Source organism: Achromobacter sp. UMC71 (genome assembly GCF_014170305.1).
GTDB lineage: Bacteria > Pseudomonadota > Gammaproteobacteria > Burkholderiales > Burkholderiaceae_B > Achromobacter.
The window spans coordinates 112331-169195 of the sequence record NZ_LZZT01000006.1 but is presented as its reverse complement, the minus strand read 5'-3'; the positions used below and the strand labels follow the sequence as shown (position 1 = coordinate 169195).

The 56865-nt window shown below is 65.5% G+C and carries 53 protein-coding genes (1 of these 53 running past the window's edge); 19 read left to right on the top strand and 34 right to left on the bottom strand.

From position 1 onward, the window contains the following. The 6 genes in view from A9974_RS02450 to A9974_RS02425 are tightly spaced (at most 37 nt apart) and all read right to left on the bottom strand, a layout consistent with a single transcriptional unit that may run on beyond the window. Positions 1–876: the 5' portion of an FAD-binding oxidoreductase gene (locus A9974_RS02450; protein WP_183002559.1), read on the bottom strand. Its footprint begins 297 nt before the window's first position; the window shows 876 of its 1173 coding nt (coding positions 1–876); its start codon is at positions 874–876; the stop codon falls past the left edge of the window. Further along, a complete protein-coding gene (locus A9974_RS02445) occupies positions 873–2258 on the bottom strand; it encodes an NAD(P)/FAD-dependent oxidoreductase (protein ID WP_183002558.1) in 1386 nt (461 codons plus the stop codon). The genes A9974_RS02450 and A9974_RS02445 overlap by 4 nt, the downstream gene beginning before the upstream one ends. Further along, positions 2255–2593: a (2Fe-2S)-binding protein gene (locus A9974_RS02440; RefSeq protein ID WP_183002557.1), complete on the bottom strand. Its 339-nt coding sequence runs from the start codon at positions 2591–2593 to the stop codon at positions 2255–2257. Before A9974_RS02440 ends, A9974_RS02445 begins: the two co-directional genes overlap by 4 nt. A gap of 37 nt (positions 2594–2630) precedes the next feature. After that, entirely contained in the window at positions 2631–3425 is a 795-nt protein-coding gene (locus A9974_RS02435; protein ID WP_183002556.1) for an ABC transporter permease, read from the bottom strand. A 12-nt stretch (positions 3426–3437) separates the two neighbouring features. Continuing rightward, the gene (locus A9974_RS02430; protein ID WP_183002555.1) at positions 3438–4325 is read right to left on the bottom strand and encodes an ABC transporter permease; all 888 of its coding nucleotides are present in this window, start codon (positions 4323–4325) and stop codon (positions 3438–3440) included. Position 4326: 1 nt separating this feature from the next. Beyond that, positions 4327–5397 carry an ABC transporter ATP-binding protein gene (locus A9974_RS02425; protein WP_183002554.1) on the bottom strand — a complete coding sequence of 357 codons (1071 nt, stop codon included), beginning with the start codon at positions 5395–5397 and terminating at the stop codon, positions 4327–4329. Positions 5398–5608: 211 nt separating this feature from the next. Between A9974_RS02425 and A9974_RS02420 the strand changes: the two genes are divergently transcribed. Next, positions 5609–6454, top strand: coding sequence for an IclR family transcriptional regulator (locus A9974_RS02420; RefSeq protein WP_183002571.1), 846 nt, complete (start codon positions 5609–5611; stop codon positions 6452–6454). A 171-nt stretch (positions 6455–6625) separates the two neighbouring features. Here the strand turns inward: A9974_RS02420 and A9974_RS02415 are convergent, their stop codons facing one another. Next, positions 6626–7789, bottom strand: a complete 1164-nt coding sequence (locus A9974_RS02415) for an alpha-hydroxy acid oxidase (RefSeq protein WP_183002553.1) — start codon at positions 7787–7789, stop codon at positions 6626–6628. Between the two features lie 211 nt (positions 7790–8000). Beyond that, positions 8001–8897, bottom strand: coding sequence for a phytanoyl-CoA dioxygenase family protein (locus A9974_RS02410; protein WP_183002552.1), 897 nt, complete (start codon positions 8895–8897; stop codon positions 8001–8003). A 187-nt stretch (positions 8898–9084) separates the two neighbouring features. On the opposite strand from A9974_RS02410, the gene A9974_RS02405 reads away from it, so the two are divergent. Then, on the top strand, positions 9085–9381 hold the full coding sequence (locus A9974_RS02405; RefSeq protein ID WP_183002551.1) for an acylphosphatase: 297 nt from the start codon (positions 9085–9087) through the stop codon (positions 9379–9381). A gap of 197 nt (positions 9382–9578) precedes the next feature. Here A9974_RS02405 and A9974_RS02400 read toward each other — a convergent pair whose 3' ends face one another. The 6 genes from A9974_RS02400 to A9974_RS02375 form a co-directional block, all read right to left on the bottom strand. After that, a complete protein-coding gene (locus A9974_RS02400) occupies positions 9579–10484 on the bottom strand; it encodes an EamA family transporter (RefSeq protein WP_183002550.1) in 906 nt (301 codons plus the stop codon). A gap of 40 nt (positions 10485–10524) precedes the next feature. Continuing rightward, positions 10525–11583: a low specificity L-threonine aldolase gene (locus A9974_RS02395; protein ID WP_183002549.1), complete on the bottom strand. Its 1059-nt coding sequence runs from the start codon at positions 11581–11583 to the stop codon at positions 10525–10527. Positions 11584–11588: 5 nt separating this feature from the next. Then, the gene (locus A9974_RS02390) at positions 11589–12323 is read right to left on the bottom strand and encodes an amino acid ABC transporter ATP-binding protein (protein WP_183002570.1); all 735 of its coding nucleotides are present in this window, start codon (positions 12321–12323) and stop codon (positions 11589–11591) included. A 52-nt stretch (positions 12324–12375) separates the two neighbouring features. Further along, on the bottom strand, positions 12376–13065 hold the full coding sequence (locus A9974_RS02385) for an amino acid ABC transporter permease (RefSeq protein WP_183002548.1): 690 nt from the start codon (positions 13063–13065) through the stop codon (positions 12376–12378). 8 nt (positions 13066–13073) lie between these two features. Then, a complete protein-coding gene (locus A9974_RS02380; protein ID WP_183002547.1) occupies positions 13074–13826 on the bottom strand; it encodes an amino acid ABC transporter permease in 753 nt (250 codons plus the stop codon). Positions 13827–13925: 99 nt separating this feature from the next. Beyond that, complete coding sequence (locus tag A9974_RS02375) at positions 13926–14834, bottom strand: amino acid ABC transporter substrate-binding protein (RefSeq protein WP_183002546.1); 909 nt, start codon at positions 14832–14834, stop codon at positions 13926–13928. 171 nt (positions 14835–15005) lie between these two features. On the opposite strand from A9974_RS02375, the gene A9974_RS02370 reads away from it, so the two are divergent. Next, complete coding sequence (locus A9974_RS02370; RefSeq protein WP_183002545.1) at positions 15006–15938, top strand: LysR substrate-binding domain-containing protein; 933 nt, start codon at positions 15006–15008, stop codon at positions 15936–15938. Between the two features lie 98 nt (positions 15939–16036). Here A9974_RS02370 and A9974_RS02365 read toward each other — a convergent pair whose 3' ends face one another. The 6 genes from A9974_RS02365 to A9974_RS02340 all read right to left on the bottom strand — a co-directional run bounded on the left by A9974_RS02365 (position 16037) and on the right by A9974_RS02340 (position 21882). Beyond that, positions 16037–16516, bottom strand: a complete 480-nt coding sequence (locus A9974_RS02365; RefSeq protein ID WP_183002544.1) for a DoxX family protein — start codon at positions 16514–16516, stop codon at positions 16037–16039. 11 nt (positions 16517–16527) lie between these two features. Continuing rightward, on the bottom strand, positions 16528–18423 hold the full coding sequence (locus tag A9974_RS02360; protein WP_220805813.1) for an amidohydrolase: 1896 nt from the start codon (positions 18421–18423) through the stop codon (positions 16528–16530). Between the two features lie 126 nt (positions 18424–18549). Next, on the bottom strand, positions 18550–18822 hold the full coding sequence (locus tag A9974_RS02355; RefSeq protein WP_183002542.1) for a XapX domain-containing protein: 273 nt from the start codon (positions 18820–18822) through the stop codon (positions 18550–18552). A gap of 25 nt (positions 18823–18847) precedes the next feature. Continuing rightward, a complete protein-coding gene (locus A9974_RS02350) occupies positions 18848–19552 on the bottom strand; it encodes a pirin family protein (RefSeq protein WP_183002541.1) in 705 nt (234 codons plus the stop codon). An 18-nt stretch (positions 19553–19570) separates the two neighbouring features. Beyond that, positions 19571–21163, bottom strand: coding sequence for an MFS transporter (locus A9974_RS02345; protein ID WP_183002540.1), 1593 nt, complete (start codon positions 21161–21163; stop codon positions 19571–19573). Between the two features lie 32 nt (positions 21164–21195). Next, positions 21196–21882, bottom strand: a complete 687-nt coding sequence (locus A9974_RS02340; RefSeq protein ID WP_175192292.1) for a hydrolase — start codon at positions 21880–21882, stop codon at positions 21196–21198. Between the two features lie 313 nt (positions 21883–22195). Between A9974_RS02340 and A9974_RS02335 the strand changes: the two genes are divergently transcribed. Then, positions 22196–23119 carry a LysR family transcriptional regulator gene (locus A9974_RS02335; RefSeq protein ID WP_183002569.1) on the top strand — a complete coding sequence of 308 codons (924 nt, stop codon included), beginning with the start codon at positions 22196–22198 and terminating at the stop codon, positions 23117–23119. A 106-nt stretch (positions 23120–23225) separates the two neighbouring features. Here the strand turns inward: A9974_RS02335 and gyrB are convergent, their stop codons facing one another. From gyrB to dnaA, 3 genes are all read right to left on the bottom strand, one after another. Beyond that, positions 23226–25673 (bottom strand): DNA topoisomerase (ATP-hydrolyzing) subunit B, encoded by a 2448-nt coding sequence (gene gyrB, locus A9974_RS02330; protein ID WP_183002539.1) that lies wholly within the window; start codon positions 25671–25673, stop codon positions 23226–23228. Between the two features lie 94 nt (positions 25674–25767). Then, on the bottom strand, positions 25768–26877 hold the full coding sequence (gene dnaN, locus A9974_RS02325) for a DNA polymerase III subunit beta (RefSeq protein WP_183002538.1): 1110 nt from the start codon (positions 26875–26877) through the stop codon (positions 25768–25770). Positions 26878–26879: 2 nt separating this feature from the next. Further along, positions 26880–28334, bottom strand: a complete 1455-nt coding sequence (gene dnaA, locus A9974_RS02320) for a chromosomal replication initiator protein DnaA (RefSeq protein WP_183002537.1) — start codon at positions 28332–28334, stop codon at positions 26880–26882. 407 nt (positions 28335–28741) lie between these two features. On the opposite strand from dnaA, the gene rpmH reads away from it, so the two are divergent. The 5 genes from rpmH (at position 28742) to A9974_RS02295 (ending at position 33140) form a co-directional block, all read left to right on the top strand. Continuing rightward, the gene (rpmH, locus tag A9974_RS02315; protein WP_006228069.1) at positions 28742–28876 is read left to right on the top strand and encodes a 50S ribosomal protein L34; all 135 of its coding nucleotides are present in this window, start codon (positions 28742–28744) and stop codon (positions 28874–28876) included. Between the two features lie 116 nt (positions 28877–28992). Continuing rightward, complete coding sequence (locus A9974_RS02310; RefSeq protein WP_183002536.1) at positions 28993–29364, top strand: ribonuclease P protein component; 372 nt, start codon at positions 28993–28995, stop codon at positions 29362–29364. Next, positions 29361–29684, top strand: a complete 324-nt coding sequence (gene yidD / locus A9974_RS02305) for a membrane protein insertion efficiency factor YidD (RefSeq protein ID WP_183002535.1) — start codon at positions 29361–29363, stop codon at positions 29682–29684. Before A9974_RS02310 ends, yidD begins: the two co-directional genes overlap by 4 nt. 48 nt (positions 29685–29732) lie before the next feature. Then, complete coding sequence (yidC, locus tag A9974_RS02300) at positions 29733–31421, top strand: membrane protein insertase YidC (protein WP_183002534.1); 1689 nt, start codon at positions 29733–29735, stop codon at positions 31419–31421. A 273-nt stretch (positions 31422–31694) separates the two neighbouring features. After that, positions 31695–33140 (top strand): catalase, encoded by a 1446-nt coding sequence (locus tag A9974_RS02295; protein ID WP_183002533.1) that lies wholly within the window; start codon positions 31695–31697, stop codon positions 33138–33140. A 254-nt stretch (positions 33141–33394) separates the two neighbouring features. Here the strand turns inward: A9974_RS02295 and A9974_RS02290 are convergent, their stop codons facing one another. The 9 genes from A9974_RS02290 to A9974_RS02250 form a co-directional block, all read right to left on the bottom strand. Continuing rightward, positions 33395–34321 (bottom strand): PLP-dependent cysteine synthase family protein, encoded by a 927-nt coding sequence (locus A9974_RS02290; protein ID WP_183002532.1) that lies wholly within the window; start codon positions 34319–34321, stop codon positions 33395–33397. A gap of 171 nt (positions 34322–34492) precedes the next feature. Then, complete coding sequence (locus tag A9974_RS02285) at positions 34493–34654, bottom strand: hypothetical protein (RefSeq protein WP_183002531.1); 162 nt, start codon at positions 34652–34654, stop codon at positions 34493–34495. A gap of 39 nt (positions 34655–34693) precedes the next feature. Further along, positions 34694–35602 carry a TauD/TfdA family dioxygenase gene (locus A9974_RS02280; protein ID WP_183002530.1) on the bottom strand — a complete coding sequence of 303 codons (909 nt, stop codon included), beginning with the start codon at positions 35600–35602 and terminating at the stop codon, positions 34694–34696. Between the two features lie 240 nt (positions 35603–35842). Next, the gene (locus A9974_RS02275; RefSeq protein WP_183002529.1) at positions 35843–37045 is read right to left on the bottom strand and encodes a M20 aminoacylase family protein; all 1203 of its coding nucleotides are present in this window, start codon (positions 37043–37045) and stop codon (positions 35843–35845) included. 120 nt (positions 37046–37165) lie between these two features. Beyond that, positions 37166–38188, bottom strand: coding sequence for an ABC transporter ATP-binding protein (locus tag A9974_RS02270; RefSeq protein WP_183002528.1), 1023 nt, complete (start codon positions 38186–38188; stop codon positions 37166–37168). Then, positions 38185–39195, bottom strand: coding sequence for an ABC transporter ATP-binding protein (locus tag A9974_RS02265; RefSeq protein WP_183002527.1), 1011 nt, complete (start codon positions 39193–39195; stop codon positions 38185–38187). The genes A9974_RS02270 and A9974_RS02265 overlap by 4 nt, the downstream gene beginning before the upstream one ends. Positions 39196–39206: 11 nt before the next feature. Continuing rightward, on the bottom strand, positions 39207–40127 hold the full coding sequence (locus tag A9974_RS02260; RefSeq protein WP_183002526.1) for an ABC transporter permease: 921 nt from the start codon (positions 40125–40127) through the stop codon (positions 39207–39209). Continuing rightward, positions 40124–41098 carry an ABC transporter permease gene (locus A9974_RS02255; RefSeq protein ID WP_183002525.1) on the bottom strand — a complete coding sequence of 325 codons (975 nt, stop codon included), beginning with the start codon at positions 41096–41098 and terminating at the stop codon, positions 40124–40126. Before A9974_RS02255 ends, A9974_RS02260 begins: the two co-directional genes overlap by 4 nt. Before the next feature lie 22 nt (positions 41099–41120). Beyond that, on the bottom strand, positions 41121–42707 hold the full coding sequence (locus tag A9974_RS02250; RefSeq protein WP_183002524.1) for an ABC transporter substrate-binding protein: 1587 nt from the start codon (positions 42705–42707) through the stop codon (positions 41121–41123). Between the two features lie 115 nt (positions 42708–42822). Here A9974_RS02250 and mnmE point away from each other — a divergent pair, with 115 nt between their 5' ends. Beyond that, positions 42823–44175, top strand: coding sequence for a tRNA uridine-5-carboxymethylaminomethyl(34) synthesis GTPase MnmE (gene mnmE / locus A9974_RS02245; RefSeq protein WP_183002523.1), 1353 nt, complete (start codon positions 42823–42825; stop codon positions 44173–44175). An 18-nt stretch (positions 44176–44193) separates the two neighbouring features. On the opposite strand, the gene A9974_RS02240 is transcribed toward mnmE, so the two are convergent. After that, on the bottom strand, positions 44194–45108 hold the full coding sequence (locus tag A9974_RS02240) for a LysR family transcriptional regulator (RefSeq protein WP_183002522.1): 915 nt from the start codon (positions 45106–45108) through the stop codon (positions 44194–44196). Between the two features lie 125 nt (positions 45109–45233). On the opposite strand from A9974_RS02240, the gene mdlC reads away from it, so the two are divergent. From mdlC to pcaG, 9 genes are all read left to right on the top strand, one after another. Next, a complete protein-coding gene (gene mdlC, locus A9974_RS02235; protein ID WP_183002521.1) occupies positions 45234–46859 on the top strand; it encodes a benzoylformate decarboxylase in 1626 nt (541 codons plus the stop codon). Between the two features lie 65 nt (positions 46860–46924). Beyond that, a complete protein-coding gene (locus A9974_RS02230) occupies positions 46925–48373 on the top strand; it encodes an aldehyde dehydrogenase (RefSeq protein WP_183002520.1) in 1449 nt (482 codons plus the stop codon). A 22-nt stretch (positions 48374–48395) separates the two neighbouring features. Beyond that, positions 48396–49586 (top strand): 4-hydroxybenzoate 3-monooxygenase, encoded by a 1191-nt coding sequence (locus A9974_RS02225; RefSeq protein ID WP_183002519.1) that lies wholly within the window; start codon positions 48396–48398, stop codon positions 49584–49586. Positions 49587–49699: 113 nt separating this feature from the next. Further along, positions 49700–51091, top strand: a complete 1392-nt coding sequence (locus A9974_RS02220) for an aromatic acid/H+ symport family MFS transporter (RefSeq protein WP_183002518.1) — start codon at positions 49700–49702, stop codon at positions 51089–51091. After that, positions 51088–52017 carry a ketopantoate reductase family protein gene (locus tag A9974_RS02215; RefSeq protein WP_183002517.1) on the top strand — a complete coding sequence of 310 codons (930 nt, stop codon included), beginning with the start codon at positions 51088–51090 and terminating at the stop codon, positions 52015–52017. The genes A9974_RS02220 and A9974_RS02215 overlap by 4 nt, the downstream gene beginning before the upstream one ends. Next, positions 52014–53222 (top strand): lyase family protein, encoded by a 1209-nt coding sequence (locus tag A9974_RS02210; protein ID WP_183002516.1) that lies wholly within the window; start codon positions 52014–52016, stop codon positions 53220–53222. Before A9974_RS02215 ends, A9974_RS02210 begins: the two co-directional genes overlap by 4 nt. 34 nt (positions 53223–53256) lie before the next feature. Further along, entirely contained in the window at positions 53257–53727 is a 471-nt protein-coding gene (locus A9974_RS02205; RefSeq protein ID WP_183002515.1) for a carboxymuconolactone decarboxylase family protein, read from the top strand. Positions 53728–53756: 29 nt separating this feature from the next. Next, positions 53757–54497 (top strand): protocatechuate 3,4-dioxygenase subunit beta, encoded by a 741-nt coding sequence (gene pcaH, locus A9974_RS02200; protein WP_220805812.1) that lies wholly within the window; start codon positions 53757–53759, stop codon positions 54495–54497. Positions 54498–54500: 3 nt separating this feature from the next. Next, entirely contained in the window at positions 54501–55112 is a 612-nt protein-coding gene (gene pcaG / locus A9974_RS02195) for a protocatechuate 3,4-dioxygenase subunit alpha (RefSeq protein ID WP_183002514.1), read from the top strand. Between the two features lie 77 nt (positions 55113–55189). Here pcaG and A9974_RS02190 read toward each other — a convergent pair whose 3' ends face one another. Next, a complete protein-coding gene (locus A9974_RS02190) occupies positions 55190–56578 on the bottom strand; it encodes a ClcB-like voltage-gated chloride channel protein (RefSeq protein ID WP_183002513.1) in 1389 nt (462 codons plus the stop codon). Positions 56579–56865: the final 287 nt, after the last annotated feature.

The window sequence follows — 56865 nt, the reverse complement described above, 5'->3', positions numbered from 1 at the left end:
CGGCAACAGGCGCTGCGCGTTGGCCAGGAGCGGACCGGTGGCATCGCGGCCCGGACGGGCGTAGTCGGGCCCGGAAGACACCGCGCGGCCGCCGCCGATGACGCAATTGCCGCGCGCCACCTGGCGGGCATAGATGCCGCCGCCCTGCATGCCCAGGCTGACATCCATGAACAGCGGCAGGGGTTCGGTCACCATCATCAGCGGGTGGATCGAGGTTTCCGGCACGGTTTCGCCGAAGCCCTGGGCGAAGCGGCCGGCCCAGGCGCCCGCGCAGTTCAAAAGAAAGCGCGCGCGCACCTCCAGCGTCTCGCTGGCGCGCAGCACGAAACGACCGCCGTCATGGATGGCCTCGGTGACGGCGACACCTTCGCGCACGTCCGCCCCCAGCGCGCGCGCCGCGCGGCCGAACGCGGGCGACACCAACCGCGGATTGGCGTGGCCGTCCTCGGGGCAGAGCGAACCGCCGACGACCTGCTCGCCCAGCCAGCCGAAGCGGCGCGCCAGCGCGCGCCGGTCCATCATCTGCAGGCGCATGCCAAAGCCGCGGGTCTGTTCACGATAGGCGTGCAGGGCTTGCAGGTCGGCCTCGGAGCAGGCCAGTTTCAAATGGCCCGAGCGCACGTATTCGCCGTCGATGCCGATCAGTTGCGGCAGCTGGCCCCACAGTTCATGCGCGCGGCGGGCCAGCGGCATCTGCTCCAGCCCGCGGCCCTGGCGCCGCACGCCGCCGTAATTCACCCCACTGGCGCGGGCACCGCACAGCGCAGCTTCCAGCAGCACCACCGGCACGCCCAGGCGGCGCAGGAACAGCGCGGCGCTGCCGCCGACGATACCGCCGCCGATGATGGCCACTTCCGTATCGATGCGTTCTATCATGGCGCGGCCTTGCCGGAGCGGTCCAGGCAGACAATGTCCACCGGTATCGGTTTGACGGGCGGCTGATTGCGCAGGCGGCCGACAGCCTCGGGGCCCGCGCCGCAGGCATGCGCCAGCACCTCGGCCGCCCCGGCGCCGCACATACGGCCCTGGCAGCGGCCCATGCCCACCCGCGTCAACGCCTTGAGCCGGTTCAGTTCACGCGCACCCGTGGCCTGGACGGCGGCGCGCATCGTGCCCGCGGTCACTTCCTCGCAACGGCACACCACCGTGTCATCGGCGATGCCCGCCGCCCAATCTTCGGGAAACGGAAACGCGCGTTCCAGCGCATCGCGCACCCGGGCATTCGCGGCCAGGCCGGCCTCCAGTTCGCGCACGCGCGCCACAGGCTGTGGACAACCTGCGTCTTCCAGCAATGCCAATGCCGCGCGCTCGCCGGCCAGCTCGGCCGCGTCCGCACCGCCTATGCCTGCGCCGTCACCGGCCACATAGACACCCGTCACGCTGCTGCGCCCGGCCGCGTCCAGGCGCGGGGTCCAGTTGCGGTCGCGCGGATGGAAGTCGAACTGGCAGCCCGCCAGGCTGGCCAGCTGTGTCTCGGACCGCAGCGACAGGCCGTAGCCCACCGCGTCGCATTCGATGCGGCGTTGCTGCCGCCCTAGCCGATAAGTGAGCGCAGTAACGCGCGCATCGCCTTCCACGCGCACGGGCCGTACGCCGCTTGCCATGGGCACGCCGTGCGCGCGCAGCCACGCCATGTAGTACAGCCCCTTGGCCAGCAGGCCCGGCGCGCGCAGCATGCCGGGCAGGGCGGCCAGGCGGTCGGCAAAGCGCGAGGTGTCCAGCACCGCCGCCACCGTGGCGCCGGCCTTGGCGTATTGATAGGCCACCAGATACAGCAGCGGGCCGGTGCCCAGGAACACCACCCGCGAACCGATAGCGCAGCCTTGGTGTTTCAGGGCGACTTGCGATCCCCCCAGTGTGTACACCCCCGGCGTCAGCCAGCCCGGAAAGGGCAGCACGCGGTCGGTGGCGCCGGTGGCCAGGATCAGGTGCGTGTACGGCACCGGCGCGCTCGCACCGCCTTGCAGCACGTCCAGGACCTTGCCTTCGACGTTCCAGACCAGGCTGCCGGGCCGGTAGTCGATTTTCGGCAGCAGCTCGTCCATCTTGCGGTGCAGGGCGTCGGCTTTGCGGTGCTCGAAGCCATACAGCGCGGCTTTGGGACGCAAGAACCCCGGCGGCGGCTGGCGGTAGATCTGGCCGCCGGCGCGCGGGGCTTCGTCCAGCACCACGGGCCGCAGGCCCTGGGCCGCCAGCGCCTGGGCCGCGCGCACGCCGGCCGGGCCGGCGCCCACGATCACGGGCAGGATGATGCTCATGGCGCGTCGTCCTCGGGCCAGCTTGCTGCCAGCGTGCCGGGCAGCGCTACCGGCTGCGCGGGCGTGCTGCGCAAACGCATGCCAGGTTCGATATAGGTGGAACAGGCGCGCAGGCGCGTGCCGTCTTCGCGCTGCATCCAGCAGTCCTGGCAGGCGCCCATCATGCAGAATCCGGCGCGCGGGGCGCCGCCGAATTCCGATACCCGCAGGCGGTCGCCCTGGGTCAGCACCGCCGTCAGCACCGTGTCGCCGGCCAGCGCCGCACATGGCGCGCCATCCAGCGTGAAGACCACGGAAGGCCGGGCCGTTTCGGCCAGCCGTTTCAATATCGCCATGGTTCCCGGGCCTCCCGTCCCGCGTTCGGCGTGAATATCATTTCTGCCCCACCAGCACCCGGTCCAGGCCGTAGGCGCGGTCCAGCAGCAGCATGGTCACCGCGGTCAGGCCGATGACCAGCGCCGAAACGGCTGCCATCATCGGGTCGATCGATTCCGTGGCGTACATGTACATGCGCACCGGCAGCGTGATGGTGGACGGCGCGGTGATGAACACCGACATGGTCAGCTCGTCGAAGCTGTTGATGAACGCCAGCAGCCATCCGCCCGACACACCGGGAATGATCAGCGGCAGCGTTACCTGGAAAAACACCGTGGCGCGGCTGGCCCCCAGCGACAGCGCCGCGTGCTCGATCGAGCGGTCGAACCCCACCAGCGCGCCGATCACCAGCCGCATCACATAGGGCGTGATGACCACGACGTGGCTGAACACCAGCCACGGGAAACTGCCCGTCATGCCCAGCAGCGCGAAAAAGCGCAGCAGCGCCACGCCCAGCACCAGGTGCGGAATCATCAGCGGCGACAGGAACAGGCCATTGAGCGCATCGCGGCCCGGAAAGCGGTAGCGCGTGATGGCGATGGCCGCCGGCACCGCAAGGCACACCGCGATGCTGGCCGACAGGAACGCCAGCCAGAGGCTGTTCTGGAAGGCCTGCATGAAATTGGGATGCTCGAATACCGCGCGGAACCAACGCAGCGAAAACTGCGTGGTCGGCACCGTCAGCGTCGACTCGGGCGTGAACGCCACCAGGCACACGATGACCAGCGGCGCCAGCACGAACGCCACCACCAGGAAATTGAACGCCAGCGCGACAGGACCATTTTTCTGCATGATCGTCCCCCTTCAACCCAGGCTGCGCCGGTAAGAACGTTCCACCACGCGGTTGTACGCCATCATGATGATCACGTTGACCACCAGCAGCACGATCGCGATGGCCGCGCCCAGCGGCCAGTTCAGTTCGGTCAGGAATTCGTCGTAGACCACGGTGGCGACCATCTTCAGGCGGCGCCCGCCCAGCAGCGCCGGAATCGCAAACGAGCTGGCCGACAGTCCGAACACGATCAGGCTGCCCGACAGAATGCCCGGCATGGCTTGCGGCAGCACGATGCGCAGCAACGTCTGAAAGCGCGAGGCGTTCAGCGACAGCGCGGCGTGTTCAACGGCCGGGTCCAGCTTCTGCAGCGATGTCCACACCGGAATCACCATGAACGGCAGCATCACGTGCACCAGCCCGATGATGACGGCAGTGGGCGTGTACAGCAGCGGCCCCAGGCCCAGCGCCGCGGCCGCGCGGCCGATAGCGCCGCCCGGCCCCAGCAGCATGCTCCAGCCGAAGGCGCGCACCACCAGCGAGATCAGCAGCGGCGACAGCACCACCAGGAGGAAGATCGAGCGCCACGGTTTGCCCATGCGCGACAGGATGTAGGCCTCGGGCGCGCCGATCAGCACGCAGATCAGCGTGGTCACGCCCGCGATCCAGAACGTGCGCCAGAAGATCTCCAGGAAATAGCTGTCGGTCACCACCGCCAGGTAGTGCTCGAACGTGTGCCCCGGCAAAATGCCCGCGCCGTAGTCGAACGGACGGAACGACAGCACGAAGGTCAGCGCCAGCGGCGTCAGCACCAGCGTCAGGAACACAATGGCCAGCGGAATCGAGCCCAGGATGGCCCACAGGCCATCGGCGCGCGGCTTGGGCGCGCTGGCGGCGCCAGGTTGGGTCAGCGTCGCCATGTCAGGCCTCTTCGGCCATGGCGGGCGCGCGCAGCACGCGCAGCACGCCTTCCGCCCAGTCCAGCCCGATGGCGTCGCCGTCCTCGTGCGGGCGGCGGCCGTCGTTGGGCATCAGCACCGTCAGCGCCCCCACCGGCGAATCCAGGCCATACATCCATTGGCTGCCCAGGAAATAGCGCGTGCTGACCACACAGGCCAGCTTGCCCTGGCCGGCCGGCACCGGCACCAGCTTCTCCGGCCGCAACGACAGCTGCACGCTGTCGCCATGGCGCAGGCCCGCGCCGTCCACCAATACGCGCAGTGCGCCGGTTTCCACTTCGGCCTGCTCGCCGCAGCGCGTCACGCGTCCCGGCAGCAGGTTGGTCTTGCCCACGAAGCGCGAAATGAACTCGGTCTGCGGATGCTCGTACATGCGATAAGGCGCATCGACCTGCGTCGCGCGGCCGTCCTGCATCACCACCACCCGGTCGCTGATGGACAGGGCCTCGGCCTGGTCGTGCGTGACCATGACCGTGGTAGTGCCAATCTGCTTCTGGATGCTGCGCAGCTCGAACTGCATGTCTTCGCGCAGCTTGGCGTCCAGGTTGGACAGCGGCTCGTCCAGCAGCAGCACCGGCGGACGGATCACCAAGGCGCGCGCCAGGGCCACCCGCTGGCGTTGGCCGCCCGACAGTTCGCGCGGAAAGCGGTCGGCATGCTTGTCCAGCTTTACCAGCGCCAACGCCTCGCGCACCCGCGCCTGGCGTTCGGTGCGTTCGACCTTGCGCATCTTCAGGCCGAAGGCCACGTTGTCGGCCACGGTCAGATGCGGAAACAGCGCATAGCTCTGGAACACGATGCCCAGCCCGCGCGTGTTGGGCTTGGCATGCGTGATGTCGCGGCCATCCAGGGTGATGGCCCCGCGCGTCACGTCGGCAAAGCCCGCGATCATCTGCAGTGTCGTCGTCTTGCCGCAGCCGGACGGCCCCAGCAGCGACACGAATTCCCCTTTCTCGACCGCCAGGGTCAGGTCCGACACGACCCGCAGGTCGCCGTAATTCTTGGAGACGTTATCCAACCGCAAAAATGACATAGTCCAAACCCCGTGGCCCGATGAGGAGCGGTGCACGGACCTGCCAGCCACCCGGCCGCCCGCAGCGTATTCGATGGGGCAGTCTAGGAGTCGCCAAAAAGGGCGGTCAATTAGGGTTTTCCGAAGAATCGAATTTTCTAGATATTATTTCCGTATAGCTGAATTTTTTGATAAAAATGCATCTATATATTTTGATTATCGGAATTGAATGATGAAGAAATCAGAAGCCGTAGAAGATTCCAGCGGTCAGGGCGTGCTGCAGCGCGCCTTTGCCGTGGTGCGCGCGCTGGCCGACGCCAAGGGCGAAAAACTGCGCCTGACCGACATCGCCGCCCGCACCGGCCAGGCCCAGGCCACCGTCCACCGCGTGCTGCAAGGGCTGGTGCAGGAAGGCATGGTCGAGCAGCCCGCGAACAGCAAGGGCTACCAGCTCAGCGTCGCCTTCTTTTCGCTGGCCGCGGCCGCCGGCAACCACCAATCCACCCTGCGCTCGATCTACCGCCCCGCCATGCTGCGCCTGTGCGGGATGCTCAACGACACCGTCTTCCTGCTGGTGCGCAGCGGCTTTGACGCCGTCTGCCTGGACCGCGTCGACGGCGCCTTTCCGGTGCGTTCGCACACCGGCGACATCGGCGGCCGCGTGCCCCTGGGCCTGGGCCAGGGCGGCCTGGTCCTCCTGGCCAACCTGCCGCCCGCCGAGCGCGAAGAAGTGCTGCGCTTCAACATCCCGCGCCTGCACCACCTGGGCTTCGTCGACGAAATCTCGATGCGCGTCGGCATCAAGGAATGCCTGGAACAGCAGTACGCCCGCAGCAAAGGGCAGGGCGTCTTCCCCAACATCGCCGGCCTGGCCGTGCCCGTCCACGACGCGGGCGGCACTACCGTCGCCGCGCTCAGCATCGCCGCCCCCATCGAACGCATCAGCGACGAACGCCTGCCCCTGATCGTAGAAATCCTGCGCCGCGAAGCCGCCGGCATCAGCGCCCAGATCAACCCCTTCGACCCCGCGCTGCGCCGCCCCAGCCAGTTCCTGGGCACGGGCAATCGCGAGGCTTAGGCTATTGACCGCCAGCACCGCCAAGGCACCCGCCGTCTATGCCGCCTGCGTCCAGGAGGCCTGGATCAACCTTGAGCGGCTTCTCCATGGAAAAAGCCGCCCGCAAATGCCTGTGACGGCCGGGCGGCTTGTCTGGACAGGGCGGCGCTGCGCCGCCTTGTCACAACAGCATCACACGGGATAAGTCCCCGGCAGCAGGATGCTCCGATCCCCCACCTCGATACTGCGACGGCCGCAAAGCGCCATCGTCGTATCCATTTCCTTGTACAGGATCTCCAGCACGCGGCGCACGCCGTCCTGCCCATAGGCGCCCAGGCCATACAGGAAAGCGCGCCCGATCATCGCGCCGCGCGCGCCCAGCGCCACGGCCTTCAGGATGTCCTGGCCGGAACGCACGCCGCCGTCCATCCAGACTTCGATCTTCGAGCCCACCGCATCCGCGATGCCCGGCAGCGCCGCGATCGACGACATCGCGCCGTCCAGCTGGCGTCCGCCGTGGTTGCTGACGATCAGCGCGTCCGCGCCGCTGTTGGCCGCCAACTGCGCATCCTCGACATCCAGGATGCCCTTGATGATCAGCTTGCCGCCCCAGCGCTGCTTGATCCATTCCACGTCGTCCCAGCTCAGGCGCGGATCGAACTGCTCGGCCGTCCACGCCGACAGCGACGACAGATCGCTCACACCCTTGGCGTGGCCCACGATGTTGCCGAACGTGCGGCGCTTGGTGCCCAGCATGCCCATGCACCAGCGCGGCTTGGTCGCCAGGTTGATCAGGTTGCGGATCGTGGGCTTGGGCGGCGTCGACAGCCCGTTCTTGATGTCCTTGTGGCGCTGGCCCAGGATCTGCAGGTCCAGCGTCAGCACCAGCGCCGTGCAGCCGGCCGCCTTGGCGCGGTCGATCAGGTTGGCCACGAACTCGCGGTCGCGCATCACGTACAGCTGGAACCAGAACGGCTTGCCGGTGGCCGCGGCCACGTCTTCGAGCGAGCAGATGCTCATCGTGGACAGCGTGAACGGCACGCCGAATTCCGCCGCCGCCTTGGCCGCCAGGATCTCGCCGTCGGCATGCTGCATGCCCGTCAGGCCCGTGGGCGAAATGGCCAGCGGCATCACCACGTCATGGCCCACCAGCGTCGTGCGCAGCGAGCGGCCTTCCATGTTCACCGCCACGCGCTGACGCAGCTTGATCTTCTGGAAATCGCTTTCGTTGGCGCGGTACGTGCCTTCCGTCCAGGCGCCCGAATCGGCGTAGTCGTAGAACATGCGCGGCACGCGCTTTCGCGCAATAGCGCGCAGGTCTTCGATGCAGGTGATCGTGGAGAGATTAGCGGTCATGATTATTTTTCTGGGAGAAGGGGGACGCGTCCCAGAGCAGCCCGCCTGCTGCGCGAACGCCCCGCGCGTCAATGCGCACCCGCCGTCCGCGCAAGGCGGCGACGCCCTGCGGCGCCGCCCAGTATACGCGCCGGGGCCGGCAAGCGCCCCTTGCCGGCCCCGGTTTTCCCCTGCGAACGGGCCTTGCCTGCGCCCGCCGGCGCCCCCGCCCCTAGCGCGGCCAGACCTTGCTGACCGCGCGGATCGTGGCCCATGCGACCCAACGCGGGCTGGTCAGGCGCGCCCCCGGCAAGCGCCGCAGCACGTCCACCGCCAGGCCGCCGCGGCGGTGCCATTCCTTCTTGCGGGTCTGGCTGTCGGTCCAGCGTCCCTCCAGCCACGGGAATTCGCGCCGCCCCGGCTTGTAGACCGGCGGGGTGTTGTAGATCAGGATGTACGCCAGCCGCGGTTGCGGCGAGGTATTGGCCCCCGTGAAATGCAGCGTGCGCGCATCGTGAACGGTGCAGCCGCCTGGCTGCAGCGGTTCGGGCACGGCCTGGTCGCGGGGGAAATCCGCGCAGCATTCCAGCGGATGCAGCGTCTTGTCGCCGCCCGGCGAGCGGTGTTCCAGCACGTCACCCCTGTTCGATCCCGGAATGAACTGCATGCAGCCGTTTTCCAGCGTGGCCGGCTGCAGGGCCAGCCAGATGCTCAGCTCGTTGTAGACGAAGTCAGGCGAGCGGAACGCCTCGTCCTGGTGCCACGGCGTCTCCGGTCCATTCAAGGCCGGCTTGAGCAGCGCGTGCTCGCCATACAGCGCGGCGTCTTCGCCCAGCAGCTGGCGCGCCAGTTCCAGCGTACGTTCGTGATAGCTGGTCTTCAGCAGGCCCGGGGCATAATGTCGCGGATCGTGCAAACTGGGAAACTTGGCCGGCTTGGAAGGGTCGTCGCGACTGATGAAGTCGTATTGGGCCCCCTCGTTGTATCCGGTCTTGTTCGCGAACAGTTCCAGCAGCGTGCGCCGGATGTACCCCACTTCATCCGGCGGGCACATGTCCGGCAGGGCCAGGTAACCCTGGTTCCTGTAGCGCGCTGTTTCTGCTTCCGACAACAAACTGGTCTCTTCCATAATGGCTTCTCCAAGCATTGCTTGCGGGTGTCCCCGTTGGCACGTTTTGACATGTGCTCTAACGTATCGCTTCGATGCCCAGAGGGCCTATCGATCATCCGCTGTAGTCGGAATCGCCTAGGGCCGCTCAATACGCAAAGGCTCTAGTGCACCGGCGCGCTGCGACGCATCATCCGAAGGAATTTCCATGCAAGACCCTCATCCCGACACCCATATCGAAACCGTCCATGTCACCGTCAGCGGCACCGTCCAGGGCGTGGGCTACCGCCACGCAGCCGTGCGGCGCGCCCACCTGCTGGGCGCCAGGGGCTGGGTGCAGAACATGCTGGACGGCACGGTGGAAGCCCTGGTGCAGGGCACGCCCGACCAGGTGGATCACATGCTGGAATGGCTGCGGCGCGGCCCCCCGGGGGCCTATGTCGCCGAGATCACCACGCGCCGGGAGTACACCGACAAGCGCTACGCGCACTTCGAACAGCTATAGGCGTCGCCCCGTATGGCGGGCGCAGGCTTAAGCCTGTCATCCAAAAGCGGGAATGAGGGAAGGATGAGTTCGCCAGGCTGAGTTCAGCATACCGACCGCGTGCCCGCGTCATCGGTCCACGTCAACGGTCCACGTCATTGGCCCGCGCCAACGGACCCGCCCGGGACCAACCTGGGGCCGCCCACCGGCGGCCGGCTTCAGCGGCTGCGCAGCCAGCGTCCGCCGACCTGGTTGATGATCAGGCCCGCCAGTACGCCGCCCGCCCCCAGCCATTGCAGCGGTTGCAGTTGCTCGCCGAAAGCCATGGAGGCGGCCCACAGCCCCACCACCGGTACCAGCAGCGAGAACGGCGCGATCTTGGCGGCAGGGTGGCGCGTCAGCAGCTGGGTCCATAGCGTATAGGCCAGCAGGGTAGCCAGCACCGCCAGGTACAGCACCGACAGGGCCTCGCCCCAGCCGATGCCGGTGATCATGCCCACCACGGGTTCCCAGCCGTCGGCCAGCACGGCCAGTGCCAGGAATGGCAGCACCGGTGCGGCGCTGCTCCAGGCAATGAAGGCAAAGGGGTCGTAGCCCGGCGACTTGCGGCTGGCCAGCCGCACGATCATGTTCGACACGGCCCACATGAACGCGCCGCCCAAGGTCAGTGTGAATCCCAGCATGGTCATCTGGCCGGGGCCTTCACCGCGACCCGCGGCGATAACGGCCAGCCCCACCGCGGCCACGCCCAATCCGACCCAATGATGGCTGCGCGCGCGTTCGTGCAGCACGGGCGCGGCCAGCAGCAGCGTGAAGAATGCCTGGGTCTGGATCACCAGCGACGCCATGCCGGCCGGCATGCCGAATTTCAGCGCCGTGAAGAGCAGGCCGAACTGGCCCAGCCCCTGCACCAGCCCATACGCCGCGATCCACTGCCACGGCAGGCGCGGCGGCCGCAAGAACAGCACCAGGGGAAAGGCGGCCAGCGCGAATCGCAGCGCGCCCAGCATCATGGGAGACAGGCCTTTGAGGCCGATCTTCATGACGACGAAGTTCAGGCCCCAGATCACCACTACCGCCAAAGCGCAGAGATAATCTTTCCTGGAGAGGTGGGTCGCGGACATGCGTCATTATCGCATCGCGGGCCCTTCCGCGCAGGCCAAATCAGCGGCTTGCGAGCACCTTTTTGAAGGCCTCGATGGCGGTATCGATATCGTGGTCGTCGATGTGGCGATGCGTCACGCAGCGCAGCCGCGTGCGGCCCCACGGACGCGTCAACAGGCCCGCGGCTTCCAGCGCCGTCACCCAGGTCGCATTGCTCATGCCCGTATCGGTGGTCTCGACCTGCACGATGTTGGTCTGCGGCACCGTCGCCGACAGGGCCGGGTCCAGGCGGTTCAGGCCGTCGCTGAGACGGCGCGCCCGCGCATGGTCTTCGGCCAGGCGGCCGCCCATGGTCTGCACGCCTTCCAGCCCGGCGGCGGCCATGATGCCGGCCTGGCGCTGCGTGCCCCCCAGCATGCGGCGCAGCACCCGCGCCCGCGTCATGACCTGGCGCGGCCCCGACAGCACGGCGCCCACCGGCGCGCTCAGGCCCTTGGACAGGCACAGCGACACCGTATCGGCATGGCGGGCGATCTCGATCGGCTCCACGCCCAGCGCCACGGCGGCGTTGAACAGGCGGGCGCCGTCCAGGTGCACCGCCACGCCGCCGGCATGCGCCAGCGCATATACCGCCTGCATGTGATCCAGCGGCAGCACGGTGCCGCCGGCATTGTTGTGCGAGGTTTCCACCGCCACCAGCGACGTCTTGAGCTTGTGGCCGCCGGACTGCAATGCATCTTCCAGGCGGTTCAGGTCCATGGCGCCGTCGGTACCGGGCACGCCCTGGTAGAACAGGCCGGTGAAGGTCGCCGCGCCGCGCTCCGAGGTGTACATGTGCGCGGCGGACTCCAGCACCACCTGTTCGTTGCGCTGGGTCTGCGCCAGCACGGCCAGCAGGTTGGCCATGGTGCAGCTGGGCACGAACAGCCCGGCTTCCTTGCCCAGCCGCGCCGCCACATGGGCTTCCAGCGCCCGCACGCTCGGGTCGCCGTCCAGCCCGTCGTCGCCGATCGGCGCCGTGCGCATGCGCTCGTACATGGCCGCGGTGGGCTGGGTCACCGTGTCGCTGCGCAGGTCGACAAGTGCGCGGGAATGGTCGACGGGGATCCGCTGGGTCATAACAATCAATGCTGCAAAATTTTGGAAAGGAATTGACGCGTGCGAGCTGCCCGCGCTTCTACATTGCCGAAGAATTCTTCTTTGACGCAGTCTTCGACGATCTTGCCGCCGTCCATGAAAATCACACGGTCGGCCACGCGGCGGGCAAAGCCCATTTCGTGGGTCACCACCATCATCGTCATGCCTTCGCCGGCCAGATCGGTCATCACGTCCAGCACCTCGTTGACCATTTCCGGGTCCAGCGCCGAGGTCGGTTCGTCGAACAGCATCACGACCGGATCCATGGACAGGGCGCGCGCGATCGCCACGCGCTGCTGCTGGCCGCCCGACAGTTCACCAGGGTGCTTGTCCTTGTGCGCCGACAGGCCCACCCGCTCCAGCAGCGACAGCGCTCGCACGCGGGCCTCGTCCTTGCTGCGCTTCAGGACCTTGACCTGGCCCAGGCACAGGTTTTCCGTCACCGTCAGGTGCGGGAACAGCTCGAAGTGCTGGAACACCATGCCGGCCACCGAACGCAGCTTGGGCAGATTGGTGCGCGGGTCACCCACCTGGATGCCGTTGACCGTGATCTCGCCCTTCTGGAAAGGCTCCAGCGCGTTGACGGTCTTGATCAGCGTGGACTTGCCCGACCCGGACGGGCCGCACACCACCACGACTTCGCCGCGGCCGACCGTGGTGCTGCAGTCATCCAGTACCTGGAAGTCGCCGTACCATTTGCTGACCTGCCGGATCTCGATCATCGGGGGGTTCGAAGAGAGTTGCATCGTTGGACCTGTGGATAACCTGGGGCGCCTAGCGCAGCACCCGGACGCGCTTTTCCAGCCGTTTGACCAGACGGGATGCCGTGAAGCAGATCACGAAATACACCACCGCCACGAAGAGATAGAGTTCCACCAGCCGGCCGTCGCGCTGGCCGATCTTGGAAGCCGCGCCCAGGAAGTCCGTCAGCGACAGCACGTATACCAGCGACGTGTCCTGGAACAGGATGATGACCCGCGTCAGCAACGCCGGCACCATGTTGCGCACGGCCTGCGGCAGGATCACGTAGCGCATGCCTTGCCAGTGGTTCAGGCCCAGCGCCATGCTGGCCGACACCTGGCCGCGCGCGATCGACTGGATGCCGGCGCGCATGATCTCGCAGAAGTACGCCGCTTCGAACAGCGTGAACGTGACCACCGCCGAATTGAACGCCCCCACGCGCAGCGGGGTGGGCGAGCCGACGATCCAGGCGGCGATGTACGGCATCAGGAAGTAGAACCAGAAGATCACCAGCAGCAGCGGCACGGAACGCATCACGTTCACGTAGATGCCCGCCGGCACCGACAGGAATTTGTAGCGCGACAGCCGCATCATCGCCAGCAAGGTGCCCAGCGCCAGCCCCATCACCGCCGCCAGCAGCGTCAGGGTCAGCGTGAAGGTCATGCCGGTCTGGAACAGGTACGGCAGTGCGCTGCCGATGACGTCGAAATCGAATTTGCCCATGGCTGCCCCTAGCGTCCGTTCTTGGTCGCCGCGCCGATCAGGCCGGGGACCGCCACGTGGCGTTCAAGCATGCGCATGCCGAACACGACGATGCCGTTCAGGATCAGGTAGATCACCGTCGCGGCCGAGAAGGCCTCGAAGATGTGGAAGCTGAACTCCGCCATGGAACGGGACTGCCCCGTCAGCTCCAGCAGGCCGATGGTCAGCGCCACCGACGAATACTTGACCGTGCCCATGAACTCCGACGTCAGGGGCGGCAGCACGATGCGATAGGCCTCGGGCAGGATGATGTAGCGGTACACCTGCACTTCGGTCAGGCCCAGCGCCGTGCCTGCCTGGAACTGGCCGCGCGGCAGCGACTGGATGCCGGCGCGCAGTTGCTCGGCCACGCGCGCCGAGCCATAGAAGCCCAGGCACAGCACGGCCGGCACGAACTGCCCCCAGGGCTGCGGCATCTGCTTCATCGCCAAGCCCCAGGCGTGCGGCAGCAGTTCGGGCAGCACGAAATACCACAGGAACATCTGCACCAGCAACGGCACATTGCGGAAAATCTCGACATAGGTCGCGCCCACGGCATTGGCCACGCGCGACGAGGCGGTGCGCAGCACGCCCAGACAGGAGCCAAGCAGCAGGGAGAACACCCATGCCGTCAGCGCCAGCGCCAGGGTCCAGCCCACGCCGATCAGGATGGTTTCCAGGAAGGTATGCACGCCGTCGGGCGACATCTCCAGGAAGACGCTCCAGCTCCAGTTGTAATTCATGCTTTCGGACCTGTAGAACTGAAAGAAGGCGCCGGCGGGCGGCGCCCTTGCCCCAACAACGCCGCGGCGCCCCCAACAGGGCGTCCGCGGCGAGCCGGCTTATTCGTAAGCCTTGGGGTCGCCCGAGTCCGTCGGATGGGCCAGCGCGCGCTTGAGCGCATCGCTCATCGGATACTTCAGGTTGATCTGCTTGGGCGGGATCGGCGAATTGAAGTACTTCTCGTAGATCGCCGCGACGCGGCCGTTCTTGATCAGCTCCAGCACGGCCTCGTCCACCACCTTCTTGAAGGCGGTGTCATCCTTGGGCTGCATGATGCCGTAGGGCGCCAGTTCCAGGCCCTTGGTGCCGATCACGAAGGCGTCGGGATTCTTGGACGAAGCCACGGCGCCGTAGGCGATGCCGTCGTCATTGGCCGAACCCGCGGCGCGGCCCGACTCCACCATCAGCAGCGTTTCCGCCGTATCCTTGGTGGGTGCCATGGTGATGCCCAGGTTGCCCTCGGCGTTCAGGCGCGAGATCAGCTTGAACGTCTGGCCGCCGGCCTGGGCCGCGATCGACTTGCCGCGGAACGAGGCCAGGTTGTTCGGGTCCACGCCGCCGTCCTTGCGCGCCACCAGCACCACTTGGGCCACGAAGGTCGTGGGCGCGAACGACACCAGCTTGTGGCGTTCGACGTTATTGGTGGTGTTGCCGCATTCCAGGTCGATGGTGCCGTTGGCCAGCAACGGGATCCGGGTCGCGGAAGTGGTGGGGTTGTAGCGCACGTCCAGCTTGGGCAGCTTGAGCGCGGTTTTCACGTACTGGGCGATTTCCTGGCAGATCTCGACCGTGTAGCCCACCGGCTTCTGGTTGCCGTCCAGGTAGGCGAACGGCACCGACGTTTCGGGGTGGCCAATGGTGATAACGCCGGTTTCGCGGATCTTGTCCAGGCGGCTGGGGCCTTCGGCATGGGCGGTGGCGCTGCCAAGCAGGGCAGCGGCGACCGAGATCGCGGCAAGTGCTTTCATCGTATTCCCTTGGCGCCTTGCGAGCGGCGCGTGTTTATGTTCACGAACAGCGGTGCCAAACTGCATGCATACCGCCGCGTCCCGCGATGAGCCCCGCGGCTGGCAAAAAGTATCAACTAGCGTTATGGTTTTATCCAGTTCCAATCGGGTATTCCTCTATACGGATTTGATATGGCCATTACACGAATGGGCTTGCGGCACATCGAGGCTTTCCGAGCCGTCATGATGACCGGCTCCATGACCGCCGCCGCCAGGCGAGTGCATACCTCGCAGCCGCACGTTAGCCGCTTAATTGGGCAATTGGAAGCAATCACCCAGTTTCCCCTGTTCGACCGCAACGGCAGCCGCCTGACGCCCACCCAGGACGGCTCGCGCTTCTTTCAAGAGGTGGAAAAGACCTTCATCGGCCTGGCCGGCCTGGAATCGGCGGCCGCCAGCATTCGCTCGTTCAGCGCCAGCCGCCTGAGCGTAGCGGCCATGCCGCGATTGGCCGGGGGCCTGCTGGCCCGCATCGTGGCTGCTTTCAAGACCGAATACCCGGATGTCATGGTGTCGATCCACTCCGGCAACGCCAGCGCGGTGCATAACTGGATCAGCTCCGGATTCTGCGACACCGGGCTGGCAATGCTGTCCGGGGATTCGCCCGGCATCCAGGTCGAACCGGTGCTGACCATGAATTGCGTGGCGGTGCTGCCCAAGGGCCACCGGCTGACCAAGCTGAAAAAGCTGAAACCGGCCGATTTCGCCGGCGAACCCTTCATCGCCTTCCCCAGCGCCACGCCGCTGCGGGAAAAGATCGACGCGGTTTTCAGGGCCGCCAAGGTCGAGCGCCAGACCGTGGCCGAGGCCGGGCTGGGCTCGTCGGTTTGCGCGCTGGTCGGCGCCGGGCTGGGCGTGGCCCTGATCAACCCCCTGGCCGCGCGCGAGGAATACGAGGTCAACGGCGTGGAAGTCCGCCCCTTCAGCCCCGCCGTGCCGGTCACGGTCGCATTGCTATACCCGCCGTACCATACCCGTACCCGCCTGGTCAGCGTGTTCTCACGCTACGCCCACCAGCTGATGCAGGAAGAAATGGCCGACCTGAAGGCCCGGCCGGCGCGCTGACGGCTACGGGTTCCGGCCCTGGGCCGGTGCGCCATCCAGGTAGGCCTGGCCCCCGCAGCTGGACAACGACCCGGCGCACCGCTGGCTGCGCCAGACGATCAAGCGGGTGTGCGCGGCGCCTCAGGCCGAGTAAGCGTGGCAGCGGCAGGCGTGCGCAGGTCCAGCCACGCCACCAGCAGCAAGCCGCCCGCCAGCCCCAGGTGCTCGAAAAAGGCGTTGGCGGCCATGAAGCGTTCCTGCCCGGCCGGCATCTCCCAGTAGCGCAGCGCAAGCCCCGTCGCCGCCAGCGTGAAGCCGGCCAGGGCAACCGCTCCCAACCAGCGCAGCCTTCCGCTCAGGATCAGGCCGGACGCCACCAGTTCCAGCGCAATGACCAGCACGGCAAACAGCGGTTCGGGCGCCAGGCCGAAATGCGCCATCTCGCGCAACGCGCCCGGAAAGTCCGTGAGCTTGACCCAGCCACCTTGCAGATAGGCCGCGCACAGGCCCAGATAGGCCAGGAACCGCACGACGCCGGAACCGAACAGCGGCCGGGCCAGGCCGGCCAGCCGCCGCTCCCATTGAAAGGTCGCGTTCATCGCCCGCCTCCTTAAACCGCCCAGCACGCGCAACCCAGCGCGCCGAAAAAGCCCTGCAGATCGGAACTGGGCGCTTTCGCGGCCCACGCCTTGGCATGGTCGTGGCCGTGCACGCCGCAGGCGCTGGCGCAGCCGCAGGCAGCCATATTGCGGTAGCCCAGCGAATTGCGGCCTGCCCCGTCGGGGTCGCCCCAGGCGGCGTAGCCGCCGAACAGGCGCGTGGGCGACCAGTCCGGCATGGCGGGGGGCAGCGGGTTCTCGTCCAGCGGCCCGAAGTCACCGCCACCGTAGACCACGCGACCGCCAACTACGGTCAGGTCCGAGGTCAGGAACGAGATATCGTCTTCGGCGCAGCTGAAATAGTCTTTGCTGGGCACGATGAAGTCGGCCAGCTGGCCGGCCTGGATGCGGCCGCGCTTGCCTTCCTCGTTCGAGAACCAGGCGACGTTCTCGGTCCACATGCGCAGCGCCGTCTCGCGGTCCAGGCAGTTGCGCGCGGGATACAGGCGCGTGCCGCCCACGGTCTTGCCCGTGATCATCCAGGCCAGCGACACCCAGGGGTTGTACGAGGCGACGCGCGTGGCGTCGGTGCCTGCCGACACTTTCACGCCCCGCTGCAGGATCTTGGCCACGGGCGGCGAGGCCTCGGCGGCGGCCGCGCCGTAGCGTTCGATGAAGTACTCCCCCTGGTAAGCCATGCGATGCTGCACGGCGATGCCGCCGCCCAGCGCGGCGATACGGTCAATCGACTTGTCGGAAATGGTTTCCGCATGGTCGAAGAACCAGTTCAAGCCCGTCAGCGGCGTGTCCTGGTTCACCTTCTCGAACACGTCCAGCGCGCGCGAGATGGTCTCGTCATACGTGGCATGCAGGCGCCACGGCCAGCGGTTCTGCGCCAGCACCCGCACCACTTCTTCCAGCTCGCCCTCCATTTCGGGCGGCATGTCGGGACGCTCCACGCGAAAGTCCTCGAAGTCCGCCGCCGAGAACACCAGCATTTCGCCCGCCCCGTTGTGGCGGAAGTAGTCGGTGCCTTGCTTGTACTTCACGCTGGAGGTCCACTTCAGGAAGTCTTCCTTTTCCTGCTTGGGCTTCTGCGTGAACAGGTTGTAGGCCAGGCGCACCGTCATCTGGCCGTCGTCCGCCAGCTTCTGGATGACGGCGTAGTCGTCGGGATAGTTCTGGAAGCCGCCACCGGCGTCGATCACGCCGGTCACGCCCAGGCGGTTCAATTCCCGCATGAAATGGCGCGTCGAGTTGAGCTGATAGTCAAACGGCAGCTTCGGGCCCTTGGCCAGCGTGGCATACAGGATGGTCGCGTTGGGCTTGGCCAGCAGCAGCCCGGTGGGGTTGCCCTGACCGTCGCGGATGATCTCGCCGCCGGGCGGGTTGGGCGTGGTCTTGGTATAGCCCACGGCGCGCAGCGCGGCGCCATTGAGCAGGGCGCGGTCGTACAGGTGCAGGATGAACACCGGCGTGTCCGGCGCAATGGCGTTGATCTCGTCGATGGTCGGCAAGCGCTTCTCGGCGAACTGGTGTTCGGTAAAGCCGCCCACGATCCGCACCCACTGCGGGGCCGGCGTAATGGCCACCTGGCGCTTGAGCATGCCCATGGCATCGGCCAGCGAACGCACGCCATCCCAACGCAGCTCCATGTTGTAGTTCAGGCCGCCGCGCACCACGTGCGTGTGGTTGTCGAACAGCCCGGGCAGCACGCCGCGGCCTTTCAGGTCGATGCGCCGGGCGGCGGAACCGGCCAGCGCCATGACCTCGGCATCGGTGCCGACGGCAATGAAGCGGCCGTCCTTGATCGCCACCGCGCTGGCCTGTGGCCTGGCGCGGTCCAGCGTGGTGATACGGCCGTTGTAGAAGACAACGTCCGGGGCAGCGTTTGCAGTATTTGGCATGGGGGAATCTCCTTGGGATCGGGCAATGGCGTGGGTGCCCAGCAAGCTGTTGAGCGCGAGTGTAGAAGCAGCACCGATGAGATCGCGACGGGTAGGCATACGAAATTCCTTGGGTGCGTGGAGGGGTCAGCCTTCGGCCTTGTCCCCGGCGTTGTCCTTTTCCTGGCGGCCGGGCAATTGCCCGAAGACATGACGCGCCGCCTGTTCCTTGTTGCAGGCGGCGACAAACGCGGTGCCACTGAGCAGCTGCTTGCCCACCGGCACGAGCTGCTCGCCCACCAGGATGCCGAGCAAGCCGATCAACGCCACCAGCGGCGGGGCCGGAGACCGCACCTGCAACAGGCTGTACACCACGCCGACCAGCAGGCCGGCGCCAAGGGAAAGCAGATAGATCTTCATGGGTGTCCTCGCAGGATGGATAGGGTCAGGCATGCGTGTCGGCCAACAGGACTTCGGCGTCGTCCAGGGCCATGATGCGTAAGTCGGTTTCATCGTGAATGGCAACACCGTCGCCGCCATCCACGACGATGTCATTGACGGTCAAGCGCCCCTTGGCGGCCACCAGGTAACCGCGACGCGCCCCTTGCGCGAAGCGGTAGGTAGCCGCTTGCCCGGCCTTCAGCGCAACCGCCAGCACGCGTGCGTCGCTGCGGATGGGCAAGGCGTCGTCATCGCCCTGCATGCCGCTGGCCAGCGTAATGAACTGGCCGTCGCAAGCCTCTCGGGCAAAGCTCTTTCGGCCCCAGCTCGGCGGCACACCGCGGCGGTCCGGCTCGATCCAGATCTGGAACACCCGCGCCGGTCCGCCTTCCATGTTGAACTCGGCGTGCGTCACGCCGCTGCCCGCGCTCATCACCTGCACATCCCCAACCCGGGTACGCCCGCGGTTGCCCAGATCGTCTTCGTGCGTCAGCGCGCCTTCGCGCACGCAGGTGATGATCTCCATGTCCGTCTGCAGCAAAGCGGGAAAGCCCGCGCCCGCCGCAATCGTCTCGTCGTTCCAGGCACGCAGCGCCCCCCAGCGCAACCGCGCGGGGTCCTGACAGCCCACGAACGAGAAATGGTGTTTGGCATCGAGCCAGCCGCGGCGGGTGTGGCCCAGGGTTTCAAGCGGTCGGCGTTCAATCATGGCTGGCCTCCTTGGATATCAGTGTTTCAACGCCAGGAAGTGATGCACTTCCGGTTTGCCGGGCCCCGCATGAAAGCGCAGCGCTTCGGCCTGCAGGTCGGCATCGGCATGCGATACCCGGTGATGCTGGCGCAGGTGTTCGGCCCACGACTCCACGAAGAACCACTCCACCACGCGCTGCGGGTCGTTGGTGTGCTCGACCACGCCCCAGGCATAGGCGCCATCGCGCAACCGCTCCTGCGACAGGCGCTTCATCGCGTCCAGAAACGCCGCACGATCTTCCTGGCGAATGCGGTATTCCACCTGCACCAGCACCGGCCCGCGGTCATTGGCCACCGACTCCGCAACCAGCGGCTCGGGCCAGTGGTTGGACGCCTGCAGATCCACTTCCCCCACAGGCAGGCGGACACGGTGGAACAGCAGCGCCACCACGACCAGCCCCGCGGCACTGACCGCCAAGGCGTACGGCACGCCGATCTCGCGGGCCACCAGGCCCCAGCCCAGGCTGCCGGCCGCCATCGCGCCGTTGAACACCATCAGGTACACCGCCAGTCCGCGGCCGCGCACCCAGTTGGGCAGAATGGCCTGGGCCACACTGTTGAACGTCGTGAGCGCGGTGATCCAGCCCATGCCCAGCAACACCAGCAGCGGCACGGCCAGCCACTTGGGCGGGGCAAACACCAGCATTGCCATGACGGCCGCACTGACCACCGAGGCCAGCAGCACCAGCCCATCCGTATCCAGGTGCGCGCTCACCCGGGGCATCACCAGCGCGCCGACGATTGCGCCCGCGCCCACCGCACCCAGCAACACGCCATAGAAGCCGGCGGTGCCCCCCAGCATCTGCCGCGCCACCAGGGGCAGCAGGGCCCATACGGCACTGGCGAACAGGAAGAACACGGCGGCGCGCAGCAACACGCGGTGCAGTTCCTTGCTGGCCCGCGTATAACGCAGACCGGCACGAAACGCCCCCAGGAAATTCTCCGACAAAGCGCTGTCGGTCGCGGCCGGGCGCTTCCACCAGAGCAACGCGGCAATGACGAAGACGTAGCTCAGTACATCCATGCCATAGGTCACCGCCGCGCCAAAGCTGGCCAGGATCAGGCCGCCCGCGGCCGGGCCGATAGCGCGGGCAATGTTGATGCCCAGCGAATTCAGCGCCACCGCACCTTTCAGGTTCTCGCGCGGCACCAGCTCGGGCACGATGGCCTGCCAGGTGGGCCCCATCAGGGCGGCACCGATACCGCCCACGAAGGTCAGTGCAATCAGGTAATCCACCGTCAATGCGCCGAAGTGCGACAACACCAGCAGCGTGCCGCTGACCGAAGCCAGCAGCAGCTGCACGACAATCAGAAAGCGGCGACGGTCCAGGATGTCCGACAGCACGCCGGCCGGTATCGCCAACAGAAAGATCGGCAGCGTCGCCGCCGTCTGGATCAAGGCCACGGCCGTGGGGCTGGCCGACAGGTCCGTCACCAGCCAGGAGCTGGCCACGTCGCGCATGAAGCTGCCCACGTTGCCCAGCACCGTGGCTGCCCACAGCACCGCGAACACGGGTTGGCGCAGCGACGCGAAACTGCCCCCGGTGGATTGGATCTTCTGGTCAGCCACGGCAAGCTCCTGGAGTCGGTGTACCTGGTGAATTACTTGGCCGGATTGGGGCCGATGCGCTCACCGTGCTGGACACGCTCGGCCAGCTTGTGGACGTGGGTCACGGCGTAGTCGATGCCCATGCCGTACGCACCGGAGTGTTCCTTGACGATGGCGGTGACGGCGTCATAGGTTTCCTTGCGGGCCCAGTCGCGCTGCCATTCCAGCAACACTTGCTGCCAGGTCACCGGCACCACGCCGGCCTGGATCATGCGGTCCATGGCGTACTTGTGCGCATCGGCCGAGGTACCACCCGAGGCGTCGGCCACCATGTAGATTTCGTAGTCGCCCTCCAGCATGGCGCACAGGGCGAACGTGGTGTTGCAGACTTCGGTCCACAGGCCTGCCACGATGACCTTCTTGCGGCCATTGGCGGCCAGCGCGTCGCGCACGTTCTGGTCGTCCCACGAGTTCATCGAGGTGCGTTCCAGGATCTTGTTGTCCGGAAACACGGCCAGCAGTTCAGGGAAGGTATTGCCCGAGAAGCTCTCGGTTTCCACGGTGGTGATGGTGGTCGGGATGTTGAAGGTGCGCGCGGCCTTGGCCAGGCCCACCACATTGTTCTTCAGCGTCTGGCGGTCGATCGACTGCACACCGAACGCCATCTGCGGCTGCTGGTCGATGAAGATGATCTGGCTGTTCTCGGGGGTCAGGACTTCGAGGTATTTGCGGTTCGACATGGCGGGTCTCTCTTTTAAGGAATCGGTCTAGGAATGCGACGGGGTGAATTCGGTTACTTGGCAGGCCATCCGGGCCTGCACCGTCAGTGGTGGCGCAAGGGCCGCTTGGGGCTTTCCGTTTGCGCTGTCTGTCGGTAGAGGCATAGTAGGGACCGGTCCGCCCGCTGAGAATCCGCCGCGCGGAATTCCATCCATTCCATTTTTTGCATGATCCCCATGGCGGAGCGGTATTGGGTGATCCTTTACAAGGCGTTCTTGTGTGGGCAATAGGCAGCCGCTATCATCGGCGCGAACTGATACGCAAGGGTTCATGATGAATAAACTGCCCGATCTGGAAGGGTGGGCGATCTTCGCCAAGGTCGCCGAGACCGGGTCGTTCGCCAAGGCCGCTGCGGAGCTTTCCGTGGCTCAGGCCACGGTTTCCAAGACCATCACCCGGCTGGAAACGCGCATGAAGACCACGCTGTTCCACCGCACGTCGCGCAGCATGACCCTGACCGAGTCCGGCTATGCGGCGCTGGAACGCGCGGCCCGGATTCTCGAGGAAGGCGAGGCGGTCGAGGCCGAGGTGACGGAAAAGTCCACCAGCCTGCGCGGCAAGATCCGCCTGGCCGCGCCCATGTCGTTCGGCGTCACCCATCTGGCCCCGATGCTGCCGCCCTTCATGCAGGCGCATCCCGACGTGGGCCTGGAGATCGAATTCAACGACAAGCAGGCCGACCTGGTCTCCGAACGTTTCGATCTGGCGCTGCGCATCTCCAACCTGGTGGACTCGACCTTGCTGGCACGGCGCCTGTGCTCGGTGCGCATCCTGCTGGTCGGCGCGCCGGGTTACTTCAAGCGCGCGGGCAAGCCCAAGCACCCCCGCGACCTGGCGCAGCACAACGCGCTGCAATACATGTACGCCCGCAACGGCGCGAGCTGGCGCTTTCGCCACGAGCAACACGGCGAGTTCTCGCAAGCCTTGCCGATCCACCTGAACGTGAACAACGCCGAGGCCCTGGCGCCGGCGCTACGGGCCGGCATGGGCCTGGCGCTGCAACCGGAATTCCTGGCCTGGGAAGACCTGCAATCCGGCGCGCTGGAAACCGCCATGGATGACTGGCAGGTGGACCCGATCGCCCTGCACATCGTCACCCCGCCGGGGCGGCGGCGGCCGGCGCGGGTGCAGGCGTTGATCGAATATCTGGCGCAGCGCCTGACGGCGGAGCCGTGGGCCAGCGACGTGCAGGGATAGCCGCGCAGACGGGCCAGAGCAATGAAAAAGGGGCTGCGTATGCAGCCCCTTTTGATGACATCGCGAGGTCCGGACAGACGCCGGGCATCCGCCGGACCGTCGGCAATCACACGTCGATGTTGCCCGCCGACAGCGCGTGCGCTTCGATGAAGTTGCGGCGCGGTTCCACGTCGTCGCCCATCAGCGTGGTGAAGACTTCGTCCGCCGCGATGGCGTCTTCGATCTGCACGCGCAGCAGCCGGCGCACCTTCGGGTCCATCGTGGTTTCCCACAGCTGTTCCGGGTTCATTTCGCCCAGACCCTTATAGCGCTGCTTGGAGATGCTGCGATCGGCTTCGCTGCGCAGCCATTGCATGGCTTCGCGGAAGTCGGACACGACCTGTTCCTTGCGCTTGTCGCCTTCTCCGCGAGCGGCCAGCGAGCGCGGACCGACCTTGCCCAGGAAACTCTTGGCGGCGCGCGACAGCACGGCGTAGTCGGAACCGTTGACGAAGTCGGCGTCGATGATGCTGACGCGCACGTTGCCGTGGTGCATGCGCTGCACCGACAGGCGGTGGCGTTCGGTGGCGGCATCGAACTCCGGCACCACTTCGACGCCGTTGCCGCTGACCGGATCGCGCATGGCATCAGCCAGGCGGCGCGCGGAATCAGCGGTGGACTCGGCCGTATCCAGGTTGATCTCGACGCCTTCGGCCATGGCCGACAGCGCGGCCACGTCGAACACGCGAGCCAGGCGGGCCATCACGCCGTCGGCGGCCACGTACTGGCGCGCCAGGTCGCTCAGTTCTTCGCCGCGGATGATGTTGCCGCCCGAGATGATCTCGGCGTCTTTCAGGGCCAGCTGCAGCATGAACTGCGCTTCTTCCTGGGCGTCCTTCAGATAGCGTTCTTCACGGCCGACCTTGACCTTGTACAGCGGCGGCTGCGCAATGTAGACATAGCCGCGCTGCACCAGCTCCGGCATCTGACGGTACAGCAGCGTCAGCAGCAGGGTACGGATGTGCGCGCCGTCGACGTCCGCGTCGGTCATGATGATCAGGCGGTGGTAGCGCAGCTTGTCGACGTTGAAGTCGGGGCCGATGCTGGTGCCCAGCGCGGTGATCAGGGTGGCGATCTGTTCGCTTGCGATCAGGCGGTCAAAGCGCGCCTTTTCCACGTTCAGAACCTTGCCGCGCAGCGGCAGGATGGCCTGGAACTTGCGATCGCGGCCTTGCTTGGCCGAACCGCCTGCGGAGTCACCCTCGACGATGTATAGCTCGCACAGCGCCGGGTCTTTTTCCTGGCAGTCGGCCAGCTTGCCGGGCAGGCCCGCGCCTTCCAGCACGCTCTTGCGGCGCGTCATTTCGCGCGCCTTGCGCGCGGCTTCGCGGGCACGGGCGGCTTCGACGATCTTGTTGCACAGCGCCTTGGCGTCGTTCGGATGTTCGAGCAGCCAGGTTTCCAGCGTGCGGGCCACGGCTTCTTCGACGGCCGGGCGCACCTCGCTGGAGACCAGCTTGTCCTTGGTCTGGCTGCTGAACTTGGGCTCGGGCACCTTCACCGACAGCACGCAGGCCAAGCCTTCGCGCATGTCGTCGCCGGACGTCTCGACCTTGGCCTTCTTGGCCAGTTCGTTGTCGGCGATGTACTTGTTCAGGATGCGGGTCATCGCCGCGCGCAGACCGGTCAGGTGCGAGCCGCCGTCGCGCTGCGGAATGTTGTTGGTGAAGCACAGCACGCTTTCGCTGTAGCTGTCGTTCCACTGCATCGCCACTTCCACGCCCACCGACACGCCACCGGCAGCGGACTCGGTGGTGACCGAGAACACGTTCGGATGCAGCACGGTCTTGGTGCGGTTGATGTATTCGACAAAGCCCTTCACGCCGCCGGAGAACGCGAAATTCTCTTCCTTGCCCTGGCGCTGGTCGATCAGGCGGATCTTGACGCCGTTGTTCAGGAACGAGAGCTCGCGCAAGCGCTTGGAGAGAATCTCGTAGTGGTATTCGATGTTGTTGAAGATGATCGGGTCGGCCAGGAAGCGCACTTCCGTGCCGCGCATGTCCGTCGTACCCGTCACCGCCAGGGGAGCCACGCGGGCGCCTTGGCGGAATTCCATCTGGTGCACCTGGCCGTTGCGGCGGATGGTCAGCCGCAGCCATTCGGACAGTGCGTTCACGCACGAAACGCCCACGCCGTGCAGGCCGCCGGACACCTTGTACGAGTTCTGGTCGAACTTGCCGCCGGCGTGCAGCTCGGTCATGACGATTTCGGCCGCGCTGCGGTGGAATTCGTCGTCCTTGTGGATATCCGTGGGGATGCCGCGGCCGTTGTCCGTGACCGAGATCGAGTTGTCGGTGTGGATCGTGACGACGATGTCGTCGCAATAGCCGGCCAGCGCTTCGTCAATGGCGTTGTCGACGACTTCGAACACCATGTGGTGCAAGCCGGTGCCGTCGGACGTGTCCCCGATGTACATGCCGGGGCGCTTGCGCACGGCCTCCAGCCCCTTGAGCATCTTGATCGAGTCGGCGCCGTAGCCGCCGTTCTCGGGAGTGGTGTTCTGCTGATCTGACATGTCTGTATCGATAACGCTTTAAAGAACGGCCTGGCGGCCGGACCGCCGACGAGCCGTAAGGCCCGCGGCGGCACAAACCCACATCGGCGCGGATTTAGATCCGCATGGGCATGACGACGTATTTGAACTGGTCGTCTTCGGGCAGGGTGATGAGCGCCGATGCGTTGGCATCGGGCATGACCGACCACTGGATGTTGTCCACCTTGACGTTGGCCAGCACGTCGAGCAAATAGCCGACGTTAAAGCCCACGTCCAGCGGTTCGTGGCCATAGTCGATGTCGATTTCTTCCTGTGCCTCTTCTTGCTCGGCGTTCGAGGACGATATCTTCATCTGGTTCTGCGCCAGCTGCAGGCGCACACCCTTGAACTTGTCGGTGGTGAGAATGGCCGCGCGTTGCAGGCTGCCCTGCAGCGCCTCGCGGCCCACCAGGAAGTGGCGCGAGTAGTTCGTCGGGATCACGCGGGTGAAATCGGGGAACTTGCCTTCGACCAGCTTGGACACGAGTTCGACGTCGCCGAAGCGGAAGCGGATCTGGCCCGGCGCCACGTCGATCGACACGATTTCGTCGGAGTCTTCCAGCAGGCGCTGCATTTCGAGCACGGTCTTGCGCGGCACGATCACTTCGTGGCGTTCGCTGATGCCGTCTGCTTCGGTGGAGCAGTGGGCCAGGCGGTGACCGTCGGTGGCGACCGCGCGCACACGGCCCGGTTCAAACACCAGCAGCATGCCGTTCAGGTAGTAGCGGATGTCCTGTTGGGCCATGGCGAAGTGCACCATGTTGAACAGGTGGCGCAGCGTGCGTTGCGGCATGGTCAGCGACACGTCCCACTGCTCGGGCTGAGCCACGGTGGGGAATTCGCTGGCGGCCAGCGTCTGCAACGCAAAGCGGCTCTTGGCCGACTGCACCGACAACTTGTTGCTGGCCAGCGCCAGGCGCACGTCGCCCGTATCGGGCAGGGCCTTCAGGATGTCCAGCAGCTTGCGCGCCGCGACCGTGGTGGACTCGTTGTCCTGGCCCACGCCGAAGTCGGCATGCGTCGTGATCTGTACTTCGAGGTCGGTCGCAATGAAGGCAACCTTGTTGCCTTCCTTGCGCATCAGGATGTTCGCCAGGATGGGCAGGGTATGGCGTCTTTCGACGATGCCCGCCACGGTCGACAGCGGTTTCAGCAATGCATCGCGTGTGGTTTGTACGAGTTGCATGGTCATCCTTTTAGAGTTTGTTCCAACACGTGCAGGGTATGGTTGAGCTCCGCTTGCTTTGCGCGGGCGTCGGAAATCTTGCGTACGGCGTGCAGCACGGTGGTGTGATCACGGCCACCGAACAAATCGCCGATTTCCGGCAGGCTTTTCTGGGTCAGCTCCTTCGCCAGGTACATAGCGACCTGGCGCGGCAACGCGATATTGGCCGGCCGGCGTTTCGAATACATGTCGGCCACTTTGATCTTGTAGAAGTCCGCCACCGTCTTCTGGATGTTTTCCACGGTGATCTGTCCGTTGGACACGGACAGCAGATCCTTCAGGGCTTCCTTGCAGACGTCGACCGTCAGTACGTCGCGGCCATGGAAGCGGGCGTAGGCCAACACCTTGCGCAACGCGCCTTCCAGTTCGCGCACGTTGCTGCGCAGGTGCTTGGCGATGAAGAACGCCACTTCCTCGGGCATGGGCACGCCTTCGGACTCGGCCTTGCGCAGCAGGATCGCCACGCGCATCTCGAGTTCGGGCGGCTCGATCGCGACCGTCAGGCCGGAGTCAAAGCGCGAGATCAGGCGGCTGTCGATGCCGGACAGTTCCTTCGGGTACGTATCGCTGGTGATGATGATCTGCTTGCGCTGCGCGACCATCGCCTCGAACGCATAGAAGAATTCTTCCTGCGTGCGGTTCTTGCCGGAGAAGAACTGGATATCGTCGATCAGCAGCAGGTCCAGCGAGTGGTAGTAGCGCTTGAAATCGTCGAACGCCTTGCGCTGGTACGCCTTGACCACGTCGGACACGTATTGGTCGGCATGCACATAGCGCACGCGCACCCCGGTGCCCGCCGCCACCATGGCATTGCCGATGGCGTGGATCAGGTGGGTCTTGCCCAGGCCCACGCCGCCGTACAGGAACAGCGGGTTGTAGGACGTGCCCGGGTTTTCCGCCACCTGCAGCGCGGCGGCGCGCGCCAGCTGGTTGGCCTTACCCGTCACGAAATTCTCGAACGTCAGGTCGGTGTTCAGGCGCGAGCGCTCGTACACGATGTTCGCGGCATCCGCGCTGACCGCGGCCGCCCCGGCGCTGGGCGCAGCGGGTGCGGCCGGCTGCGCGGCCATGGCGGGCGGCGGCGCGCCGCCTGAAGGCGTGGCACCGGACAGTGGCGTTTGCGCGGGCTGCTGGGCGCGCACGGGCGCGACCGGCATGCGGGGCGCGGCGCCCTGCGACGGCAACTCGAACAGGACCTGTACCGGACGCTCGAACCACTCCGCGGCCAACGCTTCAATCTGGTGGGAGAAATTCTTGCGCACCCAGTCCAGCTTGAACCGATTGGGGGCAGCAACGCGCAGCACCGCCTGCGTCTCGTCATACGCAAGCGGGACCAGCGGTCGTATCCACGCGCTGATTTGTTGGGGGGGGAGTTCCTGCTCAAGACGACTGACGCAGGTCTGCCAGAATTCTTTCATGTCGCTCTTATTCAAACCTCGATTCTACCTTGCCTGGGCATGGGTTATCCACAGGGTAGGGTGTAAGCTTGCACATCCCGCCAGCTTAACTGTTTGACAAGACAGGGAAAACTTGCTGAAATGGTGGGCTTTTCCGAATTCTGTCTGTCAGAAGGTTTCGCAGAAAGCTCAAGATTTTCGTCGGCGATCGCACCCTTGCGTTTGCCAGGAAGCTTGGCTTTGCTGAATAGGTCGCCCGGGGAATCCCCGGACCCAAGCCCCGTCTACAAGTCTGTTTTCGCTGACGTTTTTGCACTTTGCGTGCAAATGCGCGGCAGAAACGTCTTACTAGATACCCGCTTTGGATCTGCGGCCAGGAACCCTCCGGGCAGGTCCCTTCTGACTTTTGTTCTTTTTGTGGATCGTCCATGAAACGTACCTACCAACCTTCCGTTACCCGCCGCAAGCGCACCCATGGCTTTCGCGTGCGCATGAAAACCCGCGCTGGCCGCGCCATCCTGAGCGCCCGCCGCGCCAAGGGCCGCAAGCGTCTGGCCGTCTAAGGTCCCGCGTTTCCGGTCTTTTGCCGGAAGCCTGACTTTTTTTGCACGGACCGGCCATATTGCAAGACCTCTCGCAATCTCGTCCCGGTTCCGCGCAAACGCCTGACCCGCAGTCCATGCCGCGCTCCACGCTTCCCCCGGAGGCGCGGCTGCATCGCCCCTCCGAGTTCGCCGCCGCCCTTAAAGGCCGGCGTCTTGCCCGAGGGGCGTTTTTCGTTGTGAGCGCCGCTCCCAACGATCTGCCCCCCGGCCAGGAGGCCTGTGCCCGGCTGGGCCTGGTGATCGCCAAGCGGTTCGCCGCCCATGCCACCACGCGCAACGCCCTGAAGCGGGTCATCCGCGAAGCCTTCCGCCACCGGCGCCTGGCGCTACCGGCGAAAGACTACGTCGTGCGGCTGCATTGCAAGGTGGCGCCCGCCACGCTCACCGCGCTGAAACGCGCGGCCAGGGCCGAAGCGGACGCTCACTTCGAGCGGATCGCACGATGAACGGCCCCTCTCCCCGGCAGGCAAGCCGTCCGCGACGCGGGCGATCCGCGGGAGCCGCAATACTCATTGCCCCGATCCGGTTCTACAGGTTCTTCCTGAGCCCCTGGATCGGCCGGCAGTGCCGCTTTACCCCGACCTGCTCGGCGTACGCGATCGAAGCGATCGAGCGCCACGGTCCCTGGCGCGGCTTCTGGCTGATGGTCCGGCGTATTGGCCGCTGCCATCCCTGGTCGCCCGGCGGATGGGACCCGGTTCCGCCGGCCAAGGGAACCAACGGCGGCGCCTGCTGCTCCCATGGCCACCGCACCGAGCACGATTGACGCTAAACTGGCGGGCTTTGCTGGCCCGTATTCACTTCAGTAGGCACCATGGATATCCGACGAACCGTCCTCTGGATGATTTTTTCCTTCTCGCTGTTGCTCCTTTGGAACAACTGGCAGATCCATAACGGCAAGCCGTCGCTGTTCGGGGGCCCCACGCCCGCGGCCAGCACGCCCGCCAACGGCACGCCGGCCGCCGCGAACAACGCGACGCCTTCGGTGCCCAGCGCCCCCGTCACGGCTGGCGCCGCCACGCCTGCGGCCGTGCCCGGCGCCACGACGCCCGTCCCCACGCGCTCGGAAGAAGTCGTCATCACCACCGACGTGCTGCGCCTGACCTTCGACACGTTGGGCGCCCAACTGGTGCGCGCCGAACTGCTGAAGTACCCGGCAACCGGCCAGCCCGACAAGCCCACCGTCCTGCTGGACCGCTCGGCGGGCCTGAACTACGTCGCCCAGACCGGCGTGGTCGGCGGAACCGCCGGCCAGAACTTCCCGACGCACCAGACGCCTTTCCGCGTGGTCTCGACCGATCGCCAACTGACCGGCGACAACCTGGACGTGACGTTCGAAGCCGAATCCGGCGGCGTCAAGGTCACCAAGACCTTCACGCTGCATCGCGGCCGCTACGACATCGACGTGCGCCACGACCTGGCCAACGTCGGCGCCGCCCCCGTGACGCCCTCGCTGTACCTGCAGCTCGAGCGCGACGGCAACGACCCCGCGGACACCTCCAGCTTCTATCACACGTTCACCGGCATGGCCGTCTACTCGGAACAGGACAAGTTCCAGAAGATGACCTTCGCCGACATCGAAAAGAAGAAGGCCAACTACATCAAGCAGACGGACAACGGCTGGATCGCCGTGGTTCAGCACTACTTCGCCACCGCCTGGGTGCCCCCGCAAGGCAAACAGCGCAATAACGAAGTGCTGGAAGTCCAGAAGAACGTCTACGCCGCCCGCTCCATCGAAGCCGTTGGCGAGATCGCCCCGGGCGCTGCCGCCCGCGTCGATTCCCACCTGTGGGTCGGTCCGCAAGACCAGAAGGCCATGGCGGCGCTCGCCCCCGGCCTGGAACTGGTGGTCGACTACGGCTGGCTGACCATCATCGCCAAGCCGCTGTTCACGCTGATGACCTGGTTGCATTCCATCCTGGGCAACTGGGGCTGGACCATCGTCGCCCTGACCGTGCTGATCAAGGCCCTGTTCTACCCCCTGGCCGCCGCCAGCTACCGCTCGATGGCCCGCATGAAGCAGGTCGCCCCGCGCCTGCAGGCCCTGAAGGAAAAGTACGGCGACGACAAGCAGAAGCTCAATGCGGCCATGATGGAGATGTACCGCACCGAAAAGATCAACCCGCTGGGCGGCTGCCTGCCGATGGTGGTGCAGATCCCGGTGTTCATCTCGCTGTACTGGGTGCTGCTGGCCAGCGTCGAAATGCGCGGCGCGCCCTGGATCCTGTGGGTCCATGACCTGTCGATCCGCGACCCGTTCTTCATTCTGCCCGCCATCATGATGGCCACCATGTTCCTGCAGATCAAACTGAACCCGACGCCCCCGGACCCCGTCCAGGCCAAGGTCATGATGATCATGCCGCTGGTGTTCGGCGGGATGATGTTCTTCTTCCCGGCCGGCCTGGTGCTCTACTGGTGCGTCAACAACACCCTGTCGATCGCCCAGCAGTGGTCCATCACCCGCGCCATGCAGCGCAAGGCAGAAGCCGCGGCCAGCCGCTGATATCGCCTCGCGCAATGAAAAACCGGCCTTTAGGGGCCGGTTTTTTTTCGTCTGCGTTGGCGGATCGTTTGGCGGCGATGGGCGTCATGTCGCAGCGACGATAGTTATTTTTAATCAAATTTACTAGTTCAATCAACTTCACAGTGGAAACATAGACCCCTATGATGTGTCGGAGATATTCCCCGGCCGGCAAGGCCCCGGGGGCGATATCCAACACGCTGCGCGCGCCGGCCCAGGCGCCGCGCATTCCAGGAATTTCGTAGGGAGTGTGCCATGACCGACAAGAAGCATCTGACCACCGCCTCTGGCGCCCCGGTGGCCGACAACAACAACACGATGACCGCGGGCCCTCGCGGCCCCGCGCTGTTGCAGGACTTCTGGCTGATTGAAAAGCTCGCCCATTTCGACCGTGAACGCATCCCCGAGCGCGTCGTGCACGCCAAGGGCTCGGGCGCCTACGGCACCTTGACCATCACCCACGACATCTCGCGCTACACCCGCGCCAGCATCTTCTCCAAAGTCGGCAAGCAGACCCCGCTGTTCCTGCGCTTCTCGACCGTGGCCGGCGAACGCGGCGCGGCCGACGCCGAGCGCGACGTGCGCGGCTTCGCCATCAAGTTCTACACCGACGAAGGCAACTGGGACCTGGTGGGCAACAACACGCCGGTGTTCTTCATCCGCGATCCGCTCAAGTTCCCCGACTTTATCCACACCCAGAAGCGCGACCCCAAGACCAACCTGCGCAGCGCCACCGCCGCCTGGGACTTCTGGTCGCTCAGCCCCGAATCGCTGCACCAGGTCACCATCCTGATGAGCGACCGCGGCATTCCCGCCAACCTGCGCCAGCAGCACGGCTTCGGCTCGCACACCTTCAGCTTCGTCAACGCCAATGGCGAACGCTTCTATGTGAAATTCCACTTCAAGTCGCAGCAGGGCATCGCCTGTCTGAGCGACGAGGAAGCGGCGCAAGTGGTCGCCCACGACCGCGAAAGCTCGCAGCGTGACCTGTTCAACAACATCGAGCAGGGCAACTTCCCCAAGTGGACGCTGAAGGTGCAGATCATGCCCGAGGCCGAGGCCGAGACCTATCACATCAACCCGTTCGACCTCACCAAGGTATGGCCGCATGGCGACTACCCGCTGATCGACGTGGGCGTGCTGGAACTGAACAAGAACCCCGAGAACTACTTCGCCGAAGTCGAGCAGGCCGCCTTCACGCCGGCCAACGTGGTGCCCGGCATCGACTTTTCGCCGGACAAGATGCTGCAGGGCCGCCTGTTCTCGTACGGCGATACGCACCGCTACCGCCTGGGCATCAATCACCACCAGATCCCGGTGAACGCGCCGCGCTGCCCGTTCCACAGCTACCACCGCGACGGCGCCTCGCGCGTGGACGGCAATGCCGGCGGTACGCTGAACTACGAGCCCAACAGCGCGGGCGAATGGAAAGAAACCCCGTCGGCCGGCGAACCGCCGCTGGCGCTGGACGGCCAGGCCGCCGCGCGCTGGAACCACCGCGTCGATGACGACTATTACTCGCAGCCGGGCGCCTTGTTCCGCCTGATGACGCCGGCGCAGCAGGAACTGCTGTTCGGCAACATCGGCCGTCACATGGCGGGCGTGCCCGAGGAAATCCAGCGCCGCCAGCTTGAACACTTCAAGAAGGCCGACCCGGCCTACGCCGCAGGCGTGGCCAAGGCGTTGGGGCTGAAGTTCTAGGGCGCAAGCACCGATACGACGCGGTCCGGACCGCGTAACTCCGCCGGGCGGCCTTGGGGCCGCCCGTTTTCTTGCCGTTTTGCCCTGAATTGCTCCGGAAATCCTCTCCAGCGACTTATCCCCAGAGGGTGGGGTGGAAAGTTATTCTTTTTTATACACAGGCCATTCACAGGCAATCCACAAGACTTTCACAGGGATATCCACAGCTTTGGGACGCAATCGGCCAGAATCCGCGTGCCGACGGGCATCCAGACCTAATATTTCAAGCCCGTGTCGCACAACACCGTGGCCACCGTCGCATCCGGCCGCAACCGCCCGGACCGCAGCAGCTTCACCGCCGCGCACACATTGGCGGCGGCCGAAAATCCCACGTACAGCCCCTCGCGCACCGCCAGCCGGTGCCGCCAGTCCTCGGCCTCGTCATCGGTCACCGCCAGGCTCAGGTCCATCAGGCCAGCGTCCCAGTGGGGCGGTATGGCGCCGTAGCTGGTGCCCTGGATCAGGTGGCGGGCTTTCGTGACGGGTGCCCCCGCCAGCACTTCGCAGCCCAGCGGCTCGACCGCCGCGCAGACCGTTGCGAGGTTGGCCGCCTTCAACGCGCGCGCCACGCCCATGAAAGTGCAGCCCGTGCCGACTGCCGCGACCCAGCCGTCCGGCGGGCTGCCGAGCTGGTCCAGGATTTCCTGCCCGGTGCCGGTTTGGTGCGCCGCGATGCACTCGACCGCGTTGAACTGGTCGACGTAGAAACCGCCACGCTCGTACGCCAGCCGCACCGCGGCGTCCGCGGCCGCCCGGACATCGGCGCCCGTGACCTGTCCGGGCGCGCCGTCCACCTGCGCGATCAGGACGACTTCGGCACCCAGGCCTTCCAGCATCCTGGCGCGGGCAGGGCTGTTGCCGGCGGACATCGTGACCACCAGCGGATGCCCCAGCGCGGCACACGCCACGGCCAGACCCTCCCCCATGTTGCCGCTGGTCATCTCCACGACCGGCATCCCCGGCTGGAGCCGGCCGTCCGCGCGGGCGGCCAACAGGATCGCGCGCGCGGCGCGGTCTTTCACGCTGCCGCCAGGCTGCAGGAATTCCGCCTTGGCGACGATGCGCCCGGGGCCGTCGTATAGACGGCTCAGCGTTACCAGCGGGGTGTTGCCGATCAAATCGATGGAGGAGGTCGCAAGCATGTCTGTCCCGTAACGCTGGCTCGCCTGGCCCGGTAAAGACACGGGCCCTCGCGGCAATCCAAGGGACTCATTGTAGAGAGGCGGGGCGACCGCTCGCCCAAGCGCTCACACAGGGATGCCCGCCCTACGGGATATCCACAGGACAGGACCCGCGCGGCCTGGATAACCCGCTTATCGCGCCGCGGACAGGACCGCGGGATCTTGCGCCTGGCTGGATTGCGCGGCGAACGCCGGGGTCGGCGAAGCCAGGGCGACGAGGCCAAGCGCCAACGCCAGGCCCGCGCCGGTAGCGGTGCGGACCAGGCGTTCACGCAGATCGGAAGAAAGACGCATGGCGTTCCTTGTGGATAAGTAGGGGGCGGCAGCCGGTCCTCAGACCGGCACATCGCCTTCGATGGTGGTGCGGTACAGCTTGCGGCGCAGATGATCCGGCGTGCCGCCGGCCAGGTGGATCAGCGAGCGGTTGTCCCAGAACACCAGGTCATGCGGCTGCCAGCGGTGACGGTACAGATGCTCCGGCCGGACGCTGTGCGCGAACAGCTCGTCCAGCAACTGGCGGCTTTCGTCTTCAGGCAGGCCTTCGATGCGGGTGGTGAACCCTTCGCTGACGAACAACGCGCGGCGTCCGTTCTCGGGATGGGTGCGCACCACCGGGTGCACCACCTCCTGCACCTGCGCCACTTGCTGCGCGCTCAGGTTGGGGCGCCAGTTGCCTTCCTTTTGCAGCTGGCCGTACTTGGCCAGGTACGAATGCACGGCGCGTTTTCCCTCAACGGCCGCGCGCAATGCGACCGGCAACGTGTCGTAGGCCAGATGCATGTTGGCAAACAGCGTGTCGCCGCCCTCGGCAGGCAATTCCTGCGCATGCAGCAGCGATCCCAGGCTGGGCAGTTCCTTGTACGAGATGTCCGAATGCCAGTACTTGCCGGCGTCGCCCAACCCGACGGGCTTGCCGTCTTCGACGATGTTGGACACGATCAGGATCTCGGGATGGCCGGCCAGATGGAACTGGTGCAGCACGTGAATCATCAGGCGGCCGAAACGGCGGCTGAAATCGATGTGCTGCTGCGGCGTGATGCGCTGGTCGCGGAATACCAGCAGATGGTGATCCAGGTGCGCCTGATGCACGCGCGAGAAATCCGCCGGCGTCAATTCTCGGGACAGGTCCAGGCCGATGATCTCCGCGCCCACCGGGCCAGCCAGGGGCCGCAGCTCGAATGTCTGCGAGAGGGGGGCGGCGGGGCTGGCCTCAACGCGCCGCAAGGCGTTGCTCTGGGACATCGATCGCTCCGGTTCGCATTGCGGTACGCCGCAAGCGCTGGCTCTGCGATCCGCCCAAGGGCGGATCAGGAATGATCGATTATGGAAACGACGCCTTGTATCTCAAACGAAGATATCGGCGTTTGAACAAAGCTTCCCGTCATATAGAAAAGCCGTCCGGGGAAGACGGGCGGCTTCATTCACTGCGCGCATAAGCTCATAGCGCTTATGACTGAAGGGCGCCGCGCTGGCGCCGTGAAATCACTTCTGCGCGGGCAAGAAGGCCTCGACCAACTTGACCCAGTACGTGGCGCCCACCGGCAGCAGCGCGTCGTTGAAGTCGTAGTTCGGATTGTGCAGCTGGCACGGTCCCATGCCGTGATAGCTTTCCATGCGATGGCCGCCGTCGCCATTGCCCAGGAACAGATACGAACCCGGCAACGCTTCGAGGAAGAAGGAAAAATCCTCGGCGCCCATGAAGGGCGGCATCTCGCGCACCACGTTCTCGGCGCCGAAGGCATCTTCGGCCACCTGCGCGGCAAACGCCGTTTCCTTTTCCCAGTTCACCAGCGGCGGATAGGCGCGCACGAAGTCCAGCTCGCCCGTGCCGCCGTACACCTGCGGAAGCGTTGTGGCGATGCGGCGCATATCGGCTTCGATCTTATCCAGCACCGCCACCGAATACGTGCGCACGGTGCCGCGCAGCACCGCCTCGCCAGGAATCACGTTGTAGGCATCGCCCGCGTGGATCTGCGTGATCGACAGCACGGCCTGCTCAAGCGGATCCTTGCTGCGCGAAATCACGGTCTGCAAGGCATGCACCATGTCCGCCGCCACGATGATCGGATCCACCGACGCATGCGGTTGCGCGGCGTGGCCGCCCACGCCTTTGATGACGATGTCCCAGCGGTTGCTGGACGCCATGGTGGGGCCGGTGCGGAAACCGAACTGGTTGACCGGCATGCCGGGCATGTTGTGGATGCCGAACACGGCATCGCACGGGAATTTGTCGAACAGGCCGTCCTGCATCATCGCGCGCGCGCCGGCGTTTCCGCCTTCTTCGGCCGGCTGGAAGATGAATACCACCGTGCCGTCGAAATTGCGGTGCGTGGACAAGTACTGGGCCGCCCCCAGCAGCATCGCAGTGTGGCCATCGTGGCCACAGCCGTGCATGCGGCCGCTGATGGTGGATTTGTGCGCGAAGCGGTTGTGTTCGGGCATGGGCAGCGCATCCATGTCCGCGCGCAGGCCCACCGTCTTGCCGCCACTGCCGGCGCGCAATATGCCGACCACGCCAGTTTTCCCCAGCCCGGTGTGGACTTCCAGCCCCCACTGGCGCAAGCGCTCGGCCACCAGGTTCGACGTGCGCGTTTCCTGGAAGGCCAGCTCGGGATGGGCGTGGATATCACGGCGCAGGGCGGTCAATTCGCCGTGCGCGCGTTCGATTTCGGCTAGGGTTTTCATGGCTGTGGATAAGCTGAAGGTGAAAATTCAAAAAAGGAATGACGGCATGTCGATAACCGCAATATCGCAGAAATTCTCGCGCTCGCCTCCCGCCGCGTCCAGCGCTGTTACGGATTAGGCCTAGGCAGCGTCGTTCAGATGGCAGGCGCTGAACTGCCCCGGCGCGATCTCGCGCAGCAACGGCCGCTCGGTCTTGCAGCGCGCCATCGCCTGTGGACAACGTGGATGGAACGCGCAGCCTGTTGGCGGATCCAGCGGTGACGGCAGCTCGCCCTTGATGGGCTGATAGCTGCGCCGCCCCGGCGTCAACGTAGGCAACTCTTTCAGCAGCGCCTGGGTATACGGATGGTTGGCGCGCTGGAACACCGTGTCGGTCGCCGCAAGCTCGACCACGCGGCCCAGGTACATGATGGCAACGCGGTCGGAAATATGGCTGACCACGCTCAGGTTGTGGCTGATGAAGAGATAGGTCAGGTCCAGGTCGTCGCGCAGCTGCTCGAACAGATTCAGCACCTGCGCCTGGATCGACACGTCCAGCGCGGCCACGGCCTCGTCGCAGACGATCACCGAGGGCTTTAACGCCAGCGCCCGCGCGATACCGATACGCTGGCGCTGGCCGCCCGAAAACTGGTGCGGATAGCGCTGCGCAAAGCTCGGGTCCAGTCCCACCTGGCGCATCAGTCCGGCCACGTACTCGGCCTTGTCGCGCGCGCGGATCAGCCCATGCGCCACCGGCGCCTCGCCGATGATCTCGCGCACGCGCATGCGCGGGTTGAGCGAGGCGTACGGGTCCTGGAAGATCATCTGCACGCCCAGCTCGTAGGCGCGCCGCTGCTGTCCCGTCATGGCCTTCACGGCCTGGCCCTGGTAGTGCACGTCGCCGGAAGAGGGCGGGAGAATGCCGGACACGATGCGGCCCAGCGTCGATTTGCCACAACCCGATTCGCCCACGATGCCGATGACCTCGCCCGGCTGCACATCCAGGTCCACGCCGGCCACGGCGTGCACCACCTGGGTCTTCAGGCCCGCCCCCAGCAGGTTGGCGATGCGTCCGGCCAGGTCCACGGGCTGCGTGAAGCGCAACTCCACGCCGCGCAGGGACAAGATGGGGGCGGCGCCCGCGCCGCGTTCTGCTGCGCTCATTTGATGTCGGGGTCTCCAGCATGCCAGCAGCGCACCCACTGCGCCGGGCGGACTTGCATAGGCTGCGGCTCGACCAGACAGGCGTCGGTGGCGCGCGGGCAGCGCCCGCGGAACGCACAGCCTTGCGGCAGGTTGAGCAGCGACGGCGTCATGCCGGGAATCGGCACCAGCGGCCGGCCACGGGATTCCGGCGTCGGAATCGAAGCGATCAATCCGTGCGTGTACGGATGCATGGGATGGCTGATCACGTCGCTCGTGCTGCCCGTTTCCACCACGCGGCCCGCGTACATCACCGACACGCGATCCGCCAGGCCCGCCACCACGGCCAGATCGTGCGTGATCCAGATCAGGCCGGTGCCGGTCTCGCGGCACAGCTTCTGCACTTCGAACAGGATCTGCCCCTGTATCGTCACGTCCAGCGCCGTCGTCGGTTCGTCGGCAATGATCAGCCGCGGTGAATTCAAGAGCGCGATGGCGATCGCCACCCGTTGCCGCATACCGCCGGACAACTGATGCGGATACGCGCGCAATCGCTCCTGCGGCGACGGAATGCCGACCATCGTCAATGTCTGCAGCGCGCGGTCGCGCGCCTGCTCGCGCGAGACCTTGTGATGCGCCTGCACGGCCTCGATCATTTGCGTATCAACGCGCAGCACCGGATTCAACGTCATCATCGGGTCCTGGAAGATCATCGCGATCTCCTCCCCGCGCAGTTGGCGCCAGCGCGCCGGCGATGCGCCGCGCAGGTCCTCGCCGTTCAGGCGCAGTTGTCCGTCGACGATACGGCCCGGCTCGTCGAGCAGCCCCATCAACGAAAAGCCCGTGATGCTCTTGCCCGATCCCGATTCCCCCACCAGGCCCAGGATCTCGCCTTCGGCCAGCGTCAGGTCGACCCCATCCACCGCCTTCACTACGCCGTTACGCGTGAAGAAGTGCGTCTTCAGGCCCTGTACTTCCAGAATGGGGCCGGACGGCGCCGACGACTTTTCCACCGCTTGGGTCTGCATCGCGTCCGCCCTCAATTCGCGTGGCGCGGGTTGAGCACATCGCGCAAGTGGTCGCCCACCAGATTGATGGCGATGATGGCCAGCGCCAATGCGATGCCGGGGAAGAACGAAATCCAGTACTGGCCCGACAACAGATACTCGAAGCCGTTGTAGATCAGCATGCCCAGCGACGGCTCGGTCACCGGCACGCCCACGCCCAGGAACGACAGTGTCGCTTCCAACGCGATCGCGTGCGCCAGGTCGATCGTGGCGATCACGATGAGTGGCGGCATACAGTTGGGCAGCACATGGCGGAACAGCACCCGCCCCCACGACAGCGACATGCAGCGCGCCGCCTCGACGTATTCCTTGCCGCGCTCGACCAGCGCCGCGCCACGCGCCGCGCGCGCAAAATAGGCCCACTGCACCACGATCAGCGCAATGATCACCTTATCCACACCTTTGCCCAGAATCGCCAGCAGCATCAGCGCCACCAGGATCGCCGGAAACGACAACTGAATATCCACAACCCGCATCAGCAGGGCATCGATGCGGCCGCCGAAATACGCCGCGATCAACCCCACCGTCGCGCCGATGCCAAAGGCCGCCAGTACCGACACCGTCGCCACCAGCAGGCTGGTGCGCATGCCGTACAGGATCGCCGATAGCAGGTCACGCGCCTGGCCGTCGGTGCCCAGCCAATAACGCATGGCGCCATCGCCGCTTTCGCTGCCCGGCTTGAGCTTGGAATCCATGATGTCGAGCGACGCCAGATCGTAGGGATTCTGCGGCGCGATCCACGGCGCCAGCAACGCCGCGCCCACGATCAAGATCAGCATCACCAGGCCAAATGTGGCCAGCTTGCTGGCGAAGAAATCTCCGACAAAGCGGCGCCAGGGCGTTTGTTCCTTGGCCGCGGCGGGCGGTGCGGCGGCGGTCGCGGGCGTATTCATCGGCGGTTATCCAGACGTACGCGGGGGTCCAGCACCGTGTAGATGATGTCCACCACAAGATTGAGCATCACAAGGAAAAACACGATCAGCAGCAGATACGCCACCACCACCGGGCGATCCAGGTTGATGATGGAATCGATCAGCAGCTTGCCCATGCCTGGCCACGAAAACACGGTCTCGGTCACTACCGCGAAAGCCATCACCTGGCCGAACTCCAGGCCCGCCACCGTCACCACGGGAATCAGGATGTTCTTGAGCAGGTGCACGCCCAGCACGCGCTTTTCCGACAGGCCCTTGGCGCGTGCGAACTTGATGTAGTCCATCGGCAGCGCCTCGCGCGTGGCCGCGCGCGTCACGCGGATGATCATGGCGCATTTGGCGAAAGCAATGGTCGCGGCCGGCAGCGCCAGGCTGAGCCAGCCGTTCAACGTCAGTACGCTCAGTTGCAGCGAACCGATGCTGACGGTCTGGCCGCGGCCGCCCGCCGGCACCCAGCCCAGCATCACCGCGAATATCATGATCAGCATCAGGCCAACCCAGAAGTTGGGCAGCGAGAAACCCAGCACCGACCCCGTCATGATGGCGCGCGACCCGGCCGCCTTGGGCTTGAGCCCGGCCAGGATGCCCAACGGCACGCCGATCAGCACCGACAGCAGCATGGCCACACAGGCCAGTTCGACGGTGGCCGGCATGCGCTCCAGGATCAGGCGCATGGCGGGCTCGCCCGTCAGGAAGCTATTGCCGAAATCGCCGCGCACCGCCTGGCCCATGAAGATCAGGTATTGCCGCCATAGCGGCAGATCCAGGCCCAGCGCCGCCCGGATGGCGGCGCGCTGCGCCTCGGTGGCCTCCGGGCTGGCCAGCATCGATACCGGATCGCCCACCATGTAGATGCCTGCGAAGACCAACGCCGACATGACCAGCATGACGACGATGGTTTGCAGCAGTCTTCGTACGATTGTCGCTAGCACTGGAACCCGCCCGCTACACGCATCACTTCTTCAGCGTTGCGAACTGCGCCAACGTGACCTGGTCGGGACGGCCCTGGTAGCGAATGTCGTTCTTCATGGCCCAGACCGACAGCTCGAAGTGCACCGGCAGCATCGCGAAGTCGTCCATGGCGATATTGCTGGCCTTGGACAACAGCTCGGCGCGCTTGGCGTCATCCATGGTGGACGAGGCTTCCTTCACCAGCTCGTCCATCTTGGGGTTCGAATAGCGGCTGCGGTTGGTGGTGCCCAGGCCCGCCTCGGGGTTGCGCGTCACCAGCAGCGATGTCAGGGCGTTGGACATCTCGCCACTGGTCACCGACCAGCCCGCCAGATACGCCGAGAACGCATAGCTGTCGCGGTTCTTGAAGAACACCGGAGGCGCCATCGCGTCCACACTGGTCTTCACGCCGATGCGAGTCCACATCGACGCGATGGCCTGCGCCACCTTGGAATCATTGACGTAGCGGCCCGACGGCGAACCCAGCGTGATCGAGAAGCCATTGGGATAGCCGGCATCCTTCAACAACGCCTTGGCCTTTTCCACATCGGCCTTGGGCGCCTTGGAATGTTCCTTGCTCGACCCGAACATGGGGTAGGGCAGCAGGTTGCCGGCCGGCAGGGCCACGCCCCCCATCACGCGTTCCACCAGCGCGTCGCGGTTGATCGCCAGCGACAGCGCCTCGCGCACACGCTTGTCCTTCATCGGGTTCTTGTCGGTCCCTTGAATGCCGGGCGACGGCTCGGCGTACTGGTCCAGCGCCACGTACACCACACGCACCGACGGCGTCTCTTCGACGTACAGCTTCTTGTCGCCCTTCAGCTTGGGCAGATCATCGGTCGGGGGATCCTCGATCATGTCGACGTCACCGGCCAGCAGCGCCGCCACGCGCGCAGCGGCGTTGCTGATCGGGCGGTAGATCACCTTGTCCCAGGTCGGCTTCTTGCCCCAGTAGTTTTCATTGCGCGCCAGCACGAATTCCGCGCCGCGCTTCCACGACACGAACTTGTACGGGCCGGTGCCCACCAGGCCGTCGCCGCTGTTCAATTCCGTGGTCGTCTTGCCTTCGGCCGCGGGGCCGGACGCGGCCTTCTTGGACATGATCGGCAACTGCGCCAGGTTCACCAGCAGATTGGGGGCAACCTCTTTGGTGGTGATGCGCAACGTCATCGGGTCCACCGCTTCGGTCTTGGCGACCGAGCCCAGGTACAGCGTGAACGGCGACGGGCTGTTCGGCACCTTCGGCACGCGGTCATACGTGAACACCACGTCTTCGGCGGTGAAGGGCGATCCGTCGGAGAACTTCACGCCGGGACGCAGCTTGAACGTCCACACCTTGCCATCCACCGTCCACGATTCGGCCAACGCCGGTTCGGGCTTGAGCTGCGCATCGGTGGCGACCAGCGTATCGAAGATGGTCTGGGAGATCTGCGTGTTCGGCGTCAGCGCGTGGTACTGCGGATCCATCGACGACGGTTCGGTTTTCAGGGCGATAACCAGGTCGCGCGCCAGCGCTGAACTGAAGGTGCCGAAGGCCAGCATTACCGCGGCCGAACCACAGGCCAACACACGTGAAAACCGAGATGCCATCGTGATCTCCCAGAGTTGTTATGGGTTTTGAACCTCGGGGCCACATTAACCAGCAAACAAGCCGCCGCGCAACAGTTATATTCCCCTATTGTTCTCGCATAGCCTTGTCCCTGATATGTCTGTCCACGCCCCCATCGCCGCCATTGCAACTGCCCCAGGAAGAGGCGGCATCGGCGTCGTGCGCGTTTCTGGTGCGGACCTGTCCGAATTGGTGCGCCGCCTGTTCCAGCGCGACCTCACACCGCGCCACGCGCACTACCTGCCGTTCAAATCCCTGGACGGCGAATTGCTGGATGAAGGCATCGCGCTGTACTTTCGCGCACCGCATTCCTATACCGGTGAAGACGTGCTGGAACTGCAGGGCCACGGTGGCCCGGCCGTGCTGCGCCGCGTGCTGGAAAGCTGCCTGGCCGCGGGCCGCGACCTGGGCGCCAGACTGGCCGAACCCGGAGAGTTCACGCGTCGCGCATTCCTGAACGACCGCATGGATCTGGCCCAGGCCGAAGCCGTCGCCGATCTGATCGAAGCCTCCTCGGTAGCCGCCGCGCGCGGCGCCATGGCGTCGCTGTCCGGTGAATTCTCGGCGCATGTCAATGACCTGTCCGACCGCATCATCCACCTGCGTATGCTGGTCGAAGCCACGCTCGATTTTCCCGAAGAGGAAATCGACTTCCTTGAGAAATACCAAGCCCGTCCCACGCTGGAAAAGCTGGCGGCAGACCTGAACCGCCTCATTGCCCAGGCGCGCCAGGGCGTCATCCTGCGCGAAGGCCTGCACGTCGTGCTGGCGGGCCAGCCCAACGTCGGCAAGTCCAGCCTGCTCAACGCCCTGGCCGGTGACGACATCGCCATCGTCACGCCCATTGCCGGCACCACGCGCGACAAAGTGGTGCAGCAGATCCATATCGACGGCGTGCCGCTGCACATCGTCGACACCGCCGGCCTGCGCGAAACGGACGACACCGTCGAAAGCATTGGCATCGCCCGCACGTGGCAGGAAATCGAACGCGCCGACGTCATCCTGCACCTGCAGGACGCCACCGCCCCCGGCGACGAGCTCGACGCGCAGATCACCGCGCGCCTGCCGCCGCGCACGCCGGTCCTGAAGGTTTTCAACAAGGTCGACCTGTTATCGACGGCCTTTACCGCCGGCCCCGGCGAACTCGGCATCTCCGCCAAACGCGGCGCCGGCCTGGACGCGTTGCGGGCCGAGCTGCTGCAGATCGCCGGCTGGAACCCCGGCGCCGAATCCCCCTGGCTGGCCCGCGAACGTCACCTGCACGCGCTGCAGGACGCCGCCGAACACCTGGAGCTGGCCGCGGAACACGCGGAACAGGATGATCGCGTGCTGGACCTGTTCGCCGAGGAATTGCGGCTGGCGCATGACAGCCTGTCGAGCATCACCGGCAAGTTCACCAGCGATGATCTGCTAGGGGAGATCTTCTCGAGTTTCTGCATCGGGAAGTAGCGCGCAAAGCCCTGCCGGCTATTCCTGCAACGGCCTGGCCGTCAGCACCCGCAGTTCGTCCAGCAGCTTCACCGCCGGCCCGGGCAGCAAACCCTGGCTGCGCCGAAACGCCGTAAGCGTGCGCGTGTCGGCGGTGCCGGGGATATCCAGTCTGCCGATCAAGCCGGCACGCCGTTCCGCGTCGAACATCGGCTCGGGCATCCACCCCAGAAAGTCCGAGTGCGCGATCAGACTCTTGAGTACCGTGATCGAGCGTGTTTCGACCACGACATTCGGCAACGGCAGCCCATGGCCGGAGAAGACCCTCGTCATGTGATTGAAGGGCCCGGTGCCCTTGGGCAGGATGGCCCATTTGTGATCCAGCGTGTCGGCCAGCGTCAGCGCGCCACGCGTGCGCAGCGGGTGGTTCACGCCAGCCACAACATGGCTGACGTCTTCCCAGCGGCAATCGGGCACGGCCACGATGTCGTCGCTGTCTTCGCCCAGCACGCCCAGCGCCAGATCGATCTCGCGCGATATCAGCGCCCCGGCCAGGCGGTCCCACACGCCTTCGATCACCTCCACCCGCAGGTTCGGCCACTTCCGGCAGGCGCGGTCGATGGCAAGCGGCAGCAGCAGGCAGGCAATGCTGCCCACCGCACCAACGCGGATGGTGCCCTTGGCCAGGCCCAGCATGGCGTGGATTTCTTCTTTCGCGGCCTGGGCCTCGCGTTGCAGCAACCGCGCGTGCGGAAGCAAGGCCAGTCCGATATCGGTCAGCTGCATGCCTTTGGAGTGACGCTCGAATAGCGGCGCGCCGACCTGTTCTTCCAGGCGCCGCACGATGCGGCTCAGCGCGGGCTGCGTCACGTTGAGCTGGTCCGCGGCCCGGCCCAGGCTTCCGGCCGACGCGATGGCATTGAATGCCGCGAGATGCTGAAGATCGAAAGTCATACCAAAGCGTAATGACTTTTTGCAGATATATCAATTCTCAAGAATGGCGCGCGCCGAGACACTAACCCCCGTCTTCCCTTTCAGCCCATGCCGGCTCGCCAGCCGACCGTCCCCTTCCGAAAACCATGATCGAAACCCTTGATCCCCAGACCACGCCCACGGCTTGCGACGCCGATGCAGTGACCTTCACGGTGCGCGACGTCGTCTTCGATCTGATGCGCCGGTTCAACCTGACCTCGGTGTTCGCCAACCCCGGCTCGACCGAACTACCGATGTTTCGCGATTTTCCGGCGCAATTCCGTTATGTGCTGGGTCTGCAGGAAGCCACGGTGGTCGGCATGGCCGATGGCTACGCCCAGGCCACCCGCAATGCGGCGCTGGTGAATCTGCACTCGGCGGCAGGGGTGGGCAACGCCATGGGCAATATATTCACCGCGCACAAGAACCGCACGCCGCTCGTCATCGTGGCGGGCCAACAGGCTCGCGCCATTCTGCCGTTCGAGCCGTTCCTGTGCTCCAGCCAGGCCACCGAACTGCCCAGGCCCTACGTGAAATGGAGCATCGAGCCTGCCCGAGCGCAGGACGTGCCGCTGGCCATCGCTCGCGCGTACTACATCGCCATGATGCCCCCGCGCGGGCCGGTGCTGGTATCGGTGCCGGTGGACGACTGGGATCAGCCGGCGGAGCCGGTGGCGCCACGGCTGGTCAGCGACGCGATTCGAGCCCAGCCATCGGTCCTGGACAAGATAGGCGCCATGCTCGATGCGAGCGAGCGCCCGGCCATCGTCGTCGGCGCGGCCGTGGATCGCGACGACGCCTGGGACGACATCGTGGCGCTGGCGCAGACCCACAACGCCCGCGTCTGGGCGGCCCCGATGTCGGGGCGTTGCAGCTTTCCCGAGGACCATCGCCTGTTCGCGGGCTTTCTGCCCGCCATGCGTGAAAAGATCGTCAGCCTGCTGGCGGGCCACGATGTCATTCTGGTCGCCGGCGCGCCCGCGTTTGCTTACCACGTAGAAGGCGCGGGTCCGCATATTCCCGAAGGCGCGGCATTGTGCCAGCTGACCGAAGACCCCGACACCGCGGCCTGGACCCCGGTAGGCACCACCGCCGTGGGTAGCCTGCGCTTGAGCTTGCGCGACCTGCTGGCCAGGCCAGCCCCCGCGCCCCGGCCTTTGCCGGCGCCACGGCCTTCCAGGCCAGCGGTGGCGCCGGCCACGCCCATGACCACGGCGTTCGTGCTTCAAACCCTGGCCGACGTGCGCGGCCCCGACGACATTGTTGTGGAAGAGGCGCCCAGCGCTCGCCCCGTCATGCAGACGCACTTGCCGCACGTCCGGCCGGAAACGTTCTACACCATGGATAGCGGCGGCCTGGGCTACGGCATGCCGGCGGCGGTAGGCGTCGCGTTGGGCAAACCGGGAAAACGGGTGGTCGCGCTGATCGGAGACGGCTCCAGCATGTACTCGCTGCAGGCGCTCTGGTCGGCCCGGCAGCACAACCTGCCCATCACCTTTCTAATTCTCAACAACGGCCGCTACGCGGCCCTGCAGGACTTTGCACCGGTGTTCGGCTTCTCGACCGGCGACGTGGTCGAGGGCACGGAACTGCCAGGCCTGGACTTTCCGGCCCTGGCCGCGGGGATGGGATGCAAGGGCATGCGCATCGACGATCCGGCTCGATTGCGCGGCGCGTTGACCGAAGCGTTGGCCGGCGGCGAACCTGTGCTGATCGAGGTGCCCGTGGTCTGACACGTACCGCCAGAACAAGGGCGCCCCATCGAGGCACGCCCGCCATCAAAAAAGGAGACAACCCCATGCAAGTATTCATGCTGATCAACGGCGAAAAGTCGCAAACGGCCAACGGCGCCCATTTCGAACGCCGCAATCCGCTCGACGGCAGCATCGCCTCCCGCGTCCCCGCGGCAAGCCCCGAGGATGCCATCGCGGCTGTCGACGCCGCAGCCGAGGCATTCAAGACCTGGTCCAGGACCGGTCCGGGCGAACGCCGCGCGCTGCTGCTCAAGGCCGCGCAAACACTGGCCGCCAAGTCCGCTGACCTGGCAGCGGCGATGGCCGCGGAAACGGGCGCATCCGCGGGCTGGTCCGCCTTCAACGTGCAATTGGGCGTCAACACGCTGCTCGAAGCCGCATCGCTGACCACCCGGATCAGCGGCGAGGTCATCGCCTCGGACGTGCCGGGCAGCCTTGCCATGGCCCTGCGCCAGCCTGCGGGCGTGGTGCTGGGCATCGCCCCCTGGAATGCGCCCGTCATCCTGGCGGTGCGTGCGATCGCCACGCCGCTGGCCTGCGGCAATACGGTGGTGCTCAAGGGTAGCGAAACCTGCCCTGCTACCCAGGGACTGGTCATCGATGCGCTGCACGAGGCCGGCCTGCCCAGGGGAGTCGTGAACTTCATCACGCACGCGCCGGCTGATGCCGCCACGGTGGTGCAAGCCATGGTCGCGCATCCCGCCGTGCGCCGGGTCAATTTCACCGGCTCGACCCAGGTCGGTAAACGCATAGCCGCCACTTGCGCCCGATACCTCAAGCCCGTGGTGCTGGAACTGGGCGGCAAGGCGCCTTTCATCGTGCTGGATGACGCCGACCTGGACGCGGCGGTCAACGCGGCAGTGTTCGGCGCGTTCGCCAACAGCGGGCAGATCTGCATGTCGACCGAGCGCGTGATCGTCGACACGCGCATCGCCGACGCCTTCGTCGCGCGGCTGGCGGCGCGTGCGGCGTCCTTGTCGCTGGGCGATCCGCGCGAGGGCGACGTCGTGCTGGGTTCCGTCGTGGACATGAGCACGGTGCAGCGCTGCAACGCGCTGATCGACGACGCGCTGCAGCGAGGCGCCAAACTGGTCGCGGGCGGCAAGGCCGACAGCACCCTGATGCCCGCAACCTTGTTGGACCACGTCACGGCCGACATGCGCATCTATCACGAGGAAGCCTTCGGACCGGTCAAGGGAATCGTCCGGGTCGACGGCATCGAAGCGGCCATCGCCTGCGCCAATGACAACGAATACGGTCTTTCCGCGGCGGTATTCGGCCGCGACGTGGGGCGTGCGATCGAAGTCGCCAAGCGGATCGAGTCGGGTATCTGCCATGTCAATGCGCCGACCGTGCATGACGAGCCCCAGATGCCGTTTGGCGGCCTCAAGCACAGCGGCATCGGCCACTTCGGGGGCCAGGCGGGCATCGACGCCTTCACCGACCTGCGCTGGATCTCGGTGCAGACCACGCCGCGCGGCTATCCCTTCTAATTCCGCTTACCGAGACAACGCAATGCAAACTCAGGTGGTGATCATCGGCGCAGGCCCCGCAGGCCTGACCCTGTCGCACATGCTGCATCAGCATGACATCGAATCCATCGTGCTGGAGACACGCGCGCGCGATGCCGTGGAAGCCACGATCAGAGCAGGTGTGCTCGAACAAGGAACCATCGATCTCCTGACGGAAATCGGCGTTGGCGAACGCATGCAGCGCGAAGGACTGCGGCATGCCGGCACCGTGCTGCGCTATGACGGCCGTGACCATCGGATCGACTTTGCCGGCCTCACCGGCGGCAAGACCGTCATGGTGTATCCCCAGCACGAGGTGTTGAAGGACCTGGTGGCCGCACGGTTGAGCACAGGCGGCGATATCCGCTTCAACGTCTCGGGTGTAAGCGTGCACGATATCGACTCGGGCACGCCTCACGTGCGATACCGCGACCGCGACGGCAACGCGCAAGTCATCCACGCCGATTTCATCGCGGGATGCGACGGTTCCCAGGGTGTTTGCCGGCCCGCCGTGCTGGCAAGCCACCCGACGTTCCACGAACACGTCTATCCCTATGCATGGCTTGGCATCCTGTGCCATGCGCCGCCATCCTCCGACGAGCTCATCTACGCGCACGGCGGCAACGGCTTCGCATTGGTCAGCACACGTTCGCCGCAGGTGCAACGGATGTACCTGCAATGTGATCCCCACGACAAGACTGATAACTGGTCCGACGACCGCATCTGGGGCGAACTGCGCACCCGCCTGCGCACCCACGATGGCTGGGCGCCGAAGGAGGGCGAGATCTTCAGCAAGACAGTCGTGGGCATGCGCAGCTTCGTGATCGATTCGATGCAGTCCGGGCGCTTGTATCTGGCGGGAGATTCGGCGCACATCGTTCCCCCCACGGGCGCCAAGGGCCTGAATCTTGCAATATCGGACGTCAGCATCCTGGCGCGCGCCTTCGTGCAGCTATACAAGGACAACACCCGCACCCTGCTCGACGGCTACAGTGCCACGGCGCTGGCCCGGGTATGGCGGGCGCAACGCTTTTCGTGGTGGATGACGTCCTTGCTGCATGCCGCGCCAGGCGCCGGCGAATTCCAGAAACGACTGCAATACGCGGAACTGGATTATCTGGCCAGATCCCGGTCCGCGCGTACCGTATTGGCTGAAAACTACGTTGGCCTGCCCATGGATTTTCCCGTGAACTAGCGCCGTTATTTTCCACCGCAGCACATCGTCGCAGGGCCCGCAGCAAAGTAGAGCGCCCGCGACCGGAGACAACAATGACATCACCTTCTTCCCTCCCATCGGCAGAGCAAGCCATGGCGGTCCCGCCCTTCGGCGCATCCGTGCAAGGCGATCCCGTTGCGCCAGAACGTCCGGCCGCGGGCACCGCCGATATCGGCAAAATGCTCGACGACGGCCCCTACACAAGCATGCAGAAGTTCGTCGTGCTGCTTGCTGCCTTGTCGATCGTGATGGACGGCTTTGACGGCCAGCTCATCGGCTTTGCCATCCCGATGATGATCAAGGAATGGGGCATCACGCGCGAAGCGTTCGCCCCCGCTGTCGCCGCGGGATTGATCGGCATGGGCATCGGCAGCGCCTTCGCGGGCTTGTTCGCCGATCGTTTCGGCCGGAGGATGGCGGTGATATGCAGCGTGCTGGTGTTCGGCACCGCGACTTGCGCGATCGGACTGGCGCCGGACGCAATGACTGTTGCCGTGCTGCGGTTCATCGCGGGGCTCGGCATCGGGGGGGCATTGCCGAGTTCCACCACGATGACCGCCGAATTCACGCCGGCGCGCCGGCGCACGCTGGCCGTGACCGCCACAATTGTCTGCGTACCCTTGGGCGGCATGCTGGCGGGTCTTTTCGCCGGCCAGGTGCTGCCCGCGTATGGCTGGCGCGCGCTGTTCTTCATGGGCGGCGCGCTGGCCATCGCCTTGGGCATTCTGCTGCTGATCGTGTTGCCCGAATCACCTCGCTATCTGTCGCGTCATCCGCGCCGCTGGGACGAGTTGACCAGGCTGCTGGGCAGAATGGGACGTCCCATGACCGATGGCGTGCGCTATACCGATGTGCGCGAGCAAGCCAGCGAAAAACAAAACGGTTTCCGCGCCCTGTTCGCCGCCGGCTTCGGACGCGACACCATCGCCATCTGGGTCGCATTCTTCATGTGCCTGACGGCCGTCTACAGCGCATTCAGCTGGTTGCCGACCATGCTGGCATCCGAAGGCTTGCCGCTGGGAATCGCCGGCTCGGGCCTGACCGCCTACAACCTGGGCGGCGTCATCGGCGCGTTGGCATGCGCGGTCGCCATGACGCGTTGGGGTTCGCTCTGGCCGCTGGCTATCTGCTGCCTGGGGGCGGCCTTCAGCGCATTCGCCATGCTGCGGGTCGAGGCGACGCAAAGCAGCAGCCTGCTGATTTTCGGCTTCGGCGTGCATGGCCTGTTCGTCAATGCCGTGCAGTCCACCATGTACGCGCTGTGCGCCTTCATTTATCCCACCAGTGTGCGGGCGACGGGCACGGCATCCGCGCTGGCTTTTGGCCGCTTGGGCGCGATCCTGAGCGCGTTCGTGGGTGCGACGGTCATTACCCGCGGGGGCGCCCAGGGCTATCTGACGCTGCTGGGTTCCGTCATGGTGGTCGCACTGATCGCCTTGCTGCTGGTGCGGCGGCACATTCCTGCACAAAAGGAGCACGCATGAACATCGCGATTCTCGGTGCCGGCGCCATGGGCTCGTTATTCGGCGGCCTGTTGGCCGAAGCAGGTCAGGACGTCATCCTGCTGGACATCAACGACGCGCATCTGAACGCCATCCGCGAACATGGCCTGGGCGTGCACACCGACAGCGGCGACCGCAGGATCAGGCAGTTGACGGCCATTCGCCCCGAGCAGGCCGACAAGTCTCCCGATCTGCTGATCGTGTTCACCAAGACCTTGCACACGGAAGCGGCGCTGGCGGGCGTACGCAGGCTGCTCTCGCCTGAGACCCTGGTGCTGACCCTGCAGAATGGACTAGGCAACATCGAGGCCGTCAGCCGCCATGTGCGGCAGAACCGCATCCTGATCGGAATGACCACCTGGCCCGCCGATCTTGTCGGCCCCGGCCAGGTGCATTCGCACGGAAAGGGCCTGGTTCGCATCATGCCGGTCGAAATACAGCAGCAGAAAGCTGCGGCGCGGGTGGCAGAGATACTGAATCTGGCAGGCTTGCGATGCGAGGTCGACCCGCAGGCCTGGGCCGCCATCTGGGAGAAGGTGGCGTTCAATGCCGCCTTGAACAGCCTTTGCGCCGTCACCGGCTGCACGGTGGGGCAATTGAACGCGATCCCCGACGGCCCGGCATTGGCGCGGGCGGTGGTGGCCGAAGTCATCGCAACCGCGCAGTCAGCCGGCGTCAACGCCGACACAGCGCATTGCATGGCAAGCGTCGCCGATGCGCTGGCCAAACACAAGACGCACAAGCCATCCATGCTGCAGGATGTGCTCGCAGGCCGCCAGACCGAGATCGAATCCATCAACGGCGAAGTGGTGGCCCGTGCACACCGGGCAGGAATAGCGGTACCGCATACCGAAATGCTACTGGGACTGGTGCGGCTGATCCAGGCGCGCAAGGCGGAAGATGCATGACATTGTTCGAATCCTTTCTGTCGCATCCGTCTTGTCGCGAGTGCTTTTCCGACCGCCGGGTACTGGCCGCCATGCTGCGCGTGGAATCCGCGTTGGCGGCGGCCCAGGCCGAACATGGCCTGATTCCCGCCGATGCCGCCCGAATCATCGCCGCGCATTGCGATGTCGACCGCTACGACGTGGCTGCAATCCTTGCCCATGAGGCCGGCGCCGGCAGCGTTGTGATTCCGCTGATACAGGCATTGAAGCGGGCCGTGCACGCGCAGAGCGAAACCGCCTCCGCGTTCACGCATACGGCCAGCACCAGCCAGGATATCGCCGACACCGCGCTTGCGTTGGTGACCCGCGATGCGCTGGCGCTGGTCGCCGCGGACCTGCGCCGGGCGGTCTACGCCGGCCTGGCACTGGCCCACAAGCATGCGCGGGATCCCGTGCTGGCGCGCACGCTGATGCAGCCCGCGTCAGTTACCAGCTTCGGCTTCAAATGCCTGGGCTGGATCGCGCCATTGGTGCGCGCGCATTTGCGCATGCACGACACGGCCGGGCAAGCCCTGCAACTGCAGCTTGGGGGCGCTGTCGGCGCCTTGGCGCAGATGGGCGGCAAAGGTCCGGCGGTCGCCGCAAGCATGGCGCGTTCGCTGGGTCTGCGTAACCCGGACATTTCCTGGCACACCCAGCGCGACGCCTGGGTCAGCCTGGGCTGCGAGCTGGGCGTCTTGGCCGGCAGCCTCGGCAAGATCGGCCGCGACGTGTCACTGGCGGGACAGTTCGAACTCGGCGAGGTCTTCGAGCCGTCGGCGCCCGGCCGTGGCGGCTCGTCCGCCATGCCGCACAAGCGCAATCCCGTGTCCTGCCTGACCGCGATCTCGGCGGCGACGCGCGCCCCCCAGCAGGTCGCCAGCCTGTTGGCCGCCATGCAGCAGGAAAACGAGCGCGCGTTGGGGCTATGGCAGGCCGAGCAGGCCGCATGGCCAGAGCTGGTCATGACTGTGCACGGCAGTCTGGCCGCCATGGCCGATGCGCTGGAAGGGCTGGTCGTCGACACCGCCCGCATGCGCCAGAACATCCAGCGGCTGGCCGATGCGGTGCCCTCCGATGTGGCCGGCCAATGGTTCCGCGCCGAATTGGCGGATGACATCGCCACCACCACGCGACGCCAGGCCGAAAAACTGCGGCGTGAATTCGACAGTGTCGATGCAGGCTGACTGTCATCCGGCACTTATCCACAGGACACCCGCTATGAACCCGAAACCATTGTCAGATTCTGCCCACATCTCCGGCGCCGAAAGCGCCGCATATCAAGCCGGTGAACGCAACCGGCGTCGCATTCTCGGTGACGCCTGGGTAGATCGGTCAAAGGCCTCACGCAATGCGTTCACGGCCGATTTCCAGGACCTGATCACGCGCCATGCCTGGAACGACATCTGGGGCCGTCCCGCCCTGGGTGACAAGACACGGCGCTACCTGGTGTTGGCAATGATGCTGGGCACCCACGCCTATGACGAATTCATGCTGCACGTGCGCGCGGCGTTGGACGGCCCCGAAGCATCCCGCCTTTCGCCCGATGACGTTAAGGAGATCATCTTGATGGCGGCCATATATTGCGGCGTGCCGGTAGCCAATCACGCATTCGGTCTGGTCGCGGCCTTGTTGCGCGAGAGAAGCTTGATCGATGGCCCCGCCGGCGCTGCGCGCCCATCGCGGGGATGAACTCCCTTCATTGACCCATGGAGACTTCGATGAAAACCGCAATCACCTCCCTGACGCAGCGGATTGCCGCTGCCAGCCTGTCGGCGCGAGACTGGAACAGCCATCCCGCCTATCTCTACGAGGGCTACCGCTCGACCGCCAAGCGCGGGCCGCGACAACCCCTGGTGCCATTGAAAGCGGCCCTGGGCGAGCTGCGTCAGCCTGTCTACGGCCATGATTGTATCGGCGAGTTCGACCATGACCTGACCCGCAACGCCCGCCGCAATGGCGATCCCATCGGTGAACGCATGGTGCTCGCAGGTCAAGTGTTGGATGACCGCCGCCGCCCGGTGCGCAATACGCTTGTGGAAATCTGGCAAGCCAACGCTGCCGGCCGCTACGTGCACAAGGCCGATCAACACGATGCGCCACTGGATCTCAACTTCCTGGGAGCGGGAAGATGCATGACCGACGGCGAAGGGCGCTATCGCTTCCTGACGATCAAGCCGGGCGCCTACCCGTGGGGCAATCACCCCAACGCCTGGCGCCCGCAGCATATCCACATCTCCCTGTTCGGTCAGTGCTTCGGCAGCCGCCTGGTCACGCAGATGTACTTTCCCGGCGACCCGCTGCTGCCGTACGACCCCATGTACACCGGTACGCCGCCGGCTGCGCGCAGCCGGCTGGTCGCGGATTTCAGCCTGGACCTTACGCAGGAAGGCTATGCCCTGGGCTATCGCTTTGACATTGTGTTGCGCGGCGCCGGCGAAACCCCGTTTGAGAATCAGTGAGGCATGCCCATGATGCACGGACTTGAAGACAATTTTGGACAGACCCCATCGCAGACGGTGGGCCCGTACTTCGCCTACGGTCTGGCGGCCGCGCAGTACGGCTACGACTTCAACCAGCCCTACGACAGCGTAGTGGCCCTGCGCCATGCGCAGGGTGAACGCATCCGGCTGGAAGGCCGGGTGCTGGACGGCGACGGCGTCGCCGTGTCGGATGCGCTGGTCGAGATCTGGCAAGTGGACGGCGACGGCGCATATCCACGCAACGCCGAAGACGCGTTAAATAGCGGCTTTCGCGGCATCGGCCGCAGCGGCACAGGCACCGATGCACAACTGCGATACAGCTTCGACACCGTAAAGCCCGGCGCTCAATCCGCGGACGAGGCCCCCCACATCGACATGATCGTCACCATGCGCGGACTGCTCTTGCATGTGTTCACACGCGTCTACTTTGATGATGAGACACAGGCCAATGCTGGCGACGCGATACTGAACGCCGTGCCCCTCGAGCGCCGCCATACCCTGATCGCCCGGCGCGTGCAGAAAGGCAATGAGGTAACGTACCAGTTCGACGTGCATATGCAGGGCGCGGACGAGACCGTCTTCTTCGACCTTTGATTCCCAAGATATTGGACTGAAGCGAGTCTTCATGGAAAAGCCCTAGATTTAGGGCTTTTCCACAAATAAATGAGTTTTTACTCACTTATTTTACTTGGCGACAACACAGGCCCGGACCGCACATTTTCCCGCGCAATCCGATTGCTCGCCAGCGACTTGGCATAGACCGAATCCGGCCGGATACGCTGCGCAATGACAAAGCCGGTAATGCAGGCCAGCATCAATGGCAGCATCACTTCATAGCTCAACGTCATCTCGAAGATCATCAAGATCGACATGAGCGGCGCATAGGTTGTGGCGGCCAGTAGCGCCCCCATGCCCACCACGGCGTAGCTCGACACCGCCGACAGATCACCCGCGGGGAACAGGGCGTGCAGGCCAGAACCGTATAGGGCGCCCACCGCGGCCCCCACGAACAGCGTAGGCGTGAAGACGCCGCCAATCGCACCCGAGCCCACGCTGGCGCCAGTCGCCACGATCTTGAACAACAAGACCGCCGCGACGGCCTGCCAGGCCCATTCACTGTGCAGCATGCTGTTGACCACGCTGTAGCCGTTGCCCCAGACCTCGGGCTTGAACACCGACAAGGCGCCCACCACTATGCCGCCGGCCGCCATCCTGGCCCACAACGGCAGCGGCATGCGCCGAAACAGCGCTTTTGACGTGTCCAGGAATCGCAGGAATTGCGGCGCGACCAGGCCGGCGATCAACCCCAGCCCCAAGTAATTGACGACTTCCCAACCGGATACGAACTCAAACGGCGGCATGTGGAACACCGCGTCGTAGTGCAGGATCTGGCGCGTGACGATATTGGCCACCACCGAAGACACCACCAGCGGCACCAGCGTGGCCGACGAAATGGCGCCGTAGACGATTTCGGAAATGAACAGCGCGCCGGCAATCGGCGCGTTGTAGGCCGCGGTGATCCCCGCCGTGGCGCCGCAGGCCACCAGCAGGCGCAGATGACGAGGGGGCAACACCAGGTAGCGCCCCGACAACGACGAGAACATCGCCGCCAGCTGCACCATCGGGCCTTCGCGACCGATCGACGCCCCCGAACCAATTGAAAACAAAGAAGAAATACTGCGCGCCACGGTCTGCCGGAAGCCGATCACGCCTCGTCCGATAGAGATCGCTTCCATATAGTCGGCCGCGCCGCGCCGAGGTAGGCGCGCGGCGGCCCATTGCAGGATCACGCCAGCGATCGCCCCGCCCACGGCGGGTAGCAGGAATCGCTCCCAAGGCGCCAGGCCACGCGCCAGCGACACCATGCCGTGCGGTTCGTCGGCCCCGCCCAGCAACATCTGGATTGCGCCCAGCAGTTCGCGAAATATCACCGTGGCCAGCGCGCCGGCCAGTCCCATCAGGGCCGCGGCGCACAGCGTCGCGGGCAAATTGTCGGCGAGCAAACGGCCTCTCAGCCAGGTCGCCCAAGCCGGTTTCTTGATTCGGATTTGTCGTGCCATGGCCGGATTCTACGGCGGAAAGCTGCTCATTTTTTGTTCAGCAGAACGTCAACCGGAGCAGGGACTCCACCCCTCGCGGGGCCGATTTTCGAGGCGCATCCAGGGGCCTTTAAAGGGCTGGAAAGGGGCGAAAACCAGGGTAGGCAACGGGCTGTTTTTCGGGGTAAAAGTGCCGCTTCCTACCCTCGTCTCCAGAAAGAGGCCTGTGGATAACTCCTAAGGCGGCAGGTTGTGCACATTGTGTGGAGGCAAGTTGAACAAGCAGGGGTTTTGGACCTCGCCCGAAA

Bases quoted from the DNA above. Each gene is read 5' to 3' on its own strand.
- A9974_RS02445 (WP_183002558.1), bottom strand. From the start codon at position 2,258: ATGAGCATCATCCTGCCCGTGATCGTGGGCGCCGGCCCGGCCGGCGTG.
- A9974_RS02440 (WP_183002557.1), bottom strand. From the start codon at position 2,593: ATGGCGATATTGAAACGGCTGGCCGAAACGGCCCGGCCTTCCGTGGTC.
- A9974_RS02435 (WP_183002556.1), bottom strand. From the start codon at position 3,425: ATGCAGAAAAATGGTCCTGTCGCGCTGGCGTTCAATTTCCTGGTGGTG.
- A9974_RS02430 (WP_183002555.1), bottom strand. From the start codon at position 4,325: ATGGCGACGCTGACCCAACCTGGCGCCGCCAGCGCGCCCAAGCCGCGC.
- A9974_RS02425 (WP_183002554.1), bottom strand. From the start codon at position 5,397: ATGTCATTTTTGCGGTTGGATAACGTCTCCAAGAATTACGGCGACCTG.
- A9974_RS02420 (WP_183002571.1), top strand. From the start codon at position 5,609: ATGAAGAAATCAGAAGCCGTAGAAGATTCCAGCGGTCAGGGCGTGCTG.
- A9974_RS02415 (WP_183002553.1), bottom strand. From the start codon at position 7,789: ATGACCGCTAATCTCTCCACGATCACCTGCATCGAAGACCTGCGCGCT.
- A9974_RS02410 (WP_183002552.1), bottom strand. From the start codon at position 8,897: ATGGAAGAGACCAGTTTGTTGTCGGAAGCAGAAACAGCGCGCTACAGG.
- A9974_RS02405 (WP_183002551.1), top strand. From the start codon at position 9,085: ATGCAAGACCCTCATCCCGACACCCATATCGAAACCGTCCATGTCACC.
- A9974_RS02400 (WP_183002550.1), bottom strand. From the start codon at position 10,484: ATGTCCGCGACCCACCTCTCCAGGAAAGATTATCTCTGCGCTTTGGCG.
- A9974_RS02395 (WP_183002549.1), bottom strand. From the start codon at position 11,583: ATGACCCAGCGGATCCCCGTCGACCATTCCCGCGCACTTGTCGACCTG.
- A9974_RS02390 (WP_183002570.1), bottom strand. From the start codon at position 12,323: ATGATCGAGATCCGGCAGGTCAGCAAATGGTACGGCGACTTCCAGGTA.
- A9974_RS02385 (WP_183002548.1), bottom strand. From the start codon at position 13,065: ATGGGCAAATTCGATTTCGACGTCATCGGCAGCGCACTGCCGTACCTG.
- A9974_RS02380 (WP_183002547.1), bottom strand. From the start codon at position 13,826: ATGAATTACAACTGGAGCTGGAGCGTCTTCCTGGAGATGTCGCCCGAC.
- A9974_RS02375 (WP_183002546.1), bottom strand. From the start codon at position 14,834: ATGAAAGCACTTGCCGCGATCTCGGTCGCCGCTGCCCTGCTTGGCAGC.
- A9974_RS02370 (WP_183002545.1), top strand. From the start codon at position 15,006: ATGGCCATTACACGAATGGGCTTGCGGCACATCGAGGCTTTCCGAGCC.
- A9974_RS02365 (WP_183002544.1), bottom strand. From the start codon at position 16,516: ATGAACGCGACCTTTCAATGGGAGCGGCGGCTGGCCGGCCTGGCCCGG.
- A9974_RS02360 (WP_220805813.1), bottom strand. From the start codon at position 18,423: ATGCCAAATACTGCAAACGCTGCCCCGGACGTTGTCTTCTACAACGGC.
- A9974_RS02355 (WP_183002542.1), bottom strand. From the start codon at position 18,822: ATGAAGATCTATCTGCTTTCCCTTGGCGCCGGCCTGCTGGTCGGCGTG.
- A9974_RS02350 (WP_183002541.1), bottom strand. From the start codon at position 19,552: ATGATTGAACGCCGACCGCTTGAAACCCTGGGCCACACCCGCCGCGGC.
- A9974_RS02340 (WP_175192292.1), bottom strand. From the start codon at position 21,882: ATGTCGAACCGCAAATACCTCGAAGTCCTGACCCCCGAGAACAGCCAG.
- A9974_RS02335 (WP_183002569.1), top strand. From the start codon at position 22,196: ATGAATAAACTGCCCGATCTGGAAGGGTGGGCGATCTTCGCCAAGGTC.
- gyrB (WP_183002539.1), bottom strand. From the start codon at position 25,673: ATGTCAGATCAGCAGAACACCACTCCCGAGAACGGCGGCTACGGCGCC.
- dnaN (WP_183002538.1), bottom strand. From the start codon at position 26,877: ATGCAACTCGTACAAACCACACGCGATGCATTGCTGAAACCGCTGTCG.
- dnaA (WP_183002537.1), bottom strand. From the start codon at position 28,334: ATGAAAGAATTCTGGCAGACCTGCGTCAGTCGTCTTGAGCAGGAACTC.
- rpmH (WP_006228069.1), top strand. From the start codon at position 28,742: ATGAAACGTACCTACCAACCTTCCGTTACCCGCCGCAAGCGCACCCAT.
- A9974_RS02310 (WP_183002536.1), top strand. From the start codon at position 28,993: ATGCCGCGCTCCACGCTTCCCCCGGAGGCGCGGCTGCATCGCCCCTCC.
- yidD (WP_183002535.1), top strand. From the start codon at position 29,361: ATGAACGGCCCCTCTCCCCGGCAGGCAAGCCGTCCGCGACGCGGGCGA.
- yidC (WP_183002534.1), top strand. From the start codon at position 29,733: ATGGATATCCGACGAACCGTCCTCTGGATGATTTTTTCCTTCTCGCTG.
- A9974_RS02295 (WP_183002533.1), top strand. From the start codon at position 31,695: ATGACCGACAAGAAGCATCTGACCACCGCCTCTGGCGCCCCGGTGGCC.
- A9974_RS02290 (WP_183002532.1), bottom strand. From the start codon at position 34,321: ATGCTTGCGACCTCCTCCATCGATTTGATCGGCAACACCCCGCTGGTA.
- A9974_RS02285 (WP_183002531.1), bottom strand. From the start codon at position 34,654: ATGCGTCTTTCTTCCGATCTGCGTGAACGCCTGGTCCGCACCGCTACC.
- A9974_RS02280 (WP_183002530.1), bottom strand. From the start codon at position 35,602: ATGTCCCAGAGCAACGCCTTGCGGCGCGTTGAGGCCAGCCCCGCCGCC.
- A9974_RS02275 (WP_183002529.1), bottom strand. From the start codon at position 37,045: ATGAAAACCCTAGCCGAAATCGAACGCGCGCACGGCGAATTGACCGCC.
- A9974_RS02270 (WP_183002528.1), bottom strand. From the start codon at position 38,188: ATGAGCGCAGCAGAACGCGGCGCGGGCGCCGCCCCCATCTTGTCCCTG.
- A9974_RS02265 (WP_183002527.1), bottom strand. From the start codon at position 39,195: ATGCAGACCCAAGCGGTGGAAAAGTCGTCGGCGCCGTCCGGCCCCATT.
- A9974_RS02260 (WP_183002526.1), bottom strand. From the start codon at position 40,127: ATGAATACGCCCGCGACCGCCGCCGCACCGCCCGCCGCGGCCAAGGAA.
- A9974_RS02250 (WP_183002524.1), bottom strand. From the start codon at position 42,707: ATGGCATCTCGGTTTTCACGTGTGTTGGCCTGTGGTTCGGCCGCGGTA.
- mnmE (WP_183002523.1), top strand. From the start codon at position 42,823: ATGTCTGTCCACGCCCCCATCGCCGCCATTGCAACTGCCCCAGGAAGA.
- A9974_RS02240 (WP_183002522.1), bottom strand. From the start codon at position 45,108: ATGACTTTCGATCTTCAGCATCTCGCGGCATTCAATGCCATCGCGTCG.
- mdlC (WP_183002521.1), top strand. From the start codon at position 45,234: ATGATCGAAACCCTTGATCCCCAGACCACGCCCACGGCTTGCGACGCC.
- A9974_RS02230 (WP_183002520.1), top strand. From the start codon at position 46,925: ATGCAAGTATTCATGCTGATCAACGGCGAAAAGTCGCAAACGGCCAAC.
- A9974_RS02225 (WP_183002519.1), top strand. From the start codon at position 48,396: ATGCAAACTCAGGTGGTGATCATCGGCGCAGGCCCCGCAGGCCTGACC.
- A9974_RS02220 (WP_183002518.1), top strand. From the start codon at position 49,700: ATGGCGGTCCCGCCCTTCGGCGCATCCGTGCAAGGCGATCCCGTTGCG.
- A9974_RS02215 (WP_183002517.1), top strand. From the start codon at position 51,088: ATGAACATCGCGATTCTCGGTGCCGGCGCCATGGGCTCGTTATTCGGC.
- A9974_RS02210 (WP_183002516.1), top strand. From the start codon at position 52,014: ATGACATTGTTCGAATCCTTTCTGTCGCATCCGTCTTGTCGCGAGTGC.
- A9974_RS02205 (WP_183002515.1), top strand. From the start codon at position 53,257: ATGAACCCGAAACCATTGTCAGATTCTGCCCACATCTCCGGCGCCGAA.
- pcaH (WP_220805812.1), top strand. From the start codon at position 53,757: ATGAAAACCGCAATCACCTCCCTGACGCAGCGGATTGCCGCTGCCAGC.
- pcaG (WP_183002514.1), top strand. From the start codon at position 54,501: ATGCCCATGATGCACGGACTTGAAGACAATTTTGGACAGACCCCATCG.
- A9974_RS02190 (WP_183002513.1), bottom strand. From the start codon at position 56,578: ATGGCACGACAAATCCGAATCAAGAAACCGGCTTGGGCGACCTGGCTG.